The sequence below is a fragment of the Nocardioides aestuarii genome, from assembly GCF_039527245.1.
Taxonomy (GTDB): Bacteria; Actinomycetota; Actinomycetes; order Propionibacteriales; family Nocardioidaceae; genus Nocardioides; species Nocardioides aestuarii.
The window spans coordinates 2309579-2363881 of sequence record NZ_BAAAJT010000002.1 but is presented as its reverse complement, the minus strand read 5'-3'; the positions used below and the strand labels follow the sequence as shown (position 1 = coordinate 2363881).

Annotated in this window: 63 protein-coding genes (2 of these 63 only partly in view); 27 read left to right on the top strand and 36 right to left on the bottom strand. The window is 72.8% G+C overall.

The features are described 5' to 3' along the window. From ABD091_RS11975 to ABD091_RS11960, 4 genes are all read left to right on the top strand, one after another. Window positions 1–77, top strand: partial view of an HAD family hydrolase gene (locus tag ABD091_RS11975; RefSeq protein WP_343918689.1) — the end only. It extends 547 nt beyond the left edge of the window; 77 of the gene's 624 nt are visible here — the last part of the coding sequence; the start codon falls outside the window, past its left edge; the stop codon is at window positions 75–77. Window positions 78–257: 180 nt separating this feature from the next. Beyond that, window positions 258–1220 carry a tryptophan--tRNA ligase gene (trpS, locus tag ABD091_RS11970; RefSeq protein ID WP_343918688.1) on the top strand — a complete coding sequence of 321 codons (963 nt, stop codon included), beginning with the start codon at window positions 258–260 and terminating at the stop codon, window positions 1218–1220. 70 nt (window positions 1221–1290) lie between these two features. Further along, window positions 1291–1773: a hypothetical protein gene (locus ABD091_RS11965; RefSeq protein ID WP_343918686.1), complete on the top strand. Its 483-nt coding sequence runs from the start codon at window positions 1291–1293 to the stop codon at window positions 1771–1773. A 10-nt stretch (window positions 1774–1783) separates the two neighbouring features. Continuing rightward, the gene (locus ABD091_RS11960; protein ID WP_343918685.1) at window positions 1784–2452 is read left to right on the top strand and encodes a TetR/AcrR family transcriptional regulator; all 669 of its coding nucleotides are present in this window, start codon (window positions 1784–1786) and stop codon (window positions 2450–2452) included. 4 nt (window positions 2453–2456) lie between these two features. Here ABD091_RS11960 and ABD091_RS11955 read toward each other — a convergent pair whose 3' ends face one another. The 3 genes from ABD091_RS11955 to ABD091_RS11945 are packed head-to-tail and all read right to left on the bottom strand — an operon-like array spanning window position 2457 to window position 4595. Next, window positions 2457–2846, bottom strand: coding sequence for a VOC family protein (locus ABD091_RS11955; RefSeq protein ID WP_343918684.1), 390 nt, complete (start codon window positions 2844–2846; stop codon window positions 2457–2459). Beyond that, the gene (gene proC / locus ABD091_RS11950) at window positions 2846–3649 is read right to left on the bottom strand and encodes a pyrroline-5-carboxylate reductase (RefSeq protein ID WP_343918682.1); all 804 of its coding nucleotides are present in this window, start codon (window positions 3647–3649) and stop codon (window positions 2846–2848) included. Before proC ends, ABD091_RS11955 begins: the two co-directional genes overlap by 1 nt. 10 nt (window positions 3650–3659) lie before the next feature. Then, window positions 3660–4595 (bottom strand): proline dehydrogenase family protein, encoded by a 936-nt coding sequence (locus ABD091_RS11945; RefSeq protein ID WP_425571488.1) that lies wholly within the window; start codon window positions 4593–4595, stop codon window positions 3660–3662. Between the two features lie 61 nt (window positions 4596–4656). Between ABD091_RS11945 and ABD091_RS11940 the strand changes: the two genes are divergently transcribed. Next, window positions 4657–5313, top strand: a complete 657-nt coding sequence (locus tag ABD091_RS11940; protein WP_343918680.1) for a GNAT family N-acetyltransferase — start codon at window positions 4657–4659, stop codon at window positions 5311–5313. 1 nt (window position 5314) lies between these two features. On the opposite strand, the gene ABD091_RS11935 is transcribed toward ABD091_RS11940, so the two are convergent. Genes ABD091_RS11935 through ABD091_RS11915 form a run of 5 tightly spaced genes read right to left on the bottom strand, consistent with a single transcriptional unit; the run spans window position 5315 to window position 9121 of the window. Next, the gene (locus tag ABD091_RS11935; RefSeq protein ID WP_343918678.1) at window positions 5315–6052 is read right to left on the bottom strand and encodes an ABC transporter permease; all 738 of its coding nucleotides are present in this window, start codon (window positions 6050–6052) and stop codon (window positions 5315–5317) included. Next, window positions 6049–6759: an ABC transporter ATP-binding protein gene (locus ABD091_RS11930; protein ID WP_343918676.1), complete on the bottom strand. Its 711-nt coding sequence runs from the start codon at window positions 6757–6759 to the stop codon at window positions 6049–6051. Before ABD091_RS11930 ends, ABD091_RS11935 begins: the two co-directional genes overlap by 4 nt. A 27-nt stretch (window positions 6760–6786) precedes the next feature. Further along, window positions 6787–7380, bottom strand: coding sequence for a TetR/AcrR family transcriptional regulator (locus tag ABD091_RS11925; protein WP_343918674.1), 594 nt, complete (start codon window positions 7378–7380; stop codon window positions 6787–6789). Then, complete coding sequence (locus tag ABD091_RS11920; RefSeq protein WP_343918672.1) at window positions 7377–8174, bottom strand: sugar phosphate isomerase/epimerase family protein; 798 nt, start codon at window positions 8172–8174, stop codon at window positions 7377–7379. The genes ABD091_RS11925 and ABD091_RS11920 overlap by 4 nt, the downstream gene beginning before the upstream one ends. Next, window positions 8171–9121, bottom strand: a complete 951-nt coding sequence (locus tag ABD091_RS11915) for a Ppx/GppA family phosphatase (protein ID WP_343918670.1) — start codon at window positions 9119–9121, stop codon at window positions 8171–8173. The genes ABD091_RS11920 and ABD091_RS11915 overlap by 4 nt, the downstream gene beginning before the upstream one ends. Window positions 9122–9155: 34 nt before the next feature. On the opposite strand from ABD091_RS11915, the gene ABD091_RS11910 reads away from it, so the two are divergent. The 4 genes from ABD091_RS11910 to ABD091_RS11895 all read left to right on the top strand — a co-directional run bounded on the left by ABD091_RS11910 (window position 9156) and on the right by ABD091_RS11895 (window position 12423). Further along, on the top strand, window positions 9156–9917 hold the full coding sequence (locus ABD091_RS11910; protein WP_343918668.1) for a DUF3109 family protein: 762 nt from the start codon (window positions 9156–9158) through the stop codon (window positions 9915–9917). 80 nt (window positions 9918–9997) lie between these two features. Continuing rightward, on the top strand, window positions 9998–10636 hold the full coding sequence (locus ABD091_RS11905; RefSeq protein WP_343918666.1) for a VOC family protein: 639 nt from the start codon (window positions 9998–10000) through the stop codon (window positions 10634–10636). 2 nt (window positions 10637–10638) lie between these two features. Beyond that, the gene (locus ABD091_RS11900) at window positions 10639–11328 is read left to right on the top strand and encodes a class I SAM-dependent methyltransferase (protein ID WP_343918664.1); all 690 of its coding nucleotides are present in this window, start codon (window positions 10639–10641) and stop codon (window positions 11326–11328) included. A gap of 165 nt (window positions 11329–11493) precedes the next feature. After that, complete coding sequence (locus ABD091_RS11895) at window positions 11494–12423, top strand: type IV toxin-antitoxin system AbiEi family antitoxin domain-containing protein (RefSeq protein ID WP_343918662.1); 930 nt, start codon at window positions 11494–11496, stop codon at window positions 12421–12423. A gap of 92 nt (window positions 12424–12515) precedes the next feature. Here the strand turns inward: ABD091_RS11895 and ABD091_RS11890 are convergent, their stop codons facing one another. Next, on the bottom strand, window positions 12516–13547 hold the full coding sequence (locus ABD091_RS11890) for a LacI family DNA-binding transcriptional regulator (protein ID WP_343918660.1): 1032 nt from the start codon (window positions 13545–13547) through the stop codon (window positions 12516–12518). A gap of 107 nt (window positions 13548–13654) precedes the next feature. On the opposite strand from ABD091_RS11890, the gene radA reads away from it, so the two are divergent. The 3 genes from radA to ABD091_RS11875 all read left to right on the top strand — a co-directional run bounded on the left by radA (window position 13655) and on the right by ABD091_RS11875 (window position 17017). Continuing rightward, entirely contained in the window at window positions 13655–15031 is a 1377-nt protein-coding gene (radA, locus tag ABD091_RS11885) for a DNA repair protein RadA (protein WP_343918658.1), read from the top strand. An 86-nt stretch (window positions 15032–15117) separates the two neighbouring features. Next, the gene (gene disA / locus ABD091_RS11880; protein ID WP_343918656.1) at window positions 15118–16200 is read left to right on the top strand and encodes a DNA integrity scanning diadenylate cyclase DisA; all 1083 of its coding nucleotides are present in this window, start codon (window positions 15118–15120) and stop codon (window positions 16198–16200) included. A 4-nt stretch (window positions 16201–16204) separates the two neighbouring features. Next, window positions 16205–17017: a hypothetical protein gene (locus tag ABD091_RS11875; RefSeq protein WP_343918654.1), complete on the top strand. Its 813-nt coding sequence runs from the start codon at window positions 16205–16207 to the stop codon at window positions 17015–17017. 6 nt (window positions 17018–17023) lie between these two features. Here ABD091_RS11875 and ABD091_RS11870 read toward each other — a convergent pair whose 3' ends face one another. Beyond that, complete coding sequence (locus ABD091_RS11870) at window positions 17024–17821, bottom strand: hypothetical protein (RefSeq protein ID WP_343918652.1); 798 nt, start codon at window positions 17819–17821, stop codon at window positions 17024–17026. A gap of 68 nt (window positions 17822–17889) precedes the next feature. On the opposite strand from ABD091_RS11870, the gene ABD091_RS11865 reads away from it, so the two are divergent. Continuing rightward, window positions 17890–18753 carry an HhH-GPD family protein gene (locus tag ABD091_RS11865; protein WP_343918650.1) on the top strand — a complete coding sequence of 288 codons (864 nt, stop codon included), beginning with the start codon at window positions 17890–17892 and terminating at the stop codon, window positions 18751–18753. A gap of 6 nt (window positions 18754–18759) precedes the next feature. Here ABD091_RS11865 and ABD091_RS11860 read toward each other — a convergent pair whose 3' ends face one another. The 11 genes from ABD091_RS11860 to ABD091_RS11810 all read right to left on the bottom strand — a co-directional run bounded on the left by ABD091_RS11860 (window position 18760) and on the right by ABD091_RS11810 (window position 30421). Continuing rightward, window positions 18760–21336: an ATP-dependent Clp protease ATP-binding subunit gene (locus ABD091_RS11860; RefSeq protein WP_343918648.1), complete on the bottom strand. Its 2577-nt coding sequence runs from the start codon at window positions 21334–21336 to the stop codon at window positions 18760–18762. Window positions 21337–21701: 365 nt separating this feature from the next. Further along, window positions 21702–22025, bottom strand: coding sequence for a histone-like nucleoid-structuring protein Lsr2 (locus tag ABD091_RS11855; protein ID WP_343918646.1), 324 nt, complete (start codon window positions 22023–22025; stop codon window positions 21702–21704). A 129-nt stretch (window positions 22026–22154) separates the two neighbouring features. Continuing rightward, window positions 22155–23552 (bottom strand): alpha/beta hydrolase family protein, encoded by a 1398-nt coding sequence (locus tag ABD091_RS11850; RefSeq protein WP_343918644.1) that lies wholly within the window; start codon window positions 23550–23552, stop codon window positions 22155–22157. Then, window positions 23552–24361, bottom strand: a complete 810-nt coding sequence (locus tag ABD091_RS11845; RefSeq protein ID WP_343918642.1) for a hypothetical protein — start codon at window positions 24359–24361, stop codon at window positions 23552–23554. Before ABD091_RS11845 ends, ABD091_RS11850 begins: the two co-directional genes overlap by 1 nt. Next, entirely contained in the window at window positions 24358–24741 is a 384-nt protein-coding gene (locus ABD091_RS11840) for a hypothetical protein (RefSeq protein ID WP_343918640.1), read from the bottom strand. The genes ABD091_RS11845 and ABD091_RS11840 overlap by 4 nt, the downstream gene beginning before the upstream one ends. 63 nt (window positions 24742–24804) lie before the next feature. Continuing rightward, window positions 24805–25584, bottom strand: a complete 780-nt coding sequence (locus ABD091_RS11835; RefSeq protein WP_343918638.1) for a type III pantothenate kinase — start codon at window positions 25582–25584, stop codon at window positions 24805–24807. Continuing rightward, window positions 25584–26489, bottom strand: a complete 906-nt coding sequence (nadC, locus tag ABD091_RS11830) for a carboxylating nicotinate-nucleotide diphosphorylase (RefSeq protein WP_343918636.1) — start codon at window positions 26487–26489, stop codon at window positions 25584–25586. The genes ABD091_RS11835 and nadC overlap by 1 nt, the downstream gene beginning before the upstream one ends. Beyond that, window positions 26486–28198: an L-aspartate oxidase gene (locus ABD091_RS11825; RefSeq protein ID WP_343918634.1), complete on the bottom strand. Its 1713-nt coding sequence runs from the start codon at window positions 28196–28198 to the stop codon at window positions 26486–26488. The genes nadC and ABD091_RS11825 overlap by 4 nt, the downstream gene beginning before the upstream one ends. After that, window positions 28195–28611, bottom strand: a complete 417-nt coding sequence (gene panD, locus ABD091_RS11820; protein ID WP_343918632.1) for an aspartate 1-decarboxylase — start codon at window positions 28609–28611, stop codon at window positions 28195–28197. The genes ABD091_RS11825 and panD overlap by 4 nt, the downstream gene beginning before the upstream one ends. Next, on the bottom strand, window positions 28611–29483 hold the full coding sequence (gene panC, locus ABD091_RS11815) for a pantoate--beta-alanine ligase (protein ID WP_343918630.1): 873 nt from the start codon (window positions 29481–29483) through the stop codon (window positions 28611–28613). The genes panD and panC overlap by 1 nt, the downstream gene beginning before the upstream one ends. After that, window positions 29480–30421 (bottom strand): Rossmann-like and DUF2520 domain-containing protein, encoded by a 942-nt coding sequence (locus ABD091_RS11810; RefSeq protein ID WP_343918628.1) that lies wholly within the window; start codon window positions 30419–30421, stop codon window positions 29480–29482. Before ABD091_RS11810 ends, panC begins: the two co-directional genes overlap by 4 nt. Window positions 30422–30664: 243 nt before the next feature. Between ABD091_RS11810 and ABD091_RS11805 the strand changes: the two genes are divergently transcribed. From ABD091_RS11805 to ABD091_RS11745, 13 genes are all read left to right on the top strand, one after another. Further along, a complete protein-coding gene (locus ABD091_RS11805) occupies window positions 30665–31642 on the top strand; it encodes a thiamine pyrophosphate-dependent dehydrogenase E1 component subunit alpha (protein WP_343918626.1) in 978 nt (325 codons plus the stop codon). A 17-nt stretch (window positions 31643–31659) separates the two neighbouring features. Beyond that, window positions 31660–32661 (top strand): alpha-ketoacid dehydrogenase subunit beta, encoded by a 1002-nt coding sequence (locus ABD091_RS11800; protein ID WP_343918624.1) that lies wholly within the window; start codon window positions 31660–31662, stop codon window positions 32659–32661. After that, window positions 32661–33884: a dihydrolipoamide acetyltransferase family protein gene (locus tag ABD091_RS11795; RefSeq protein WP_343918622.1), complete on the top strand. Its 1224-nt coding sequence runs from the start codon at window positions 32661–32663 to the stop codon at window positions 33882–33884. Before ABD091_RS11800 ends, ABD091_RS11795 begins: the two co-directional genes overlap by 1 nt. A 50-nt stretch (window positions 33885–33934) precedes the next feature. Continuing rightward, window positions 33935–34825 carry a sugar-binding transcriptional regulator gene (locus tag ABD091_RS11790; RefSeq protein WP_343918620.1) on the top strand — a complete coding sequence of 297 codons (891 nt, stop codon included), beginning with the start codon at window positions 33935–33937 and terminating at the stop codon, window positions 34823–34825. A gap of 131 nt (window positions 34826–34956) precedes the next feature. Next, on the top strand, window positions 34957–35949 hold the full coding sequence (locus ABD091_RS11785) for a sugar-binding transcriptional regulator (RefSeq protein ID WP_343918618.1): 993 nt from the start codon (window positions 34957–34959) through the stop codon (window positions 35947–35949). Window position 35950: 1 nt separating this feature from the next. Continuing rightward, entirely contained in the window at window positions 35951–36340 is a 390-nt protein-coding gene (locus ABD091_RS11780) for a transcriptional regulator GutM (protein WP_343918616.1), read from the top strand. Between the two features lie 142 nt (window positions 36341–36482). Further along, complete coding sequence (gene srlA, locus ABD091_RS11775; RefSeq protein WP_343918614.1) at window positions 36483–37106, top strand: PTS glucitol/sorbitol transporter subunit IIC; 624 nt, start codon at window positions 36483–36485, stop codon at window positions 37104–37106. Then, the gene (locus tag ABD091_RS11770; RefSeq protein ID WP_343918612.1) at window positions 37103–37678 is read left to right on the top strand and encodes a PTS glucitol/sorbitol transporter subunit IIB; all 576 of its coding nucleotides are present in this window, start codon (window positions 37103–37105) and stop codon (window positions 37676–37678) included. The genes srlA and ABD091_RS11770 overlap by 4 nt, the downstream gene beginning before the upstream one ends. A gap of 46 nt (window positions 37679–37724) precedes the next feature. After that, on the top strand, window positions 37725–38096 hold the full coding sequence (locus ABD091_RS11765) for a PTS glucitol/sorbitol transporter subunit IIB (RefSeq protein WP_343918610.1): 372 nt from the start codon (window positions 37725–37727) through the stop codon (window positions 38094–38096). Continuing rightward, window positions 38093–38494: a PTS glucitol/sorbitol transporter subunit IIA gene (locus ABD091_RS11760; RefSeq protein WP_343918608.1), complete on the top strand. Its 402-nt coding sequence runs from the start codon at window positions 38093–38095 to the stop codon at window positions 38492–38494. The genes ABD091_RS11765 and ABD091_RS11760 overlap by 4 nt, the downstream gene beginning before the upstream one ends. 2 nt (window positions 38495–38496) lie before the next feature. Then, entirely contained in the window at window positions 38497–39825 is a 1329-nt protein-coding gene (locus tag ABD091_RS11755; RefSeq protein WP_343918606.1) for an NAD(P)H-dependent oxidoreductase, read from the top strand. Between the two features lie 55 nt (window positions 39826–39880). Then, window positions 39881–40627 (top strand): IspD/TarI family cytidylyltransferase, encoded by a 747-nt coding sequence (locus ABD091_RS11750; protein WP_343918604.1) that lies wholly within the window; start codon window positions 39881–39883, stop codon window positions 40625–40627. Further along, window positions 40624–40932, top strand: coding sequence for a hypothetical protein (locus tag ABD091_RS11745; protein WP_343918602.1), 309 nt, complete (start codon window positions 40624–40626; stop codon window positions 40930–40932). The genes ABD091_RS11750 and ABD091_RS11745 overlap by 4 nt, the downstream gene beginning before the upstream one ends. On the opposite strand, the gene ABD091_RS11740 is transcribed toward ABD091_RS11745, so the two are convergent. From ABD091_RS11740 to ABD091_RS11725, 4 genes are all read right to left on the bottom strand, one after another. Further along, window positions 40909–41478 (bottom strand): 2-C-methyl-D-erythritol 4-phosphate cytidylyltransferase, encoded by a 570-nt coding sequence (locus ABD091_RS11740; RefSeq protein ID WP_343918600.1) that lies wholly within the window; start codon window positions 41476–41478, stop codon window positions 40909–40911. The two genes, ABD091_RS11745 and ABD091_RS11740, sit on opposite strands and share 24 nt — an antisense overlap. A 119-nt stretch (window positions 41479–41597) precedes the next feature. Then, complete coding sequence (locus ABD091_RS11735) at window positions 41598–42557, bottom strand: ABC transporter substrate-binding protein (RefSeq protein ID WP_343918598.1); 960 nt, start codon at window positions 42555–42557, stop codon at window positions 41598–41600. Window positions 42558–42621: 64 nt separating this feature from the next. Beyond that, the gene (locus ABD091_RS11730) at window positions 42622–43386 is read right to left on the bottom strand and encodes an ABC transporter permease (RefSeq protein ID WP_343918596.1); all 765 of its coding nucleotides are present in this window, start codon (window positions 43384–43386) and stop codon (window positions 42622–42624) included. Then, window positions 43383–44081, bottom strand: coding sequence for an ABC transporter permease (locus ABD091_RS11725; RefSeq protein ID WP_343918594.1), 699 nt, complete (start codon window positions 44079–44081; stop codon window positions 43383–43385). The genes ABD091_RS11730 and ABD091_RS11725 overlap by 4 nt, the downstream gene beginning before the upstream one ends. A 3-nt stretch (window positions 44082–44084) precedes the next feature. Here ABD091_RS11725 and ABD091_RS11720 point away from each other — a divergent pair, with 3 nt between their 5' ends. Then, window positions 44085–45071 carry an ABC transporter ATP-binding protein gene (locus ABD091_RS11720; protein ID WP_343918592.1) on the top strand — a complete coding sequence of 329 codons (987 nt, stop codon included), beginning with the start codon at window positions 44085–44087 and terminating at the stop codon, window positions 45069–45071. On the opposite strand, the gene ABD091_RS11715 is transcribed toward ABD091_RS11720, so the two are convergent. The 11 genes from ABD091_RS11715 to ABD091_RS11665 all read right to left on the bottom strand — a co-directional run. Continuing rightward, window positions 45057–46193 carry a GNAT family N-acetyltransferase gene (locus ABD091_RS11715; RefSeq protein WP_343918590.1) on the bottom strand — a complete coding sequence of 379 codons (1137 nt, stop codon included), beginning with the start codon at window positions 46191–46193 and terminating at the stop codon, window positions 45057–45059. The two genes, ABD091_RS11720 and ABD091_RS11715, sit on opposite strands and share 15 nt — an antisense overlap. Window positions 46194–46215: 22 nt before the next feature. After that, the gene (locus tag ABD091_RS11710) at window positions 46216–46794 is read right to left on the bottom strand and encodes a hypothetical protein (protein WP_343918588.1); all 579 of its coding nucleotides are present in this window, start codon (window positions 46792–46794) and stop codon (window positions 46216–46218) included. Between the two features lie 9 nt (window positions 46795–46803). After that, window positions 46804–47286 (bottom strand): DUF3180 domain-containing protein, encoded by a 483-nt coding sequence (locus ABD091_RS11705; RefSeq protein ID WP_343918586.1) that lies wholly within the window; start codon window positions 47284–47286, stop codon window positions 46804–46806. A gap of 7 nt (window positions 47287–47293) precedes the next feature. Beyond that, window positions 47294–47860: a 2-amino-4-hydroxy-6-hydroxymethyldihydropteridine diphosphokinase gene (gene folK, locus ABD091_RS11700; protein WP_343918584.1), complete on the bottom strand. Its 567-nt coding sequence runs from the start codon at window positions 47858–47860 to the stop codon at window positions 47294–47296. Further along, the gene (gene folB, locus ABD091_RS11695; RefSeq protein ID WP_343918582.1) at window positions 47857–48237 is read right to left on the bottom strand and encodes a dihydroneopterin aldolase; all 381 of its coding nucleotides are present in this window, start codon (window positions 48235–48237) and stop codon (window positions 47857–47859) included. The genes folK and folB overlap by 4 nt, the downstream gene beginning before the upstream one ends. Next, window positions 48234–49064 carry a dihydropteroate synthase gene (gene folP / locus ABD091_RS11690; protein ID WP_343918580.1) on the bottom strand — a complete coding sequence of 277 codons (831 nt, stop codon included), beginning with the start codon at window positions 49062–49064 and terminating at the stop codon, window positions 48234–48236. The genes folB and folP overlap by 4 nt, the downstream gene beginning before the upstream one ends. Then, window positions 49064–49639, bottom strand: a complete 576-nt coding sequence (gene folE, locus ABD091_RS11685) for a GTP cyclohydrolase I FolE (RefSeq protein WP_425571493.1) — start codon at window positions 49637–49639, stop codon at window positions 49064–49066. The genes folP and folE overlap by 1 nt, the downstream gene beginning before the upstream one ends. A gap of 49 nt (window positions 49640–49688) precedes the next feature. Further along, complete coding sequence (ftsH, locus tag ABD091_RS11680; protein WP_343918578.1) at window positions 49689–51752, bottom strand: ATP-dependent zinc metalloprotease FtsH; 2064 nt, start codon at window positions 51750–51752, stop codon at window positions 49689–49691. A 69-nt stretch (window positions 51753–51821) separates the two neighbouring features. Next, window positions 51822–52373 (bottom strand): hypoxanthine phosphoribosyltransferase, encoded by a 552-nt coding sequence (hpt, locus tag ABD091_RS11675; protein ID WP_343918576.1) that lies wholly within the window; start codon window positions 52371–52373, stop codon window positions 51822–51824. A gap of 67 nt (window positions 52374–52440) precedes the next feature. Then, window positions 52441–53436: a tRNA lysidine(34) synthetase TilS gene (gene tilS, locus ABD091_RS11670; protein WP_343918574.1), complete on the bottom strand. Its 996-nt coding sequence runs from the start codon at window positions 53434–53436 to the stop codon at window positions 52441–52443. A gap of 4 nt (window positions 53437–53440) precedes the next feature. Further along, window positions 53441–54303: the 3' portion of a zinc-dependent metalloprotease gene (locus ABD091_RS11665; RefSeq protein WP_343918572.1), read on the bottom strand. 157 nt of this gene lie beyond the right edge of the window; 863 of the gene's 1020 nt are visible here — the last part of the coding sequence; its start codon lies beyond the right edge, outside the window; it ends in the stop codon at window positions 53441–53443.

The following is a 54303-nucleotide window of genomic DNA, read 5'->3' as shown; positions in this document are numbered from 1 at the left end:
GCGCGAGCGCGGCCGGGCTGCCGCGGTCCTGCTGGACCGGCACGACGCCCACCCGGACGCCGGCGTACGTCGCGTGAGGTCGCTCGACGAGCTCGAGCTCGTGGCACACTGAGGCCGTGACCTCGACCCGCGTCCAGCAGTGGTGGCCCGCCTGACGGCGGACCACCGATCGAGCACACCCCTCATCCACGGCCGCCCACGGGCGGCCGTTCGTCATGTCCGGACCCTCCGTGGGCACTCACCCACAGGAGACACCGATGACCACGACCCTCTCGCTGCTGACCCCGTCGGGCCGGCTCACGCTCGGCAACCTGCTCGGCGCGCTGCGGCCGATGGCCGAGCGCCAGGGCCCGACCGACGACCGGGCCCGCTACGGGATCTCGGACCTGCACGCCATGACCACGCCGCACGACCCCGCCCTGCTCCGGACCCGCACCCGCGAGCTGATGACGCTGCTGCTCGCCGCCGGGCTCGACCGGGCGACGCTCTTCCGGCAGTCGGCGGTCCCGGCCCACACCGGGCTCGCCTACCTGCTCGAGTGCACGGCCCACACCGGCGAGCTGAACCGGATGATCCAGTTCAAGGAGAAGGGACGGGGCGTCCCCTCGACGCGCTGCTCCCTCTTCACCTACCCGGTCCTGATGGCGGCCGACATCCTGCTCCACCGCCCGGCCCAGGTCCCGGTCGGCGACGACCAGCGCCAGCACGTCGAGCTGACACGCGACCTCGCGCTGCGCTTCAACGCCACCTACGGACCGGTGTTCACGGTCCCCGAGGTCGTCACACCGGCGGCCGGCGCGCGGGTCATGGACCTCGCCGAGCCGACCCGGAAGATGAGCAAGTCGGTCGAGGGGCCCGGCAGCATCCTGCTCCTCGACCCGCCCGACGTCGTACGCCGCAAGGTGGCGCGCGCCGTCACCGACTCCGACACCGGGCCCGACGCCGTCCGCGCGGACCGCGAGGCCAAGCCGGGCGTGACCAACCTGATCGACGTCCTCGTCGCGTGCGGCGGCTCGGCCGAGGGTCTCACGACCTACGGCGCGCTCAAGGCTGCCGTCACCGACGCCGTCGTGGCCGTCCTCGAGCCCCTGCAGAAGCGCTACGTCGACCTCGCGGCCGACCCGGTCCACGTCGACGACGTCTTCGCCCGCGGATCGGCCCGCTGCCGCGAGCTGACCGAACCGGTCCTGGCCGACGCCCGGACCGCGATGGGGTTGTGAGGCCATGAGTTGAACGTGTTCATATTTTGTGCCACCTTGTTTTGAACACGTTCGAAACAAGCGAGGCGACATGGACGACGAGCGGTGGCGGCCGGAGATCCTGTGGCTCCCGACGGGCGCGCTGCTGGGCGCGATGAGCGGTGCCCTCGTGGGCGTGGTGCTGCTGGTCGGCGTGGCTGCGGTGGACGCCGCGGGCGGCGGCGACTGGTCGGAGCTCTGGATCATGCTCGTGGCCGGGAGCATGTACGGGTCGGTGGCCGGACTGGTCACGGGCGTGGTCGTCGGCCTGGAGATGACCTTCCTCGTGGGACGTCACCTCCCCCGCGAGCGGGCCCGCCGCCGGGCGCGCGTGCTCGGCCACGTGCTGCCGCCCCTGACCATGCTGGCGCCCTTCGTCGTCGCCTCCGGGTTCGACGTCTCCGGGATCGACGGCGACGCCACCTGGTGGGTCGTCGTGCTCGCCGGCGCCTCGCTGCTCGGCGGCCCGCTGGCCCGCTGGGTCGCCGGCCTCGCGACCCCGCAGCCCCGGACGACGACGGGACCCGTCGCCTAGGGTGGCGCGCGTGCCCGACAAGCGGACCGCGAAGGCGGAGCTGACCCGCAGCGGCATCGTCACCGCCGCCCTCCGGCTCTTCCGCGCCGGTGGCTACGACGCCACGACGATGCGCGCGATCGCCGACGAGGCCGGCGTCTCGCTGGGCAGCGCCTACTACTACTTCTCCGGCAAGGAGGAGCTGATCCAGGCCTTCTACGACCAGATCCAGGTCGAGCACGCCGCGGCCGCCGAGCCCGCGCTCTCGGCGACCGCGTTCGGCGAGCGGTTGCGCGGGGTGCTCGAGAGCTATGTCGACGTCGCGGCGCCCTACCACGGCTTCGGGGGTCAGTTCTTCCGCAACGCGGCCGACCCGACGTCCCCGCTCTCCCCCTTCTCGGTGGAGTCGACTCCGGCGCGTGAGGCGAGCACGGCGCTCTTCCGCCGCACCGTGGAGGGGTCCGACCTCAAGCTCGCGCCCGCACTCCGCGAGGAGCTGCCCGAGCTGCTGTGGCTCCTGCACATGGGTGTCGTGCTGTTCTGGGTGCACGACCGCAGCCCCGACCAGCGACGCACCCGCACGCTGGTCGCCGGGGTGGCCCCCCTGGTCGACCGGACCGTCCGGCTGACCCGCCTGCCCGTCGTCCGCGGCCTCGTCGACGACGTGCTCGTGCTGCTCCGCTCGCTCCGCGAGGGCTGAGGAGTCAGGGAGCGTCGACGAACTGGTCGACCAGGATCCGGTGGCCGTCGGGGTCGAGCAGGACCACGTGGTCGGGACCGCTCCCCCCGGGGTCGCAGTCGCGTTCGGGAGTGATGCCCGCGGCCCGCACCCGCCGCGAGACCTCGCGCACGTCGGTGAAGGCGGCCGACTCGGTCCGGTCGTTGGTCCACCCCGGGTTGAAGGTGAGCATCGGGGCGTCGAAGTCCATGCCCTCGAAGCAGAAGATGCCGACCAGGGTGCGCCCCTGGCTCAGCATCAGGTAGCCGTCGTCGGCATCCCCGCCGACCACGGTGAAGCCCAGCGACTCGTAGAACTCCCGCGACCGGGCGAGGTCGGAGACCGGCAGGCTGATCGAGAAGGCGCCGAGGTCCATCAGGAGCCCTCGGCCAGCGCGCGCGAGCGGTCGCGGGCGGCCTCCATGGCGGCGAGGAACGCGGCCCGGACCTTGTGGATCTCGAGCTCGCGGAGCGCCGCCGCGGTGGTGCCGCCGGGCGAGGTGACCTGCTCGCGCAGCACGACCGGGTGGGTGCCCGTCTCGCGGAGCATCGTGGCCGACCCGACGACGGTCTGGACGACGAGGTCGGTGGCGGTCGAGCGCGGAAGCCCGAGGTGGACGCCGGCCTCGATCATCGACTCGACGACGAAGAAGAGATAGGCCGGTCCGGAGCCGGAGATGGCGGTGACGGCGTCCATCTGCCGCTCGGGCACGCGCAGCACCTTGCCGGTCGAGGCCATCAGCGACTCGACCTCGGCGAGGTGCTCGTCGTCGCAGTGGGAGCCGGGCGCGATCGCGGCCATGCCCTCGTCGACGAGGGCCGGGGTGTTGGGCATGACCCGGACGACCGCGACGCCCTCGGGCACCCGGGACTCGATGAAGGCGGTCGTGATGCCGGCCGCCAGGGAGCAGACCAGCTGGCCCGCCCGCAGCACGGGCGCGATCTCGTCGAGGAGGTCGCCCATGTCCTGCGGCTTCACGACCAGCGCGACGGTGTCGGCCTTCTCGGCGGCCTCGACGTTGGAGACCACCGCGACGCCGTAGCGCTCCTCGAGCTCGTGGGCGCGCTCGGGTCGCTTCTCCCCCACGAGGAGGGCGTCGACGCGGCGGCCGGCACGGACCAGGCCCGACAGCAGGGTCTCGCCCATGACGCCGGCGCCGAGGATGGCGGTCTGCTTCATGGGCACGAGGCTACTTCTTGCTGACGAGGGACCTGACGAAGAACGACAGGTTGGACGGCTTCTCGGCCAACCGGCGCATGAGGTAGCCGTACCACTCGGTGCCGTAGGGGATGTAGACGCGCATCGTCTCACCGGTGTCGGCCAGCCGCTGCTGCTCGGTCGGGCGGATGCCGTAGAGCATCTGGAACTCGTAGGTCCCCTGCGCCCGGCCGTAGCGGCTCGCCAGCGAGCCGGCGATGTCGACCATCCGCGGGTCGTGGGTGGCGATCATCGGGTAGCCCTGGCCGGCGAGCAGGACCTTGAGGCAGCGCACGTAGGACTTGTCGATCTCGATCCGGTCCTGGAAGGCGACGTCCTCGGGCTCGAGGTAGGCGCCCTTGCAGAGCCGGACCCGCGAGCCCTCGTGGGCGAGCGCGCGGCAGTCGGCCTCGGTCCGGTGGAGCGCTGCCTGGAGCACGGCACCGGTCTCGGGGAAGTCCTTGCGCAGCTCACGCAGCACGGCGAGGGTGCGGTCGGTCGTGGTGTGGTCCTCCATGTCGAGGGTCACCGTCGTGCCGGCGTTCCGGGCCGCCCGACAGATGGTGCGCGCGTTCTCGAGCGCGACCTTGTCGCCGATCTCGGGCAGGAACTGGCCGATCGCCGACAGCTTGACCGAGACCTCGGCCTTGCGCGTCAGCCCGCGCGCCGAGAGCGCCTCGAGCAGGTCGAGGTAGGCCTGCACGGTGGTGTCTGCCTGCTCGACGTCGAGGGTGTCCTCGCCGAGGTAGTCGAGGGTGACGACGAGGCCGTCGTCGACCAGCCTCGAGGTCGCCTCCACCGCCGCCTCGGTGGTCTCACCGGGAACGTAGGAGTGCACGATGCCGGAGGACACCGGCATCCTGCTGACGGCGTTCTTGACGTGCTCGCTGCGGGCGAGCATGAGGAGCGGCTGGCGGAGCAGGGGCATGGACCTCAGGCTAGCCGCGGGTCGCCCGACGTCCCAGCCGCGGTGGTGCCACAGTGGCCCCGTGGACGACGACCGCCTCGTGGGGGACGTGCCGCTCCTCGGCCTGGAGGTGTGGTGTCGCGACACCCGCCTGCGCGGCGTACGGGAGCGCGACCTGCCGACCCTCGCCGACCTGCAGTCCGACGACGTCGAGCTCGACCCGACCGTCGAGCGCTTCCCGTGGCACGACGACGACGCCCACCGGCGCCGGCTCGTCCACCGGGCCCACTGGCACCACCTGGGCACCTGGTCGCCGTCGTCGTGGACGCTGCTGCTCGCGGTCGAGCACGCCGGCGACCTGGTCGGCGTCCAGGCACTCGAGGGTGAGGAGTTCGCGCTCACCCGGACGGTCGACTCGTGGTCGTGGCTCACCGCGTCGGCCCGCGGCCGGGGCATCGGCGTCGCGATGCGGCAGGCGGTGCTCGGACTGGCCTTCGACCACCTCGACGCGCTCGCGGCCGTCAGCAGCGCCCGGCCGACCAACCACGCCTCGCTCGGCGTCTCGCGCCGGCTCGGCTATCGCGACAACGGCACCAGCCTCTCCGCGGCGGGCGGGGAGCCGCTAGAGCTCACCCACCTGCGGCTCACCCGCGACGACTGGCAGGCGTCCGGGCTCGGCCGCGACGTGGCGGTGGCCGGGGTCGAGCCCTGCCTGCCCTGGTTCGGCCTCCCCGCCTGACCTAGGCCGTACGCCGCCGCAGGGTGGCGGCCCCGAGCGCCAGCCCGGCCACGGCGAACCCCGCGACCACCGCGAGGTCGGCCCACGCGTCGGCCGTCTCCGCCGAGGCGACCAGCGTCTGCATCGCGTCGACGGCGTAGGACAGGGGCAGCACGTCGCTGATCGCCGACAGCACGTCGGGCAACCGGTCGCGGGGCACGAACAGGCCGCACAGGAGGATCTGGGGCACGACGACCGCCGGCATGAACTGGACTGCCTGGAACTCGGTCGCGGCGAAGGCGCTCACGAAGAGGCCGAGCGCGGTGCCGAGCACCGCGTCGACGACCGCCACGACGGCGAGCAGCCAGACGGGGCCGGCGATGTCGAGGTCGAGCAGCCACGCCGAGACCAGGACCGCGAGCCCGGACTGGACGGCCGCCATCAACCCGAACGCCAGGGCGTAGCCGAAGAGGAAGTCGAGCTTGCCCATCGGCATGCTGAGCAGCCGTTCGAGGGTGCCGCTGGAGCGCTCGCGGAGCGTCGTGACGCTGGTGACCAGGAACATGATGAAGAACGGGAAGAGCGCGAGCAGCCCGGGGCCGATGCCGTCGAAGACCGCGCCGGGCGCGTCACTGAACATCCACCACAGCAGGGTCATCAGCAGCGTCGGGAGCAGCACCAGCATCGCGAGCGTGCGGTGGTCCCGCCGGATCTGGGACAGCACCCGGCCGGCCACGGCGAGGGTGATCCGGGGGCTCATGCTGCGCTCCCGACGATGGCGAGGAACGCGTCCTCGATGTCGGCGGCACCGGTCCGGCCACGGATGTCGTCCGGCGACCCGTCGGCGATCACGGCACCCTCGCGCATCAGCAGCAACCGGTCGCAGCGGTCGGCCTCGTCCATCACGTGGCTGGAGACGAAGACCGCCGAGCCGGCGTCCGCGAGCCGGTGGAAGAGCGCCCACAGGTCGCGGCGCAGGACCGGGTCGAGACCGACCGTCGGCTCGTCGAGCACCAGCAGGTCGGGCTCGCCGAGCAGCGCCACGGCCAGGCTGGCGCGGGAGCGCTGCCCGCCGCTGAGGCTGCCGACCACCTGGTCGCGGTGGCTGCCGAGGTCGACGGCCTCGACCGCGTGGTCGACGGCGGACCGGTCGGTCCCCAGGACCCGGGCGAAGAACGCCAGGTTCTCGCGCACGGTGAGGTCGTCGTACACGCTGGCGGCCTGGGTGTGGTAGCCGACGCGGTCACGCAGGGGGGCGCTGCCCGCCTCCTGGCCGAGCACCGTGACCCGGCCCGCGGCGATCCTCTGCACGCCCACGAGGCAGCGCATCAGGGTCGTCTTGCCGCACCCGCTCGGTCCGAGCAGGCCGGTCACGCCGCCACCGACGGTGAGGTCGAGGCCGTCGAGCACGGTGCGGCTGCCGCGCACGACGGTCAGCCCGTCCACCTCCACGATGTTTTTCATCATGTGATGAATTGTGCACCCGGGACGGCCCTACGGCAAGGGTCCCGTGAGGTAGCGCTGGATCGTCGGGGCGTAGGTCGCCACGAGCTGCTCGGCGGGCATCGAGGCGAGCGGTTCGACCTCGAGCAGGTAGCGCAGCAGGATCAGCCCGAAGACCTGGCTGGCCACCAGCGGCATCCGGTGCTCGGGCCGGTCGATGCCGAGGGCCTGGCCGACCGGTCCCAGCACCACCGGGAGGAAGCCCTCGCTGACCAGCCGGGCCGCGGCGGGGTCCATGAGGCCGCGCACGATCGTCAGCAGGGCCGGCTGCAGCTCCGGGTCGTCCCAGACGCCGAGGAACGTCGTGAGCAGCCGTTCCGCCGCGCCCTCGGGGCCACCGCCGGTCACGGCCGGCACCAGGAGGGCACGCGGGTCGACGGGGAGCGCCAGAGCCGCCAGGAACAGGTCGTCCTTGGTCCCGAAGTAGTGGTGGACCAGGGCCGCGTCCACCCCGGCGTCGGTCGCGACCGCCCGGATCGTCGTCCCGGCGTAGCCGTGCTCGGCGAACCGGCTGCGGGCGGCGACGAGGATCGCCGCGCGGGTGTCCGGCGCCCCCGGACGACGGCCGCGCCGCGAGCCGCTCACGGGGTCGGGACCCGGAAGTACTCCCGGGCGAAGGCGAGCGAGTCGCGCAGGTCGGCCTCCCGCTGCTCGCGGTTCGCCGCCTTGCGGGTGTTGATCTCGAGCACGATGTCGCCGTCGAAGCCGGTGTGGGCGAGGTGTTCGAGGAACTCCTTGGCCCGCATCACGCCGCGGCCGGGGACGAGGTGCTCGTCCTTGGCCGAGCCCGAGCCGTCGGTGAGATGGACGTGGCGCAGCCGGCTGCCGAGACGTTGCGCCATCTCGACCACGTCGCTGTTGGCGATCGCGGCGTGGGAGAGGTCGACCGTGGTGTGGGCGTAGGACTCCTCGGACGGGTCCCAGCCGGGGAGGTACATCTCCATCGCGCCCCGCTTGGCGCGGGCGCTGGCGCGCCAGGGATACATGTTCTCGACGGCGAAGTGGATGCCGGTCGACTCCTCGAGCGCGGCGATCCCCTCGACGAAGCCGGCGGCGTAGTCCTTCTGCCACCGGAACGGCGGGTGGACGACGACCGTCTCGGCACCGACGGACGCCGCCATCTCGGCGGACCGCTCGAGCTTGCCCCAGGGCTCGGTCCCCCAGACCCGCTGGGTGAAGAGCAGGCACGGGGCGTGGACCGCGCAGATCGGGACCCCGTGGTGCTCGGAGAGCTGGCGCACCGCCGAGGTCTGCTGGCTCAGCGAGTCGATGCCGACCATCACCTCGACGGCGTCGTAGCCCAGCGACGCGGCGTAGGCGAAGCCGTGGGCGGTCGACTCGGGGTAGACCGAGGCTGTGGAGAGGCCGATCCGCGTCACGTGGCGCCCTCGGACGACTGCGTGATCGCGTCGATGCGCTCGAGGATGACGCCCTCGCGCAGCGCCCACGGGCAGATCTCGAAGGCGTCGAGGTCGAAGATGTCCATGGCGGCCACGGCGACCAGGGCGCCGGGCAGGATCTGGTGGGTGCGGCTGGAGGAGACGCCGGGGAGGTCGGCGAGCTCGTCGTCGGACATCGCGGCGAGCTTGGGGATCCAGCGCGTCATCTCGGCCTTGGGCAGCTGGCGCGGGACGTAGGGGCCGTCGCCCGACGGGGCCGCGCCGCAGATCCGCGCGAGCGACCGGAAGGTCTTCGACGTGGCGACGGCGAGGTCGGGTGCGCCGTGGCGGAGCAGGTTGCCGGCGTCGCGGGCGATCGCGGCCCGGATGTCCTTGCGCAGCGCCTTGATGCCGGCCTCGGTGTGCCGATCAGGGTCCGCGAGGTGCTCGCGGGCGAGACGGGCCGCCCCCAGCGGGAGCGACCAGGCGACGTCGGGCGACTCGTCGCCGCCGGCCGCGATCTCCAGTGAGCCACCCCCGATGTCGAAGACGGCCAGCCGGCCCGCCGACCAGCCGAACCAGCGGCGTACGGCGAGGAAGGTCAGGCGCGCCTCGTCCTCCCCCGGCAGGACCGCGATGTCCACGCCGGTCCGCTCGCGCACCTCGGCCAGCACGGCGTAGGAGTTGGTCGCGTCGCGCACCGCGGAGGTCGCGAAGGGCAGCATCTCCTCGCAGCCCTTGTCCTCGGCGACGTCGAGAGACTTCGCGACGAAGTCGACGAGGGCGTCGATGCCGGTCCGGGTGACCGCCCCGTCGTCGTCGAGGTGCTCGGCCAGCCGCAGCGGCTGCTTGAACGACGACGCCGGCAACGGCCGGGCGCCGTCGTGGGCATCGACCACCAGCAGGTGGCCGGTGTTGGAACCGATGTCGAGCACGCCCAGCCGCATGGGCCCGAATGTACCGGCCGCGTAGGGTCTACCCGTGCCAGAAGTGGACCTCGTCTTCCCGCGGGCCTTCGTCGAGTTCGCCGACCCCGCCGACGCCGACCAGGTCTTCCGGTGCGACCTGACGTGGCTGACCTCCGCCTACACCTGCATCTTCGGGCAGGGCTGTCCGGGCATCTACGACACCTCGCCCGAGACCGGCTGCTGCACCCTGGGCGCCCACTTCTCCGACAAGGACGACCAGAAGCGGGTCGCCGCGTGGGTCGACCGACTCACCCCGGAGCAGTGGCAGTTCCACCCCGGCCGCAAGGTCAGGAAGTCCGACTGGGTCACCAAGGACGAGGACGGCGAGGCCAAGACGCTGACCCTCGAGGTCGCCGGGCAGCAGGCGTGCGTGTTCCACAACCGCGGCGACTTCCATGCCGGAGCCGGGTGCGCGCTCCACGGGCTCGCGCTGGCGGAGGGGGCCGAGCCGCTCGAGGCCAAGCCCGACGTCTGCTGGCAGCTGCCGATCCGGCGCACCTACCGCACGGTCGAGCGGCAGGACGACACCTCGTACGTCGAGGTGAGCATCGGTGAGTACGACCGCCGCGGCTGGGGCCCCGGCGGCCACGACCTCGACTGGTACTGCTCCGGCAACACCGAGGCCCACGTCGCCCCCGAGCCGCTCTACGTCACCAACGAGCCCGAGCTCGTCGAGCTGATGGGGCGCCCGGCCTACGACGCGCTGGTGGTCCACTGCGAGGCCCACCTGCGCTCACGCTCGGCGCTGGCGCTCCACCCGGCCGACCCGCACTGAGCCACCGTCCCGGTCTGTCGACGTCGAGAGAAATCGACCCCGGCCGCGGAGTGGGATCCGTCATTGTCGACAATGGCGGCATGCGCTTGGACCATCTCTCTTTCGCCGCAGGTCCTGACGGCTTGGCCAGCACCGCCCAGCGCATCGGGGGACTGCTCGGCACCGAGTTCAGGGACGGCGGGGTGCACCCCCGCTTCGGCACTCGCAACATGATCCTGCCCCTCGCGGGCGGGACCTACCTCGAGGTCGTCGAGGTCCTCGACCACCCGGCCTCGGACAAGGCGCCCTTCGGGCAGGCCGTGCGCGCGCGCAGCCAGCTCGGCGGCGGCTGGCTCGGCTGGGTCGTCGCGGTCGACGACATCGCGGCCGCGGAGCAGCGGCTCGGCCGCGAGGCGGCTGCCGGCAACCGGCACCGTCCCGACGGCGTGCTGCTGCACTGGAAGCAGATCGGCATCAACGGGCTGATCGCCGACCCGCAGCTGCCCTACCTCATCCAGTGGGACGTCGAGCCCGAGCTGCACCCCAGCCACGGCGCCGACCCGGCCTACTCCCTGGCCTGCCTCGAGATCGCCGGCGACAGCCAGCGCGTCTCGGAGTGGCTCGGCGAGACGGTCGAGGCCCCGCTGGAGGACGTGAAGGTCGAGTGGGTCGCCCCCAACGGCACCCCCGGGATCGTCGCGGTCCAGGTCCAGACGCCGAACGGGCTCGTGCGGCTCTAGTGGTGCCAGCGGGGGCCCGACCCTCACCGAACATCTGGAACCATCCGGCCACCTACGAGGTCGAGAACCGCGCCTTCGACCCCGACGGGCTGGTCGAGGCCACGATGGCCTCGATCGCGCCCTGGTCCGGCCGCACCGTCCTCGACGTCGGCTGCGGCACCGGCTTCCACCTCCCCCGCTTCGCCGCCGACGCTGCCTCGGTCGTCGGGGTGGAACCCCACCCGTCGCTCGCGTCGCTGGCCCGGCGGCGCACCCGCGCCCTCGACCACGTGACGGTGCTGGAGGGGCTGGCCGAGGCGCTACCGCTCCCCGACGCCTCCGTCGACGTCGTCCACGCACGCTGGGCCTACTTCTTCGGGCCGGGGTCCGAGCCGGGGCTGGCCGAGCTGGCGCGCGTCGTACGTCGTGGGGGGACGGCGTTCGTGATCGACAACGACCCCACCCGCTCCACGTTCGGGCGGTGGTTCGCGCGCGGGCACCCGACCGTCGACGCCGAGGCCGTCGAGCGCTTCTGGACCTCTCGCGGCTGGAACCGCGAGCGGCTCGACACCCGCTGGGCGTTCACCGCCCGCCGCGACCTCGAGGCCGTCGTCCGCATCGAGCTGCCACCCGCCGTCGCCGACGACGCCCTCGCCGCCCACGACGGCCTGGTCGTCGACTACGCCGTCGACCTGTGGTGGCGGGCGTACTGAGGACGGCAGGATTCCCCTGATGGCCGGGGAGTCCTGCACTTGTCAGGTGTTGCTGCCCCTGACAAGTGCCTGAAACCCCTGACCAGTCGCAGCCGGGGGATCGGTTATCCACAGACGGGCCAGCGCGTGCCCACGCCGGGCACGTATCCGGGAGAGCCTGTGGGCATGTCAGACCTGCTGATCCCCATGGCATCTCCGCCGGTCCTCCTCCGTGGCGAAGCCATCGCAGCCGGGCTCACCGACCGCACCCTTGCCCGCATGGTGGGGAGAGGCGAGCTGCACAGACTTCGCCAGGGCGCGTACGTCGCCGGGAGCACCTGGCGCCACGAGGACCTCAGCGGTCGACACCGGCTCCTGGCCCGCGCCGTCGTCGCCCAGGCCAAGTCACCGGTGGTGGTGAGCCACGGATCCGCGATGGCGTTGCACGGCGGGCCGGTGTACGGGCTCAAGCTCGACCGGGTGGAGGTGACCCGGCTGGACGGGCGTGCCTGCCGGCGCGAGGCCGGCGTACGCCAGCATCGCGGCGTGCTGCTGGTGGGCGACGTCGCGACGAGGGAAGGCCTGCCGGTCACCGGTGCCACGAAGACTGCGCTCGACGTCACCACGGTCGCGTCGGTCGAAGCAGGGCTCGTCGTCGTGAACGCGCTGCTCAACTCCGGTCGCACGACGATGGCCGAGCTCCAGCATCGCTACTCGTCGATGGATCGGGACCCGTTCACGCAACGCACCGACCTGGTCCTGCGCCTCGCCGATCCCCGCATCGAGTCCGTGGGCGAGTCACGGTTCTTCCACTTGGCCTGGCGTCACGGCCTTCCGGCTCCGGAGCCCCAGTACGAGGTCGTCGACGCCGGCCACGTCGTTGCACGGCTGGACTTCGCCTGGCCCCAGCACGGCGTGTGGCTCGAGTTCGACGGGCGGGAGAAGTACGTCAAGCACCTGCGCGACAGCGAGACGGTGACGGACGCGGTGCTTCGGGAGAAGCGTCGCGAAGACCGGGTGCGTGAGCTGACCGGGTGGCGATGCATCCGTATCACGTGGGCCGACCTCGAGGACCCGGAGCGCCTCGCCGCCCGCGTGCTGGCTTTCCTCCAGTGATCCCAGCTGATCAGGGAAGTCCTGCACTTGTCAGGCGAAACATCCCCTGACAAGTGCAGGAATCCCCGGCTGTCCGGGGATTCCTGCAGACCTCAGCTCGAGCCGCGGACGACGAGCTCGGGGGTGAGGAGTACGCCGCCGCCGCGGACGGGCGGGTGGGTGAGGAGACCCTCGAGGTGGCGCACGATCTCGACGGCGACCTCCTCGAGCGGCTGGCGGACCGAGGTCAGGCCGGGCGGCACGACCTGGGCGACCTGGGAGTCGTCGAAGCCGACGACGGCGACGTCGCGACCGGCGACGAGGCCGCGCTCGCCCAGGGTGTGGAGCACGCCCATCGCGAGCGTGTCGGAGGCGCAGACGAAGCCGGTCGGCGACGCCTCGTCGAGCAGGTGGGCACTGGCCTCGCGGCCGGAGTGCACGGTGTCGTCGGAGCGGGAGGCGAGGCCGGTCGTCGACAGCCCGCGCGAGCGCATCGCCCGGGTCCAGCCGGCCCGGCGGTCCTCGCCGATGACCTGCTCCTTGCGCCAGCCGACCCACGCGATGCGCTGGTGGCCGCGCTCGACGAGGTGGGTGGTGGCGAGCTCGACCCCGGCCGCGCCGTCGACGTCCACCCACGGGTGGACGGCCTCCTCGTTGTCCCACGGCCGGCCGAAGGCGACGAACGGCGCGCGCCGGGTCTCCAGCCAGGTCGCCTGGGGGTTGCCGAGGTAGGTGTCGGTGGCGACGAAGGCGTCGACGGCCGTCGAGCGCAGGAGCTGGTCGTAGCCGGCGGTCGGATCCTCGGGGTCGCCCGGGAAGAGCAGCACGTGGTAGCCCGCGGCGCTCGAGGTCTCGACCAGGGAGTGGACGAAGCGGTCCATCAGGGCGTTGGCGGTGTGCTCCTGCGCGGGCGCGAAGCGGAGCCCGATCAGGTGGCTGGAGCGCGTGCGCAGGTTGCGGGCCGCCCGGTTGGGCGAGTAGCCGAGCTCGTCGATCGCGTCGAGCACCCGCGCGAGGGTGTCCGGCCGTAGCAGGTCGGGGTTGTTGACCGCGTTGGAGACGGTCTGCCGGGACACGCCGGCGACCTCGGCCACGTCCGCCAGCGTCGGCGGCGTGGTCGGCACCCAGCTGCCAGCCCGTGTCATCGAGAGCCCCCTTGATCGTTCCAACCGAGCATAACGTGACGTGTCAGGGACCACGTGGCAGGGACGCCGGGCCGTGCTTGTCACCGCCATCGCCTAGCGTCACGCCCATGCCGAGAAGCTCCCCCGCCCGCCAGCGCGCCGCCTACCGCTGCAGCGAGTGCGGCTGGGAGACCGCGAAGTGGGTCGGCCGGTGCGGCGAGTGCCAGGCGTGGGGCTCGGTCGCCGAGGTGGCCGCCCCGACGACCCGCGCTGCCGCGACCCCCGTCTCGCGCCCGGCGGTGCCGATCGGGCAGGTGTCGGTCGAGGAGTCGGCGTTCCGCTCCAGCGGCGTGCCTGAGCTCGACCGCGTGCTCGGCGGCGGGCTCGTCCCGGGTGCGGCGATCCTGCTCGCCGGCGAGCCGGGCGTCGGCAAGTCGACCCTGCTGCTCGAGGTCGCGGCCCAGACCTCGCGCTACCAGCGCCGGGCGCTCTACGTCACGGGCGAGGAGTCGGCCTCCCAGGTCCGCCTCCGGGCCGACCGGACGGGCGGCGTCCACGACGAGCTCTACCTCGCCGCCGAGACCGACCTCGGGGCCGTGCTCAGCCACCTCGAGGCGGTGAAGCCCGAGCTGCTGGTCGTCGACTCGATCCAGACCATCGCCGCCGCCGACCTCGACGGGGTCCCCGGCGGGGTGACCCAGGTCAAGGAGGTCGCGGCCGCCCTGATCCGGATGGCCAAGACCCGCAACATCACGACCGTCATCGTCGGCCACGTGACCAAGGACGGCTCGATCGCGGGCCCCCGCGTCCTCGAGCACGTCGTCGACGTCGTGCTCCACTTCGAGGGTGACCGCAACTCCCGGTTCCGGATGGTGCGGGCGATGAAGAACCGCTTCGGCCCCGTCGACGAGGTCGGCTGCTTCGACCTCTCCGCCGAGGGGATCACCGCCGTCACCGACCCCACGGGGCTGTTCGTGGAGAACCACGAGCAGCAGGTCCCCGGCACGTGCGTGGCGGTGACGATGGAGGGGCGCCGCCCGCTGCTGGCCGAGGTGCAGGCGCTGGTCACCCACACCGCCGCGGAGCGCCCGCGGCGTACGACGAGCGGGCTCGACTCCTCGCGGGTCGCGATGGTCCTCGCCGTGCTCCACCAGCACTGCGGGGTCCGGCTCCACCAGCAGGACGTCTTCACCTCGACCGTGGGAGGCGCCCGACTCACCGAGCCGGCCACCGACCTCGCGATCGCGGTCGCGCTGGCGTCGGCCTCGACCGGACGTCCACCACCGCGCGGGGTGGTCGCGATGGGCGAGCTCGGCCTGGCCGGCGAGCTGCGCAAGGTGCGCGACCTGCCGCAGCGGCTGGCCGAGGCCGCCCGCCTGGGGTTCCGGGTCGCCGTCGTGCCCGGACGCAGCGGCGCCGACGAGCGGCGCGTGGAGGGGATGCGCATCCTCGAGGTCGGCGACGTCCACAGCGCGCTGCGACTGCTGTCCCTGCTGGGCGGCTGACCACCCGAAACGGCACCGATCTCCTAGACTGTGGGGAGCGACGGCCGGACGACCCGGCCGTCCTGCGCACCAGGGGGAGGAACACCGTGGCGACCGTCCGGTCCGAGGGGCAGCTGCGACTGCGCGCTGCCCTGGCCTCCATCGCGCCCGGGACCCCGCTGCGCGACGGCCTGGAGCGGATCCTGCGCGGCCGCACCGGCGCCCTCATCGTGCTCGGCCACGACGAGACGGTCGAAGACATCTGCACCGGCGGGTTCACCCTCGACGTGCCCTTCACCTCCACCGGCCTGCGTGAGCTGGCCAAGATGGACGGCGCGATCGTCATCGACACCGACGTCACCCGGATCATCCGCGCCGCCACCCACCTGATGCCCGACCAGTCGATCCCCTCCGACGAGACCGGCACCCGCCACCGCACCGCTGACCGGGTGGCCCGCCAGACCAGCTATCCCGTGATCTCGGTGTCCCAGTCGATGCAGATCATCGCGGCCTACGTCGGCGAGACCCGCCACGTGCTCGAGGACTCGGGTCAGATCCTGTCGCGCGCCAACCAGGCGCTCGCGACCCTCGAGCGCTACAAGCTGCGCCTCGACGAGGTCTCCAGCACCCTGTCGGCCCTCGAGATCGAGGACCTCGTGACCGTGCGGGACGTCGCGGTCGTCGCCCAGCGGCTGGAGATGGTCACCCGGATCGCCCGCGAGATCGAGGACTACGTGCTCGAGCTCGGCACCGACGGCCGGCTGCTCTCCCTCCAGCTCGAGGAGCTCATCACCGGCGTCGACGCCGAGCGCGAGCTGGTCATCCGCGACTACCTGCCCGCCGGCAAGCGGGCGCGCGACCCGGAGCACTACCTCAACCAGCTCGAGGCGCTGTCGCCGACGGAGCTCGTCGACCCGGCCGCCGCTGCACGGGCGCTCGGGCTCGGGACGGGTGAGCACCTCGACGGCGCCGTCGCCCCGCGCGGCTATCGGCTGCTCGCCAAGGTCCCACGGCTCCCCCACTCCGTGGTCGACCGGCTCGTCGACCACTTCGGCAACCTCCAGAAGCTGCTCTCGGCCGGCGTCGACGACCTCCAGGACGTGGAGGGGGTCGGCGAGCTGCGCGCCCGCAGCGTCCGCGAGGGGCTCTCCCGCCTCGCCGAGTCGACGATCCTCGAGCGCTACGTCTGAGCCGGTGCGCGACGTCCCGTCGGCCGAGGCGTGCCTTCGGTTCGGCGTCGACACCGACGCCCTGAGACTGCTGCCCGGAGGCCAGGGGAAGACCTGGTCGGACGGCCGCCTGGTGCTCAAGCCCGTGGGTCCGTCGGCCGAGCACACCTTCCGGTGCGAGGTGTACGCCGCCTGGCGGTCGCCCGCCGTCCGCGTGCCCGAGCCGGTGGCGACCGACCGGGGTGACTGGTCCGCGGACGGGTGGGGCGCCCACGTCCTGCTCCCGGGTCGCGACGCCCGGCTCCTCGACGAGCTCGCGGTGGTGAGGGAGGCGGCCGACGCCTTCCACGACGCGCTCCGCGGACTGCCGCGGCCGGCCTTCCTCGACGAGCGCGACGACCCGTGGTCCTACGGCGACCGGCTCGCGTTCGAGGGGGCGGAGCCGATCGGCGACGCTGCCACGCTCGCGGTCGTCGACCGGCTGCTGGTCCACCTCGCGCCGGTCTCGGCGCCGGAGCAGGTGATCCACGGCGACGTGCTCACCAACGTGGTCGTCGAGGACGGCCGTCCGCCCGGGCTCATCGACTGGCCGGTCTACTTCCGTCCGGCCGCCTTCGCGCTGGCGGTCGTGGCCACCGACGCGGTGACCTTCCACGGTGCCCCCGTGTCCCTGCTCGACGACTGGGCGACGGGCACCGACTGGGACCAGCTGGTGCTGCGGGCGCTGCTCTACCGGCTGGGACCGACCGGCGTGTTCGCGCAGCAGCGACGGCTGCGGGGACCCCTCGTCACCCACGTCGAGCGGCTCGAGCCGTTGCTCGACGCCGTCCTCGGCTGACTCGCCTCAGCCGCGGTTCTTGCGGTCCTGCTTCTTCCCGTCCTGCTTCTTCCCACCCTGCTTCTTCCCGTCCTGCTTCGGCTTGACCGGGATCGTCTCGGTGACGACGGGACGGTCGGGCGCGGTCAGCTGGAACTGCATGTCGGACGGCTCACCGCCGAGCGCGGCGACCTCGACGTGGTACCAGCCGGGCAGCGCCCAGTCGGTCTGGCCGCTGCAGTCCTCGTCGGAGCGCTTCGAGGACCACCGCACCTCGACCTCGGTCGGCTCGGTGTTGCGCAGGACCAGGTCCTGCTTGCGGATCGAGCGCGGACACTGGCTGCTGAACCAGATCGGGTCGTCGCCGGAGGTGATCTTCACCGACAGCGTCCGGGGCGAGAGCTCCCAGGTGCAGGCCACGCTCTGGACCGTGCGCAGCTCGACGGTCACCGCGATCGGGCTGCCGCCGACGGCCTCGTCGACGGCAGGAGTAGCAGCGACGTCGCGGTCGACGCAGGGCCCCTCGGGCTCGGCCAGGACCGGCTCGGCCGACTTCTTCGTGCCCTTCGTGCCCTTCTTCTCCCGCTCCTGCTCCCGCGACTCCGACGGGGTGCTCGGGTCCGTGACCGGCTGCTCGGTGACTTCCGAGGTCGGCTCGGCCGACACCGGTGCCGCCTGCTGCTTCGGGTCGGGCGAGCCGCCACCGGTGGCCCACGAGACGACCTGCACGACGCCGACGAGGAGGGCCGAGACGACCACGAGCAGCAGGACCCGACGGGTCCAGTAGACGCGTGCCGGCAGCGGCCCACGAGTCAGCGCGGTCATGCGCCCACCGTAGGCAGCCGGGCGCCCGCACCGGCGGTGCCACGCGGGCCTGCCTACGATCGGCAGCGATGAGCGACCTCCATGAGCCCCTCCTGCGCTGGTACGACGAGCACGCGCGCGAGCTGCCGTGGCGCGGCCCGCAGGCGTCGGCCTGGTCGGTGATGGTCAGCGAGTACATGCTCCAGCAGACCCCCGTGGCCCGGGTGCTGCCCGTCCACGAGCAGTGGCTCGAACGGTGGCCGACGCCGGCCGCCCTCGCGGCGGAGCCGACCGGCGAGGCGATCCGGATGTGGGGACGGCTCGGCTACCCCCGTCGGGCACTCCGGCTCCACGCGGCAGCCACCGCCATCGTCGAGCGCCACGGCGGCGAGGTGCCCGCGGACGCGGAGGACCTGCGGGCGCTGCCCGGCGTCGGCGACTACACCGCCGCCGCGGTTGCGGTCTTCGCCTTCGGACGGCGCCACGCCGTGCTCGACACCAACGTGCGACGGGTCCTCGCCCGCGCCGACGACGGGGTGGAGCTGCCCCCCGCGAACGTGACGAAGCCCGAGCGGGAGCGTGCGACAGCCCTGCTCCCCGAGGACGACGCGGAGGCTGCCACGTGGTCGATCGCCCTGATGGAGCTCGGCGCTCTCGTCTGCACCGCAGCCCGGCCGCGGTGCGGGGCCTGCCCCGTCGCCGACCTGTGCGCGTGGCGGGCGGCCGGCCACCCGGCGTACGACGGACCGCCGCGGCGCGGGCAGGCCTGGGCCGGCACCGACCGGCAGTGCCGCGGCCGGCTGCTGGCCGTCGTGCGCGAGGCCGACGGCCCGGTGCGGGCGTCGACACTCGCCCGGACGTGGGACGAGGCCGACCAGCGCACCAGGTGCCTGGCCGGCCTCGTCGAGGACGGTCTGCTCGTCAGGGACGGCGAGGGCTACTCGCTGCCCTGACGCGTCTCACTGGTCCCGCGGGACGTCCGTGGGGCCCTCCGAGTCGTCCGGACCCTCGCCCGTCGGACCGGTCTCCACGTCCACGGTCTCGAACGGCGGGACGTCGGGCAGCTCGGCCACCTTCTGGCCCGAGAAGGTGAAGGTCGCCGTGGGGCCCTCACCCTCGACGTCCACCAGCACGATCTGGCCGGGGCCGACCTCACCGAAGAGCATCTTCTCCGAGAGGACGTCCTCGATCTCGCGCTGGATGGTCCGCCGCAGCGGCCGGGCACCCAGCACCGGGTCGAAGCCCCGCTCCGCCAGCAGGTTCTTGGCGTCCTGGGTCAGCTCGAGCTTCATGTCGCGGTCGCGCAGCCGCAGCTCCACCCCGGCGATCATGTTGTCGACCATCGCGACGATCTGCTCCTGCGACAGCGGCGGGAACACGATGATCTCGTCGACACGGTTGAGGAACTCGGGCCGGAAGTGCTGCTTCAGCTCTTCGGAGACCTTGATCTTCATCCGGTCGTAGGAGCCCGCCTCGCCCCCCTGCTGGAAGCCGAGGTTGACGCCCTTCGAGATGTCGCGGGTGCCGAGGTTGGTGGTCATGATGATGACGGTGTTCTTGAAGTCGACCACCCGGCCCTGGGAGTCGGTCAGGCGACCTTCCTCCAGGATCTGCAGCAGGCTGTTGAAGATGTCCGGGTGGGCCTTCTCGACCTCGTCGAAGAGGACCACGGAGAACGGCTTGCGGCGCACCTTCTCGGTGAGCTGGCCGCCCTCCTCGTAGCCGACGTAGCCCGGGGGCGAGCCGAAGAGCCGCGAGACGGTGTGCTTCTCGCCGAACTCCGACATGTCGAGCTGGATCAGGGCGTCCTCGTCGCCGAAGAGGAACTCCGCGAGGGTCTTCGACAGCCACGTCTTACCGACACCGGACGGGCCGGCGAAGATGAACGAGCCGCCGGGACGCTTCGGGTCCTTCATGCCGGCCCGGGTACGCCGGATCGCGCGGGAGATGGCCTTGACGGCCTCCTCCTGGCCGATGACGCGCTTGTGGAGCTCGTCCTCCATGTGGAGCAGCCGGGTCGACTCCTCCTCGGAGAGCTTGACGATCGGGATGCCGGTCGCCACGGCGAGCACCTCGGCGATCAGCTCCTCGTCGACCTCGGCGACCTCGTCCATGTCGCCGGCACGCCACTGCTTCTCGCGGTCGGACTTCTTGGCGATGAGCTGCTTCTCCTCGTCGCGCAGGCGGGCAGCCGCCTCGAAGTCCTGGCCGTCGATGGCGGCCTCCTTGCGCTGGCGCACCTCGCCGATCTTGTCGTCGTACTCGCGCAGGTCGGCGGGGGCGGTCATCCGGCGGATGCGCAGCCGCGAACCGGCCTCGTCGATCAGGTCGATCGCCTTGTCGGGGAGGTAGCGGTCGGAGATGTAGCGGTCGGCGAGGGTGGCCGCGGAGACCAGCGCCTCGTCGGTGATCGTGACCCGGTGGTGGGCCTCATAGCGGTCGCGCAGACCCTTGAGCATCTCGATCGTGTGGGCGATCGAGGGCTCCTGGACCTGGATCGGCTGGAAGCGGCGCTCGAGCGCGGCGTCCTTCTCGAGGTACTTGCGGTACTCGTCGAGGGTCGTCGCCCCGATGGTCTGGAGCTCGCCGCGGGCGAGCATCGGCTTGAGGATCGAGGCGGCGTCGATCGCGCCCTCGGCCGCGCCGGCGCCGACGAGGGTGTGGATCTCGTCGATGAACAGCACGATGTCGCCGCGCGTACGGATCTCCTTGAGGACCTTCTTCAGCCGCTCCTCGAAGTCACCGCGGTAGCGCGACCCGGCGACCAGCGCGCCGAGGTCGAGGGTGTAGATCTGCTTGTCCTTGAGCGTCTCGGGGACGTTGCCCTTGACGATGTCCTGGGCCAGTCCCTCGACGATCGTCGTCTTGCCGACGCCGGGCTCGCCGATGAGGACCGGGTTGTTCTTCGTACGCCGCGAGAGGATCTGCATGACCCGCTCGATCTCCTGCTCGCGACCGATGACCGGGTCGAGCTTGCCCTCACGGGCGTCCTGGGTGAGGTTGCGGCCGAACTGGTCGAGGACCAGCGAGCTCGACGGGGCCTCGCCGCCGGAGGCACCGGTCGTCGCGCCGGCACCGGCGCCGGCCTGCTCCTTGCCCTGGAAGCCGGAGAGCAGCTGGATGACCTGCTGGCGGACCCGGTTGAGGTCGGCGCCGAGCTTCTGCAGCACCTGGGCGGCGACGCCCTCACCCTCACGGATCAGCCCGAGCAGGATGTGCTCGGTGCCGATGTAGGAGTGGCCGAGCTGGAGCGCCTCGCGCAGGGACAGCTCGAGCACCTTCTTGGCGCGGGGGGTGAAGGGGATGTGGCCCGAGGGCGCCTGCTGGCCCTGGCCGATGATCTCCTCGACCTGGGCGCGCACCGCCTCCAGCGAGATGTCGAGGCTCTCCAGCGCCTTGGCCGCCACGCCCTCGCCCTCGTGGATCAGCCCGAGCAGGATGTGCTCGGTACCGATGTAGTTGTGGCTGAGCATGCGCGCTTCTTCCTGCGCCAGCACGACCACCCGGCGGGCCCGGTCGGTGAACCGCTCGAACATGTATCACTCCTGTTGCTGGGGGGCGCCCCGCCTGGATCGACGGGTCGCTTCGGGAGGTACAACCCCTGGACCCACCCTACGCGTTCCCGATCCCCCTCCAAGCCCGTCCGCCCACAGCGAACAGGCCGGCCGGGAGGCGTGCCGCCCCAGCGTCGAGTCGCACATGTGCGACCTCCCATTCGCGCTTTTGGGACGTGCCGGTCGGGTCCCCCTTGTCACCAATGCGCGACTCGGCGGCCCCACATCCACGACTCGACCGTGCTTTCAGCGCTTCACGACGCTTTCCGTGAATGCGGCGTCACTCTCCTCCAGGCAGAGAGGGCGTCGTTCCCGGATTCCGGGAACGACGCCCAGCCCACCTGAATTCAGTGGGCGGCGTCGAAGGCCTCGCGGACCTCGGCGGGGACGCGGCCACGGTCGGAGACCTCGTAGCCGTTGGAGCGGGCCCAGTCGCGCAGCTCGGCGGCGCTCGGACCGCTGGCGGTGGTGGACTTCGCCTTGCGGCCGCGGCTGCTGGTGACCTTGCGGGCGTGGCCGATGTAGCCGGCCAGGGCGCCGCGCAGCGCCTCGGCGTTCTTCGCATTGAGGTCGATCTCGTAGGTGGTGCCGTCGAGACCGAAGGACACGGTCTCCTCCGCGTCGCTTCCGTCGATGTCGTCGACGAGGATGATGTTGACCTTCTGTGCCATGCGTTCCCTCAATTCACTCAACGAGCCCACTATTTCCCCCTCGGGCGAATCGATCATGGCACCTTTTCGACACGGCCACCAATTCATCGGGGAATGGCGCGATGAATTCACCTGGAATGTGCGACCAGATCAATTCCGCAATTCACCCGGCCTCACCACCTCGCCGACGACGGCCCGGAAAGAGGTCGTCCGGGTGACGGCGTCGGAGGAGAGATATCCGGTCTCGCGCATTCCGGCCATCACCTGCTGCAACGACGGGTCGTCGCCGGACTCGGCCGCCGTCGCGATCGCGGCATAGGTCGACAGCGCGTGGTTCTGGCCGGGCCCGGCCCCGAGGCTGCCGAGGTGGGCGTCGGCCCGCACGGTCACGTGGTGGGCCGTGGCCGGGTTGGGCTCGCCGTCGAGCAGCGGCACCACGTCGCCGGTGTTCTCGAGCGACAGCACGGTCACCCCGTCGGGGAGCGCGACCGTCCCCACCGGCGACCCGGCGGTCACCACATGGGTCACGTCGTAGCCGAAGCCGGGGTCGGCCGCCAGCGCGGCCGCCTGCATCCCGCCCTGGGAGTGGCCGACGAGCATGACCGGGTCGTCCGGCCCGACCCCCACCGCAGCCATCGCCTGCGTCACCGCCTCGCCGTAGGCGGTCGGCTCCCCCGCCGTCAGCTGGAGGTTGGACCCGCTGCCGCGGACCACGTCGTCGGAGACGAAGTCGTCGGTGCCGGGGAGCTGCACGATCCAGACCGACCCGTCGTCGCGGCGCAGCTCCTGCACCGAGAAGACGCCGTCGGGCACGTCAGGACCGGCCGTCTCCCCGAGGGCGTCGAGCAGGTCCCGCACACCGGTCGGGGGCGGGTGGTCGAAGTCGTCGGCTGGGTGGTCCGGGTCGAGGGCACCACGCCGCTCGGTGAAGAGCAGGTCGCCGAGGTCGGCGGCCGCCGCGGCGGTGTCGACGTGGAGGCCGCGCAGCCCGAGCACCGCCATGGCCGGCGCCGTCAGCGGCGCCGCCTGCAGCCCGTCGAGGAACCCCCCTCCGGAGCCCACCGCCGTCTCGACGACGCCGGGGTGCTGCTCGACCCAGCCGGCGGTGTCGCCCCCGCGCAGGTGCCACAGGCCGAGCCCCGCCCCGGTGGCGACCGCCAGCGTCGGCAGGTGGATCCCGGCGGCGAGGCCGAGGCCGTAGTGGAGCGCGTCGATCGCCTCGCTCCGGGCGGCGTCGGCGGTGCGGTAGAGGTCGACGCAGGCGGTGAGACAGAGGGCCGTCGCCTCGAGACCGACCGCGCGCGATGCGAGCCCGCGGGGACCGCTGGTGGCCGCGAGGATCGCCTGCTCGGCCTCCGCGAAGCTCCACGGGGCGAGCGCGACGGAGGCGAGGAGGTCGGCGTCGGCCGCCTCCCCCTGGTCGTGCCGCGCCCAGCCGAGCAGGCCGTCGCCGGCGGTGTCGTAGAGGCGGGCGAGCCGCCCGAGGTCGTCGTAGCGGGCGTCGATGCCGGCGGCGCCACCGGACACGTGGATCGGGAGCGGCTCCATCACGCGGCCCTCACCGAGGCGTAGGACGCCAGCCCGAGCTCGGGCGGCCGGCGGTGCGCGACCTCGACTCGCGCACCCCGCAGCGGACGCAGCGACCGCCAGCCGTCGTCGAGCAGCACCCAGACGGTCACGGCGGGCGGCGGGGCCGCGTGGCGGCGTAGGACGAGCAGCCGCAGGCGGCCACGGCACCGACCGGCCAGCGCGTGGAGCAGGTCGGCCTCGCCGGGTGCGAGCGTCGCGACCAGGTCGGGCCGGCCGCGCCGGTGGGCGGAGATCGCGCCGAGGAGCGCCTCCGAGGTCACCGTCACGGCCCCGCTCGGCGGATCCCCGGAGCCGACGGGGACGAGCCGGGCGAGCTCGGCGACCCACGCCTCGACGGGCGCCGACACCACCTCGAGGGTGGTGGCACCGCGCAGCACCAGCCCCGACAAGCGTCCCTCCCCCACCGCCCACCAGGCGCGGAGCGGCCGGTCGCCGCGGTCGGCGCTGACGACGACGTCGAGCACGGCCGCCACCGGGGCGAGCGCGAGCAGGCGCAGCGCCGTCGCGAGTCGCGCGTCGACACCGTCGCCGTCGAGCAGGCCCCGACGGACGAGGGTCGCAGCCGCACCATCGGGCCCGGCGTCCTCGACGCGGGCCAGCTCGGCGTCCAGCACCTCCTCGGCCCGGTGCGGCCTGGTCCCCGCCAGCCGCGCCGCCAGCCGGCCCGCGCCGGGGGCGGGCCGGGCGAACGGCAGCGGCAGGTCGCCGGCCAGGCGGGCGGCGAGCACGACCTCGGCCAGCGACAGCACCACCCGCGCGGTCGTCACGACGCCATCCCCGCGAGCGAGTCGGCGACGTCGAGCCAGCGGACGTCGACCGACGGCAGGTCAGGCAGGTCGACCGCGTCGCCGAGACGGTCGACGACCCGCAGCACGTGACGCCGAGCCTCGGCGACGAGGTCGAGCCGCTGCTGGACGACGGCCGCGTGCCGGCGTACGGCGGCGGCGGCCTCCTCGTAGTCGCGGGCGACGCCGACCAGGTCGGCGCGTCGTTCGGCGGCGGCCGCGCGCATCCGGTCGGCGGCGAGCGACACCCACGGTGCGCGCTCCCCGGCCGCGACCAGCGCGTCGGCCTCGCTCCTGAGCTGGGAGGCGCGGCGCTCCAGGCGCTCGGCCACCTCGCGGATCTTGCTGGGTTCCCCGTACATGCCTGCAGGGTTCCCGGGATCGGCGGACGCCGAAACGGGGGTCGGAGCGTGCTGTGGAGAACCTCAGGTGTTGCGTGCGAAGACGAGCTCGAGACCGCGCAGCGTCAGGTGGGGGCGGTGCTCGGTGAAGCAGGCGCACTCGTCGACGACGAGCGGGGCGAGGTAGCCGGTGGCGACGACGTGGACGTCCCCGGCGGCGACCCCCAGCTCTGCCACCATCCGCGCGACCAGCCCCTCGACCTGGGCCGCGACCCCGAAGACCATGCCGGACTGGATCGCCTCGACCGTGTTCTTGGCGACCACCGAGCGGGGGCGCAGCAGCTCGACCTTGCGCAGCTGGGCGCCGCGGCGGCCGAGTGCCTCGAGCGAGATCTCGAGGCCCGGGGCGATGGCGCCGCCGACGTACTGACCGGCGGGGTCGACGACGTCGAAGGTCGTCGCGGTGCCGCCGAAGTCGACGACGATCGCGGGGCCGCCCAGGTCGGTCGCGACCGCGAGGGCGTTGAGGATCCGGTCGCTGCCCACCTCGCGGGGGTTGTCGGTGCGGACGGGGATGCCGGTGCGCACCCCCGGCTCGACGATGACGCGGGGCAGGTCGGGAAAGTGGCGCCCCACCATCTCGCGCCACTCGTGGAGCACGGACGGGACGGTGCTGCAGACGGCGATGCCGCCCACGGCGTCGAGCCACTCGGCGAGCAGGCCCCGCAGCAGCACCGCCCACTCGTCGGCCGTACGCCGGTCGTCGGTCGCGACCCGCCACTCGGCCACCACGGTCCCGTCGCGGGCCTCGTCGAGGAGCCCGAGGACCGTGTGGGCGTTGCCGATGTCGGCGGCGAGCAGCATCACGCCTCCCGGAGGTCGAGCCCCAGGTCGAAGACGGTCACCGAGTGGGTCAGCGCGCCGACGGAGATGAAGTCGACGCCGGTCTCCGCGACGACGCGCGCGCGCTCGAGCGTGAGCCCGCCGGAGGCCTCGAGCGACGCGCGGCCGTCGGTGATCGCGACGGCCTCCGCCATGGTCTCGGGCGCCATGTTGTCGAGCAGGATCCGCTCGCAGCCGACCTCGAGCAGGTCGCGCAGCTGGTCGAGGTCGGTCACCTCGACCTCGACGGGCAGGTCGGGGAAGCGGTCCCTCACCGCGAGGTAGGCGGGCACGACGCCGCCGGCCGCGACGACGTGGTTGTCCTTGACCATCGCCATGTCGGACAGGCCGAAGCGGTGGTTGACACCGCCGCCGCACCGCACGGCGTACTTCTGCAGCGAGCGGAGGCCGGGCAGTGTCTTGCGGGTGTCGAGGACGCGCGCCCGCGTCCCCTCGAGGGCGGCGACCCAGTGGGAGGTGGCCGTCGCGACGCCCGAGAGGTGGCTGGCGAAGTTGAGCGCGGTGCGTTCGGCCGTGAGCAGGTCGCGGGCGTTGCCCGCGACGGTCATGACGACGTCTCCGGGCTCGACGCGGGTGCCGTCGGCGACCCGTCCGGACACCGTCACGCGGTCGCCGGCCACCAGTGCGAAGGCCAGCGCGGCGACCCCCAGACCGGCGACGACGCCGGGCTCCCGGGCGTTGAAGTCACCGACCGCGACCGCGTCGTCGGCGATCGTGGCGACGCTGGTGGTGTCGACGTCGTGCTCGCCGGGCAGGTCCTCCTGGAGGGCCTGGACGACGTGGTCGAGCACCTCGCTGTAGTCGAGCCCGGCGGCGACGATCTCCTCGCGCAGCTCGAGCGGGACGTGGCGCGGGTTCGGCCTCATGCGGCACCTCCGTCGGTCGCGGGCGAGGGGTGGAACGACGTACGGACGGCGCACCCCCCGGCGACCTGCTCGAGCACGACGTCGACGTGGCCGGCCCAGCGCTCGTCGTCGCGCTCGGGGTGGTCCTCGCGCCAGTGGGAACCGCGGGTCTCCTCACGGAGCTCGGCCGCGGCGGCGAGCGCCTGGGCGACCGTGAGCACGTTGGTGGTCTCCCACGCGTCCGGCCCGGGCTCGACGTGGTCGTCGGAGGCCAGCGCCGCGAGGTCGGAGCGTGCTGTCGCCAGCCCCTTCTCCGAGCGGAGCACGCCGACCTCGCCGGTCATCACCTCCTGGAGGTGGGGCCGGAGCGAGCCGGCGACGAGCCCCGGCGTACGCCGGTCGGTGGCGGGTTCCTGCCAGGGCCGCAGCTCGCCCGGGAGCACCTCCGCGATCCGTCGGGAGAACACGAGCCCCTCGAGCAGCGAGTTGGAGGCCAGCCGGTTGGCACCGTGGACCCCGGAGCAGGCGACCTCGCCGGTGGCGTAGAGCCCGGGGACGCCGGCGCGACCCCACAGGTCGGTCGCGACGCCGCCGGAGGCGTAGTGCTGGGCGGGGGCGACCGGGATCAGCTCGGTGACCGGGTCGACGCCGTGGGAGCGCGCCGTGGCGAGGATGGTCGGGAAGCGTCGCTCCCAGAATCTCGACACGCTCGCTGCGCTCGCTGCTCGATCACCGGCGACGCTCGCTCCGCTCGCGTGAGAGCTCCCGAGGTGGCGGGCGTCGAGCCACATGTGGGGCTTGCCCGTGTCGTTCATCCGCCGGGTGATCGCCTTGGCGACGACGTCGCGCGGGGCGAGGTCCTCGAGCTCGTGGACGCCGCGCATGATCCGGGCGCCCTCCCAGTCGACGAGGAACGCGCCCTCGCCGCGGACGGCCTCGGAGATGAGCGGCTGCTGGCCCTGGGAGTGGGGACCGAGCCACATCACCGTCGGGTGGAACTGCACGAACTCGAGGTCGCGCAGCGTCGCGCCGGCCCGGAAGGCGAGCGCCATGCCGTCGCCGGTCGAGACCGACGGGTTGGTCGACTGGGAGAAGACCTGTCCGAGGCCGCCGCTCGCGAGCACCACGGCCCGGCAGAGCACCCGGCCGACGCCGTCGACCTGCCCCTCGCCGAGCACGTGGACGGTCACCCCCGCGATCGCGCCGTCGTCGCCGCGCAGCAGGTCGACGGCCAGCGCGTGCTGGATGACCTCGATCTCCGGCGCCTTCTCGACGGCGGCGATGAGGGCGCGCTGGATCTCGGCGCCCGTCGCGTCGCCGCCCGCGTGGGCGATCCGGTCGCGGTGGTGGCCTCCCTCGCGGGTCAGGGAGAGGCCGCCGTCGTGCTGGTCGAACACCGCGCCCCAGCTGATCAGCTCGTGGACGGCGTCGGGGCCCTCGGTCACCAGCGCCCGCACGGCCTCGCGGTCGCAGGCGCCAGCCCCGGCGACCAGCGTGTCGTGCTCGTGCTGCTCAGGGGTGTCACCCGGCCCGAGCGCCGCGGCGATGCCACCCTGCGCCCACTGGGTCGAGCCCGCGCCGAGCACGTCCTTGGTGATGACCAGGATCTTGTCGACGTGGCCGTAGAGGCGCAGCGCGGCCGTCAGTCCGGCGATGCCGGACCCGATGACGACCACGTCGGCGCGCGTCGTCCAGCCCGGGTCGGGCGCGGCGAGGCGGGCAGGGATCACCGGCTGATCTTGTCACCACGCGCGAGCGCGGGGGCGCCGAAGGTCTCGGCGGGGTCGTCGCCGGTCGCCATCACGTGGTTGCCGGCGTCGACGAAGACGACGCTCGGCCGGAAGTCGCGGGCCTCGGCGGTCTCCATCTGCCCGTAGCCGATCAGGATGACCAGGTCGCCCGGGTGGACCAGCCGCGCGGCCGCCCCGTTGATGCCGATCACGCCCGAGCCCCGCTCGCCGGCGATCGTGTAGGTCTCGAGCCGTGCGCCGTTGGTGATGTCGACGATGTGCACCAGCTCGCCGGGCAGCAGGTCCGCGGCATCGAGCAGGTCCTCGTCGACGGTGACCGAGCCGACATAGTGGAGGTCGGCCTGGGTCACGGTCGCCCGGTGGATCTTGCTCTTCATCATCGTGCGCAGCATCAGGAGCCTTCAGTGGTTCCGAGGGTGAGGGGCAGGTTGTCGATCAGCCGGGTGGTGCCGACCCGGGCAGCGACCAGCACGCGGGCGGGGCGCTCGGTGTCCGCGTGCGGCTCGAGGGTGCCGAGGTCGGGGTCGGTGATCGCGAGGTAGTCGAGCTCGACGCCGGGCTCGTCCCTCAGCACCGCCATCGCCGCCCACCGCGCCGCCGGCAGGCCGTACGCCGCGCGCTCGACCGCCGCGCGCAGCGCCCGGCTCAGCGCCAGGGCGGACCGGCGTTCGTCGTCGGACAGGTAGCGGTTGCGGGAGGAGAGGGCGAGGCCGTCGGGGTCGCGCCAGGTCTCCGCGCCGACGACGTCGAGCCCGAGGCAGAGGTCGGCGACCATCCGGCGGACGAGCACCAGCTGCTGGTAGTCCTTCTCGCCGAAGACGGCGACGTCGGGGCGGACCAGGCCGAAGAGCTTGGCGACGACCGTGAGGACGCCGCGGAAGTGGCCGGGCCGGACCTCCCCCTCGAGCAGGTCGCCGAGCGGACCGGGGTCGACCGTCACGAGAGGGTCCCCGCCGGGGTAGACCTCGTCGACGGTCGGCGCGAAGACCACGTCGACCCCCTCCCGGGCGCAGACGTCGAGGTCGAGGTCGAAGGTGCGGGGATAGCGGTCGAGGTCCTCTCCCGCCCCGAACTGGAGCGGGTTGACGAAGACCGACGCCACCACGCGTCCGTCCGGCCCGGCCTCCTTTCGGGCCCGCGCCAGCAGGCTGGCGTGCCCGTCGTGGAGAGCTCCCATCGTCGGCACCAGCGCGACCCGGGACCCGGAGCGGTCGAGCAGCTCCGCGAGCTCCGTACGGGAGCCCGCGACCGCGGGTCGGGTCATCGCCGGGTGGTGGTCGGCTGCGTCGCCGGGTCGACCGCAGCGTCGAGCACCCGGCGGATCGCGGCGGCCCGGATCGGCAGCACCCGGCCGTCGGTGACGACCCGGTCGAGGGTCGCGCGGGCCATGGCGACGTAGGAGGGCAGCGTGTCGGGGGCGTTGCGGGCGACCTCGGCGAGGTGGTCGCGCACGGTGCCGACGTCGCCGCGGACGATCGGACCGGTCAGGGCGGAGTCGCCCTGGGCGAGCGCGTTGTCGAGGGCGGCCTGGAGCAGCGGGCGGAGCGTCTCGGCGGAGCGGGCGTGGTCGCCGTCCGCGGAGGACGCCGAGAGCAGCTCGACCGCCTGGGCGACGAGGGTGACCAGGTGGTTGGCGCCATGGGCGAGGCCCGCGTGGTAGAGCGCGCGGCGCTCCTCCGGCACCCACGAGATGCGGCCGCCGAGATCGCCGACGAGCTCCTCGGCGAGCGGCCGGCCCGCCTCGTCGGCGGTGACGCCGAAGACGCAGCCGACCAGCCGGGGCAGGTCGACGTCGGTGCCGGTGAAGGTCATCGCCGGGTGGAGGGCGACGGTGCGGGCGCCGACCGCGGCGGCGGGCTCGAGGACGGCGAGGCCGTGGCGGCCCGAGGTGTGCACGACGTCCTGGCCCTCACGGATGGCGCCGCTCGCGGCGAGCGTGGAGACCACGTTGGGGAGCATGTCGTCGGGGACGGTGAGGAGCAGCAGGTCGCAGGCCCGGGCGACGGCCGTCGGCTTCAGGACGGGTACGCCGGGGAGCAGTGCCGCGATCCGGCCGCGGGAGGCGTCGGACTCACCGGCGGCAGCCACCACCTCGTGGCCGGCGGCGCGGAGCGCGGCCGCCAGGACGGCGCCGACGCGACCGGCGCCGACGACGCCGATGCGGTGGCCCGTCCGCAGGGCGCGGTGGGGGGTGCTGCTCATGGGAGAACCCTTCTCGTTGCAGTCCCTCCGACATCCGCGGGTGCGGACCGGCCGGGTACCGGACGTCTGTGTTCTGTCTCCTGAGGAGTGAACAGCAGCGTACGCGCGCCTCATCCCTGCGGGGAACCGGTCGCGGAGTCGGCTGGATCACACCACCCCTTGCCCCGGCGGGCGCCCCTGACCTACCCTTCTTGAACAAACGTGCTTGTCACATGCACATATGTGCAGATAGGAGACCGAAGGATGAGCACCTCCCCGCTCGCCGGCCCGGAGCAGGCGCGCCACGCGCTGCGCACGATGTGGACGATCCGCCGCTTCGAGGAGGCCGTCGACGACCTCTTCGCCCGGGGCCTGATGCACGGCACCATGCACCTCTCGATCGGCCAGGAGGCCTCGGCCACCGGCAGCTGCCTCCCGCTGCGCGCCGACGACGCCATCACCTCGACCCACCGGGGCCACGGCCACTGCATCGCCAAGGGCGCTGACCTGACCCGGATGATGGCCGAGCTGCTGGCCAAGGAGACCGGCTACTGCCGGGGCCGCGGCGGTTCGATGCACATCGCCGACGTCGCCACCGGCAACCTCGGCGCCAACGGCATCGTGGCCGGCGGGATCCCGATCGCCGCCGGCGCCGCGCTGGCCTACCAGCTGCGCGGCGAGGACCGCGTCGTCGCCTGCTTCTTCGGCGACGGCGCCGCCAACGAGGGCGCCTTCCACGAGGCCGTCAACCTGGCCGCGATCTGGAAGCTGCCGGTCGTCTTCATCTGCGAGAACAACAAGTACGGCATGTCCTTCTCGACCGAGAAGTCCTTCGCGATCGAGCACATCTCCGAGCGGGCCGCCGGCTACGGCATCCCCGGGGTGACCGTCGACGGCAACGACGTGGTCGCGGTCCACGACACCGTCGCCGAGGCGGTCGCCCGGGCCCGGGCCGGCGAGGGCCCGACGCTGGTGGAGAACGTGACCTACCGCTGGAAGGGCCACAGCAAGTCGGACAAGAACCTCTACCGCACCAAGGAGGAGATCGCCGACTGGCGCGAGCGCGACCCGATCCTGCGCTTCGAGGACCGGGTGCGGGCCGAGGGCCTGCTCGACGACGCCGACATCGAGGCCGCCCGCACCGCGGCGCTCGACGACATGAAGGCCGCCGTCCGCGCGGCCAACGCGGCGCCCGACGCCGATCCGTCCGACCTGCTCGACGCCGTCTTCGCGCGCGCCTGACCCCGAGGGACCACACCATGACCGACCAGACGTCCGAGCGCACCATCACCTACTCCGAGGCCGTCCGCGAGGCGATCGGCCAGGCCATGGCCGCCGACGACTCCGTCTTCATGCTCGGGGAGGACATCGGGGTCTACGGCGGCGCCTTCGGCGTCAGCGGCGACCTCTACCACCGCTTCGGCGCCGACCGGATCCGCGACACCCCGATCTCCGAGCTCGGCATCGTCGGCGCCGCCGTCGGCGCCGCGCTGGCCGGGATGCGCCCGATCGTGGAGATCCAGTTCTCCGACTTCACCAACCAGGCGATGGACCAGATCGTCAACCAGGCCGCCAAGATCCACTACATGCTCGGCGGCGCGGCGAGCGTGCCGATGGTGCTGCGGGCGCCGCTGGGCTCCGGCACCGGCGCGGCTGCCCAGCACTCCCAGAGCCTCGAGGCGTGGTTCGCCCACGTGCCGGGCCTCAAGGTCGTCATGCCCGCGACCGCGGCCGACGCCAAGGGCCTGCTGCTCGCAGCGATCGACGACCCCAACCCGGTCATCGTGCTCGAGCACAAGCTGCTCTACCGCACGTCGGGCCCGGTGCCGGAGGAGGCGGTGCGCGTCCCCCTCGGCGAGACCGCCGTACGCCGCCGCGGTGACGACCTGACGATCGTGGCGACCGGCGTCATGGTCTCCCGGGCGCTCGAGGCCGCCGAGACCCTCGCCGGAGCGGGCATCGACGCCTCGGTCCTCGACCCGCGGACGCTCACCCCGCTCGACGACCGGCCGATCCTCGACGACGTCTCCCGCACCGGACGGGCGCTGCTGGTCCAGGAGGCGCCCGGTCACGTCGGCTTCACCGCCGAGCTGGCCGCGCGGATCGCCGGGTCACCGACCCTGTACCGGTTGCTGGCCCCGATCCGTCGGCTCAGCGGCCTCGACGCCCCGATCCCCTACGCCCCCCAGCTCGAGACGGCGTCGGTCCCCCAGGTCGACGACATCGTCGAGGCCGCCCAGACCCTCATCAAGGAGTCGTGATGGCGCGCCTCGCGATCCGGATGCCCAAGATGTCGATGACGATGACCGAGGGCGAGGTCGCCTCGTGGAACGTCAAGGTCGGTGACGAGGTCGCCGTCGGCGACGTCGTCTGCGAGGTGATGACCGACAAGATCGACATGGAGGTCGAGAGCACGGTCGCCGGCACCCTCGTCGAGATCGCCGTCGAGACCGGCATGGCCGAGGTCGGCGCGCCGATCGGCTGGGTCGAGGGCGAGGACGACGGCGCGAGCTTCGGCGACCTGCTCAGCGAGCCGGACCCCGAGCCCGAGCCGGCGCCGCCGGCGCAGGCCGACCTCGAGCCCGACCCGGCGCCCGTCGTCGCCGAGCCCGCCCCGGAGCCCGAGGCCCGACAGGCTGAGGCACGCGGCATCACCCCGGCGGTGCCTCGGGCCCGCGCGCTGGCCCGCGAGCACGGGGTCGACCTCGACGCCCTCTCCGGCACCGGTCCCGACGGCCTGGTCCGGATGGCCGACGTCGAGGCGGCGCTGCCCGCCCCGGCCGAGCCGGCCCCCGCACCGGTCGCAGCCCCGGTCGCACTACCGACCCAGACGCCCGCCGCGGCCCCGGCCTCGCTGGACCGCAAGGCGTCGATCCGGGCCGCGGTGGCGCGGGCGATGACGCCCTCGGCGGCGATCCCGCAGTTCACGGTGTGGCGCGAGATCACCCTCGACACCGCCGACGCGGCCCGCCAGGGGCTGTCGTGGACGACCGTCCTGCTGCGCGGCTACGCCGCCGCGCTGCGCGACGTGCCCGACCTGCTCGCGCGCTGGGAGGGCGACCGCTCCGTCGACTCCGGTCCCCCGGCGGTCGCGCTCGCGGTGGCCACCGACCGCGGCCTGCTGGTGCCGGTGTTCTCCGAGCCCGACACGGGCGACGCCGCCGCTCTCGACGCCGAGATCCGCGACGTCGTGCGCGCCGCCCACACCGGCAAGCTCGACCGTCGCTACCTCGGGCTCGCCAACGGTTCGCTGTCCAACCTCGGCGGCGCGGGCGTCGACCGGTTCCAGGCACTGCTGACGCCGCCGCAGGCCTCCGTGCTGAGCCTCGGCGCGATCACCCGGCGGCCGGTCGCCGTCCCGGGCGGGCTCGGTGTGGCACTGACGGTCCACGCGGGACTCACGGTCGACCACCGGGTCGCCGACGGCGCCCACGCGGCCGAGCTCCTGGCGCGGCTCGCGGCACGGCTGGAGCAACCGCTCTGAGTCGCGCCCGGAGCTCCGACGACCTGCTGCGGGCGGCCCTCCTCTACTACGTGGAGGGCCGCTCCCAGGCCGAGGTCGCGACCGCGCTGTCCACGAGCCGGCCGAACGTCTCGCGGATGCTCGCCGAGGCGCAGCGGCGCGGCATCGTCGAGATCCGGATCAACCATCCCGACGGCCGGGCGCCCGATCTCGAGTCGCAGCTCGAGCGCACCTTCGGCCTGACGACGGCCCGGGTCGCCCGCCGCGGCCCGGGGACCGCCCTCGACGAGTCCGGACGGCTCGCCGCCCGGCTGCTGGTCGACTCGCTCGAGGACGGCTCGACCCTGGCGCTCTCCTGGGGCCATGCGCTCCAGTCGCTGGTGAGGTCCGTCGACGTCGACCGCGACCACGACGTCACCCTGCTCCAGCTCCTCGGCGGGACCTCCGCCGTCGGCCACGGCGTCAGCGGCCAGGAGCTCGTCCGCGAGCTCGCCTCCAGGCTCGGCGCCGACTACCGCCCGCTCCACGCCCCGGCGACCCTGCGCTCGGCCGAGGCCACCCGCACCGTCGTGGCCGAGGAGTCGGTCGCAGCCGCGCTGGGCGCGGCCGGGCGGGCACGGCTCGCCTTCGTCGGGGTCGGTACGCCGCGCACCGGCTCCTCCGCCGCCGTGCTCGAGAGCCTCGACCTGTCGACCGAGGAGCAACGCGCATTCTGGGACGCCGGGCCCGTGGGGGACCTGGCCGGCCGCTTCTACGACGCCGACGGGGTCCCGGTGACCGGCCCGGTCGACGACCGGGTCGTCGGCGTGAGCCTCGACGGCCTGCGCGGCATCCACCACGTCGTCGGCGTCGCGAGCGGCCGGGAGAAGGCCCTCGCGGTCGTCGCCGCGCTCCGCGGCGGACACCTCGGTTCGCTGGTCTGCGACGAGACGCTCGCCCGCGAGCTGCTGCTCGCCGCCTGACCTTTGTCCACGGGACGTCAACAGATCCCGCCCAATTCGCGAACCAGCGGCGCCGACCCCTTGACGTGACTGGAGTCACACCCCTATACATGGCTGAACGTATGTGAGAACGCTTAGTCACAGAGGTGCAAATGCCCACACCGCGCACGCCGGAGACCTTGCTGGCCGCCGCGCGCCTGTACTACCTCCAGGGCCGCTCCCAGGCCGAGGTGGCGCAGGCGCTCGGGACCAGCCGGTCCAACGTGTCGCGCATGCTCGCCGAGGCGCAGCGCCAGGGCATCGTCGAGATCAAGATCAACGACCCCGGTGGTCGCGTCCACGAGCTCGAGGAGCAGCTCGAGCAGCGCTTCGGGCTGCGCGACGTCCGGGTCGCCCACGGCGCCGGGGCCGGCGTCCGGCTCGAGGACCAGGTCGGCGTCCAGGCCTCCCGCCTGCTGCTGGAGAACCTCAAGGACTCGATGACCGTCGCACTCTCCTGGGGCCACGCGCTCCAGTCGATGGTCTACGCGACGACCGGCGACGACACCCACAGCGGCGTCACGCTGGTCCAGCTGGTCGGTGGCCTGTCGTCGATCCGCAACGAGATCAGCGGCCAGGAGCTGGTCCGCGAGCTCGCCGTGCGCCTCGGTGCCGGCTACCGCTTCCTCCACGCACCCGCCACGCTGGAGTCGAGCGTCGCCCGGGACGCGCTGCTGTCGGAGACCTCGATCGCCGACGCGCTCGAGACCGCGACGCGCGCCGACCTCGCCGTCGTCGGCATCGGCACCCCGACCCACGGCTCGTCCTCCGCCATCCTCGACGCGCTGCGGCTCGAGGACGACGAGGCGGAGCACTTCTGGGCGCAGCAGCCGGTCGGCGACGTGGCCGCCCGCTACTACACGGCGTCCGGCAAGGCCGTCCGGGGCGCGGTCGAGGAGCACGTCATGGCCGTGACCCTCGACGACCTGATCGCCATCCCGCACGTCATCGGCGTCGCCTACGGCCGCGCCAAGGCGCCGGGGGTCCTCGGTGCGTTGCGCGGTCACATCATCGACTCCCTCGTCTGCGACGAGGGGCTCGCCCGCCACCTGCTCAGCGACGAGCTGAGCACCGCCTCACCCGTCCCCACCACCGGAGGTGCCTGAGATGCCCACCCCCATGCTCCTGCTCGCGGCCGTCGTGGCCGGCTGGCTCGTGCAGCTGTGGCTCACCTACCGCCAGTCGATGTCCTTCAACGACGACGTACGTCGCCTGCGCGGCGCCGGCACCGTCAGCGTCGGCTCCGGCGGACGCCGCTACCGCGGTGGCCGCGCCTTCGCCGCCCTGGCGTTCGACGAGCACGGCGTCGTCACCGACGCGATCCAGCTGAAGGGCTTCACGACCTTCGCCCGCTCACGACGCTTCACCGAGGTGCTCGGCCTCAAGGCCAGCCAGCTGCGCGGCGAGCGTGAGGTCCCCGGGCTCTCCACCAAGCAGAGGGAGGCGGTCCGCCAGGCCGCCGAGCTCCTCAGGCAGGGCCAGCCGGCCCTGCACTAGAACCAGGTTTCCCCGCGGCCGGGGCTGGTGGCACCCAGGCCCGACCGCGAGGACGTCGAGCGGCTCGCCCGCCGACACAGCAACAGATGCCAGGCACGCATCACGGATCGGTTCCTCGGGAAACCCTCGACAAGGAGAAATCATGCCATTCACCCCAGTGGCGGCCATCGTGACGGCCGCCGCCACCGACACGGTCGAGGAGCCGACCGGGTTCTTCGGAGCCCTGGCGTCCGCGGCCGAGTGGTTCATCGGGCTCTTCCAGGCCGGCGGCGCCACCTTCCAGGGCCTCGTCATCGGCATCGTCCCGACGCTGATCGTGCTGCTGACCGGCGTCAACGCGCTGATCCGGCTGATCGGCCCGGAGCGGATCGACAAGCTCGGCGAGGTCGCCGCCCGACCGGGAATCCAGTACTACCCGGTGCGCTACCTGGTGCTGCCGGTGCTGTCGGTCTTCTTCCTGACCAACCCGATGGCCTACACCATGGGCCGATTCCTGCCCGAGCGCTACAAGCCGGCCTTCTACGACTCGGCCGTCTCGTTCGTCCACCCGATCACCGGCATCTTCCCCCACGCCAACGCCGGTGAGCTCTTCGTCTACCTCGGCATCGCCGCCGGCATCACCACCCTCGGCCTGAGCACCGCCGACCTCGCGGTCCGGTTCCTCCTGGTCGGCATGGTCGTGATCCTCATCCGCGGCATCGTCACCGAGCTCATCACCGCGCGCATGCTCTCGCGGCGCACCACCACCGAGGAGGTCTCGGCATGAGCACCACGACCACCACCCGCAGCGGCGGCGGCTTCGGCAACGTCCTGGTCAAGATCGGCAAGGCCGTCGGCGGCGTCGTCGGCACCCTCTACCAGGCCGGGCGCGACTCGATCGACACCGTCATCAAGATGATCCTGCCCTTCATGGCGTTCATCGCCCTCCTGATCGGCATCATTACCGAGACCGGCATCGGCGACGCGCTCGCCCACCTGATCGAGCCGTTGGCCTCCAACCTCATCGGCCTGCTCGCGATCAGCATCTTCTGCGCCATCCCGATCCTCTCGCCCGTCCTCGGCCCCGGCGCCGTCATCGCCCAGGTCGTCGGGGTGCTGCTCGGCACCCGGATCGGCGAGGGCGACATCCCGCCGCAGTACGCGCTGCCGGCGCTGTTCGCGATCAACCCCCAGGTGGGCTGCGACTTCATCCCCGTCGGTCTGGCGCTCGGCGAGGCCGAGGAAGAGACTGTCGAGGTCGGCGTACCTGCCGTGCTGATGTCGCGACTCATCACCGGACCGCTCGCGGTCGTCATCGCCTGGTTCGCCAGCTTCGGGCTCTACAGCTCCAGCTCGTGACCGGGTCCGTCCTCCGACAAGCCTGACAACCACAGGGAGTTCCACCATGGCTGAGTACAAGTCCGTCAAGGTCAGCAAGGGTCGCGGCGGGTGGGGTGGTCCGCTGACCATCACGCCGAGCGACGACCGGCCGCTGATCGCCTCGATCACCGGAGGCGGCATCCACCCCGTCGCCGAGAAGATCGCCGAGCTCACCGGCGGGGAGGCCTACGACGGCTTCTCCAAGAGCGCGCCGTTCGACAAGATCGCGGTGGCCGTCATCGACTGCGGCGGCACGGCCCGTGTCGGGGTCTACCCGATGAAGAAGGTGAAGACCGTCGACATCCACGCGACGTCGCCGGCGGGCCCGCTGGCCCAGTTCATCACCGAGGAGCTCTTCGTCTCGGGGGTCAAGCCGGAGGACGTGGAAGAAGCATGACCACCTCCGACTCGCAGGTCGTCTGGGAGTCGGAGGTCACGCAGGTGGGCGGCCAGGTCGAGGCGTTCCTCGACCATGGCCTGCTCATCTTCTTCGGGGACAACGCGCCCGCGGAGCTGCACGACATGTCCGTGCTGCACCGCGCCGCGATCTCCGACGACGGCCCGCGCGCCGGCGACCTCCTCCTCGTGGGGGGGACCGAGATGGAGGTCCTGGCGGTCGGCCACGTCGTCCGCGACAACCTCCTCAACCTCGGCCACCTCGACCTCAAGGCCGACGGCCGAACCGAACCCAACCTCCCCGGCGACGTCTGCGTCCGGACCGGTGACCTGCCGCTGCTCAAGGCCGGCGACACCTTCCGGATCACGCGCCCCGCCGGCTCCGACCAGGAGAACTGACCATGAGCTATCGCGACAGGCTGCAAGAGCGCCTCGACCACACCGGCAGGCCGCTGCGGGTGGGGCTGGTCGGCGCCGGGCAGATGGGCACGGGCTTCGCCGCCCAGCTGCTCCGGATGCCGGGCATCGCCCTCTCCGCCGTGTTCGACGTCGACCGCGGCCGTGCCGTCGACGCCCTCGGCCAGGCCGGCATCACGCCGGCCGACACCACCGACGTCGACCGGGCGTCGCGCGAGATCGAGAACGGCGGCAGCGTCGCCTTCGCCGGCACCGACGACCTCGGCGGGCTGCCCCTCGACATCGTGGTCGAGGCCACCGGCGTCCCCGACGTCGGCGCCCGCGTCGCCGTCGAGGCGCTCGCCGCCGGCATGGGCATCGCCACCCTCAACGTCGAGTCCGACGTGACGATCGGTCGCTACCTCGCCGAGCTCGCCGACTCCTCGGAGGGGATCTACTCGGTGTGCCGCGGCGACGAGCCGGTGGAGACCAAGATCCTCGTCGACTACGCCCGTGACCTGAACTTCGAGGTCATCTGCGCCGGCAAGGGCAAGAACAACCCGCTCGACCCCCACGCCGGCCCCGACGACCTCGCCGAGCGGGCGCGCACCAAGCAGATGAACCCCAAGATGCTGACCAGCTTCGTCGACGGCTCCAAGGCCATGATCGAGATGGCGGCGCTGGCGAACACCACCGGCCTGGGGGTCAGCAAGCGCGGCATGCACGGCCCGCCGTCGACGGTGCCGACGCTCCACCAGACCTTCGCGCTGAAGGCGGACGGCGGCGTGCTCGACCGCGCGGGCGTCGTCGACTACTGCACCGGGCCGGTCGCGCCCGGTGTCTTCGTGGTGGTCCGCACCGAGGACCCCTACGTCCACCACGAGATGACCTACCTCCAGATGGGCGAGGGTCCCTACTTCGCCCTCTACCGGCCCTACCACCTCGCCAGCCTCGAGGCCCCGCTCACGGTCTACGAGATGGCGCTGGACCACCGGGCCAGCCTCACCTCCGAGCACTGGACCGCCGAGGTCGGTGCCGAGGCGAAGCGGCCGCTGAAGGCCGGCGAGCGGATCGACGGGATCGGCGGCTCGATGGTGCGCGGCCTGATCGACCCGGTCGAGGACTTCCGGCGCGACAACGCGGTGCCGCTCGGTGTGCTCCAGGGCGCCGTGCTGACCCGCGACGTCCCGGTCGACCAGATGCTCACCTACGACGACGTCGAGCTCGTCGAGAGCTCGACCATCGTCCGGATGCGGCGCATCCAGGACGGCATGGCGGCCGGCGAGAAGGCGCCGACGCTCACCGAGCTGCGCGACCTGCTGGCGGCCGGCTGAGGCTCGTGCCCAGGGGCTGGTCTCGGACGGCACCGGTCGCGGCTACGCTCGGCCGGTGCCGTCCGACCCCGCCCCCGTCCGCGCCGCGGTCGTCGTGCTGGCGGCCGGCGAGGGGCGGCGTACGGGCAGCCACACCAACAAGGTGCTGCTGCCGCTGGCCGGCCGCCGCGTCTTCACCTGGTCGATCCGGTGGGCGCGGCTGCTGCCCGAGGTCGTCCGGACCGTGCTCGTCATCCGTGACCAGGACCGCGACGTCATCGAGGCCACCCTCGCCCGCGAGGTCGGCCCCCCGAAGGTCGACGTGGTCGAGGGCGGCAACAGCCGGCACGGCTCGGAGTGGGCGGCCCTCCAGCTCCTCGCCCCCGCCATCGAGGCGGGTGAGGTCGACGTGGTGGTGATCCACGACGCCGCCCGACCGCTGGCCGGCAGCGACCTGTGGGCCAGCGTCATCGAGGCCGCCGCGGAGCTCGGCGGGGCACTGCCGGCCGACGACCACGGCCACCTCGCCACCCTCGACGGAAGCGAGCTCGCCCCCGACCGGATCGTCGCGGTCCAGACACCCCAGGCCTTCGCCGCGGCGCCGCTGCTCGAGGCCTACCGCCACGCCGACACCGAGGACTTCGTCGGCACCGACACCGCGAGCTGCATCGAGCGCTACACCGACGTGCCGGTCCACTGCGTCCCCGGCGACGCCGGCAACATCAAGATCACGTTCCCCGACGACCTCTTCATCGCCGAGCGGTTGCTCGCCAAGGCACGATGGGACCTGTCCGGGGGACGCGAGGGAGGTCGACGCCGGTGAGCACCGAGATCGCCGAGCTGCACTGCGAGACCTGCCAGCGCGTCACCGACCACGAGCTGCACTACACCGGGCGGCTGCTGGAGTCGACGCGCTGCACCGAGTGCGGTGCCCACCTCGACGTGCCCGCCCGCGACATGCTGCCGACCTATCTCGCCGACCTCGAGCAGCGCGTCGCCAGCAAGCCGCTGCGGCTGTGGCGTCGGGCGGGCCAGGACCCTCGCGGCTTCCTCCGGACGCTGCCCGGCGCCGTGCTGCGCCAGCCGCGCAAGCTCGCGGGCGAGCTACGGTCGATCTTCCGCCACTGACGCCCCGACCGGGGTCGGGTGGCCGGCGCCGGCACGCACCCGGTGGCCGACCTCGTCGAGGCTCTCGAGGAGGCGTACGGCGCGGACGTCCTCGATCCGGCGGCCGAGCGAGGGGGCACGGACCAGCTCGACCTCGACCCGGCGCCGCAGCCAGGCGACCAGGGCCGCCCCGTCGTCGACCGGCATCGGCGCCGACACGTCGCCGGCGTCCAGCGCCGTCGCCGGCACCAGGACCGGGGAGGTGACGGTGACGAGCGCGTCACGGTCGATGGTCTCGGTGATCCGACCGTCGACGACCGCCTTGAGGGTGTCGGTCACGGTGCGGACCCCCGCCGCACCCTGGTCGGGCCGCTCCCGACCCCGGGCCAGGACGGTGGTGATGAAGCCGGCGGTCACGAGCGGGCAGAGCGCGTCGTGGACCAGCAGCGGTCGACCGTCCGCGACGACCTGCTGCCACCAGGTCTCGGGCGGCAGCACGTCGACGGGGATCCCCCACCGCCGCGCGTCGCGGCGTAGGCGATCGGCGTCGGCAGGGTCGGCGAGCACCTCGACGTCGCCGACGGCGGCGTCGAGGGCCCGCAGCGCGTGGGCGTAGAGCGGCTCGCGGTGGAGCTGGTGGAAGGCCAGCTCCGACCGCCCCGCCAGGACGAGCAGCGCGCGCGGTGTCAGAGCAGGCCCTCGCTCTCGAGGAAGTCGCGGGCGACGTCCTCGGGCTTCTCGCGGTCGACCGCCACCCGGCCGTTGAGCTCGGTCAGATTCTCGGTGGTCAGCGCCGCCATCAGCGGGTTGAGGACGTCGGCGAGGTCGGGGTGCTCGTCGAGGAACTCCGTCGACACCGCCGGCACGAGGTTCTGGGCCGGCTGGATCTGCTGGTCGTCCTCGAGCACCACGAGGCCCTGGGACTCCAGGGTGCCGTCGGTCGTCGAGGTCTCGCCGAGCTCGGCCTCGCCGTCGATCACGGCCTGGTAGGTCTGGTCGCTGGCGTAGCCCAGCGGCAGCACCTCGGTGATGTCGATGCCGTACTGGTCCGACAGCCCGCCCTCGCAGTCGAGCCGGCCCTCGCAGTCGGGGGCCGCCGCGAGCGTGACGGTCATCCCCTCGAGGTCGGAGAGCGTGGTGACGCCCTCGGACTCGGAGAACTCCTGGGTCACGAAGAACGCGTTGGTGTCGGTCGCCCCGGAGACGTCGAGCAGGGTGATGCCCGCGTCGTCGAGCAGCTGCTGGCCGTCGTCGGCGAGCTGCTGGCCGTCGCCGGCCTCGAAGGGCTCGGCCTTCGCACCGTTGGCGTCGGCGTTGAGGAAGTTGACGATGCCGCCGACGTACTCCGGCACGACGTCGACCTCGCCCGGGAAGGTCGGCATGTAGCCGTCACGGGAGTCGACGAGCTTGACGTCGGGCTCGTAGCCGGCGTCGGCGAGGAGCTGGGAGTACATCTCGGCCATCAGGGTGGCCTCGGGGAACGACTGGCCGGCGATCGAGACCGGGCCACCGGAGCCGCCCGCCGAGGAGTCGTCGCCGCCCGGGCTGTCGGAGGCGAGGTCGTCGCCGGCGCAACCGGCGAGCAGGAGGGAGCCGGCGGCGAGGACCGCGGCCAACGAGCGCTTGAACGTCAGCGTGGAAGTCATGGGCACTACCTTCTGTGTCCCGCGGCCGTGGGCGACCGCGCGTGTCCGGTGCGGGAGCCTCCCGCTAGCCCTCGCCGGAGGCGAGCGCCGGGTCAAGCGTACGTGGGGGCTCCGACATGTCATCTCCCCCGCGGGGTGAACCCCCGGCACCGGGCGGGGTGACCGCCCGCTGCGCCCACGCGGCCAGCAGCTCGAGGACCAGCGCGACGGCGGCCACCACCACGGCGCCGGCGATGCCCTTGCCGTAGTTGGTGCGGTAGAAGCCGTCGGTGATGACACGCCCCAGCCCAGGCCCGGCGACGAGCGCGGCGATCGTCGCGGTCGCCCAGACCTGCACGAGCGCCAGCCGGAGCCCCGAGGCGACCAGCGGCAGCGCGAGCGGCAGCTCGGCACGGACGAACTGCTGGCGGCCGGTCATGCCCATGCCGCGTGCGGACTCCTTCACCTCGGCCGGGACCTCGCGCACGGCGACGTAGGCGTTGGTGATGATCGGCGGCAGCGCGAAGGCGGCCAGGGCGAGCAGCGTCGCCAGCCCGGCCCGGCCGTAGGGGCCGAGCTCGGCTCGGCCGGGGAAGTCGAGGGTCACCAGGAGCGCCAGCAGCGCGAACGTCGGGACGGCGCGGCCGATGTTGCTGACGTTGATGGCGAGGAAGCCGCCGCGGCCCAGGTGGCCGAGCCAGAGGGCGAGCGGGAGCCCGACCGCCACGGCGATGGCCAGCGCGGTCACGGTCAGCAGCAGCTGCTGGAGGAGGAGCTGGAGCATGCCGCCGTCACCGGTCCAGCTGCTCGCCGTGGTCAGGTAGTCCCACGTGTCGAGGAAGATCCTCATGCCGTCGCCCCTCTCGTCCACGGAGTCAGGACCCGTTGGAGCAGCACCAGCAGGACGTCGAGGAGGACGGCCAGCACCACGCACAGCACCGCGGCGGTGAGCAGCTCGGCGCGGAAGTTGGTGCTGACGCCGTCCTTGATGAGGTTGCCGAGACCGCCGTAGGCGACCAGCGAGCCGACCGTCGTCAGCGCGACGGTCGACACCGTCGCGACGCGCAGCCCCGCCATGATGACCGGCAGCGCGAGCGGCAGCTCGACGCGGGTGAGGAGCCGGCCGGCGCCGTACCCGAGCCCGGTGGCGGCCTCGCGCACGTCGGCCGGGACCGCCCGGAAGCCCTCGAGCATGCTGCGCACCAGCACGGTGAGGGCGTAGAGCCCGAGCCCGATCACCACGGTCGTCGGGGACAGCCCGGTGAAGGGCACGAGCAGCGGGAAGAGCGCCAGCGACGGGATCGTGTAGAGGCCGGTGCTGATCCCGAGGACGGACGACTCCAACCGCGGGTGACGGCGGGCGAGCAGGGCCAGCGGGAAGGCGACCAGGACGCCGAAGGCGACGGAGGCGACGGTGATCCAGACGTGCTGGACGGTCGCCTCCACGATCTCGTCCTGCCGGTCCACGACGTACTGGAGGCAGAACCACTCGTTGGTCAGGCGGCTGTAGCAGCTCGGCTCCGCGGCCTGCGCCAGTAGGGTCACGGCATGGACGCTACCGCCCAGCCCGCCATGATCCGGTTGTCCGGGGTCGGGAAGACCTATGCCGACGGCACCGTCGCGGTGCACGAGCTCGACCTCGCGGTGGCGCCCGGCGAGCTGGTCTGCCTCGTCGGTCCCTCGGGCTGCGGCAAGTCCACGACGCTGAAGATGATCAACCGGCTGATCGAGCCGACGACCGGCACGGTCGAGGTCGACGGCGAGGACGTGACCCACGGTGACCCGGTCGCGCTGCGCCGCTCGATCGGCTACGTCATCCAGCAGGTCGGGCTCTTCCCCCACCAGACCATCGAGACCAACGTGATGACGGTCCCGCTGCTCTACGGCGAGTCGAGGTCGACCGCGCGCTCACGCGCCCACGAGCTGATGGAGCTCGTCGGGCTCGACGCCGCGACCTACGCCGGCCGCTACCCCCACCAGCTCAGCGGCGGGCAGCGGCAGCGGGTCGGGGTCGCGCGGGCGCTGGCGGCCGATCCGCCCGTCCTGCTGATGGACGAGCCGTTCGGTGCGGTCGACCCGGTCGTGCGGGTGCGGCTGCAGGAGGAGTTCAAGACGCTCCAGCGTGACCTCGGCAAGACCGTCGTCCTCGTCACCCACGACATCGACGAGGCGGTGCGGCTCGGCGACCGGGTCGCGGTCTTCGCCGCCGGTGGCCGGCTCGCCCAGGTCGCGACGCCGGCCGAGCTGCTCGCCCGGCCCGCCGACGACTACGTCGCCGACTTCGTCGGCTCGACGTCCGGCCTGCGCCGCCTGACCGTCACGGCCATCGACCCCGACCACCTCGAGCCGATGGACGGCGTCAACGCCTCCGAGCTCGCCGGCGTCGTCGACGTCGGCGCCACCCTCGAGGAGGCGCTCGCCGCGATGCTCCGCGACGACCGGCCGATGGTCGGCGTCAAGGACGGCGCCCGCTTCGTCGGCGTCCTCACCCCCACCGGCATCCACTCCGCCCTGCGCGCCTCACTCGTCGACTGACTCCTCGACCGGCTCCGTCACCGGCACGTGGCGGTGCCAGGACTCGGTGACGTACTTGGTGCGCCAGCCCATGGACTCGTAGAGGCGGTGGGCGTGGGTGGAGGAGTCGGCGTCGACCTCGAGGCCCACGGACCGACGGCCGCGGCGGGCCGCGTCGGCGATGACGGTGTTGAGCAGGCCCTTGGCCACGCCCCGGCCACGCGCGGCGTCGACGACGCCGATGTAGGAGACGTAGGAGGCGTCGGGCCCGGAGCTGCTCTCCGAGACCGTGCCGACGAGCGCGCCCACGGCCGGAGCGCGGCCCGCGGGGGCCTCGAGTCCCTCGGGCACGTCGTCGACGAGCTCGGCGAGCCACCAGTGGTTCCAGCGGTGGCCCGGGTCCTCGCGGAGCCGGTGGAGGAACTCGGCGTAGGTCTCCTCGAAGGAGTTGAAGTGGTCGGTGAAGGCCTGCTCGAGCACGTCGTGGACGGCGCGCAGGTCCTCCTCGTCGGGCAGGGCGCCACCCTCGCGGTCGACGAGCCGGAACCGGGCGCCGCGCGCCTCCCACTCGTCGGGGTCGGGCACCAGCGAGATCTCGTCGGGCTCCACGGGACGCTTCATCTGCCACCACGACCGGACCTTGCGGAACCCGGCGCCGGAGAGCCAGTCGGCCTGGCGCTGGTCGCCGGCGAAGGCGCCGGTGTCGATCTGCTGGGTCTCGAGGCCTCGCGCCGCGCCGACGGCGCGGGCCTGCTCCTCGGCCCACTCGAACAGCAGGCGCGAGCAGGAGTCGGCGATCTTGTCCTCGAGGTCGCGCTCGACGACGTGGACGAACATCATCCGGCCGGCGGCGCGGTCGTGGACGCTGCCCCACGCGCGGATCGTGCCCTCGGGGTCGCGCACGACGACGTTCTCGCGCATGCGCAGGCCCTGCTCGGAGACCTCGACGAGGACGTCGTCGACCGAGGCGCCCGCCCAGCCGCGGCCGGCGTCCTCGTGGGCGCGCAGCAGCTGGGTCAGCCGCGCGACGTCGAAGCGGTCGCTCGGGTCGGGCGCGGCCACCTGCCAGCCGTCGAGCAGGTGGTCGGAGTCGGCGAGGATGCCGTCGGGGTCGGACTGGAAGCGGTTGTCCTTCGGGATCACGTCAGGACATTCTTCCCTACCGTCAGGCGTGCATCCGCCCGGGCTGCTGCTCCCACGCCGTGACCTCGGCGCGCAGGACGTCGATCTCCTGCTCGAGCTCGGCGACCCGCAGGGCGGCCTCGGCCGCCCGCTCCTCGGCCTCCTCGAGCCGACGGGTGGTGTCGCGACCCTCGTTCTCGGCGAGCTCGGCGCGGCGCGCCTCGGCGTTGAACTTCAGGGTCGCCTCGGCCGCCCGCTTCTGGGCCGCCGACAGCGCGACCTCCAGCTCGGTGAGGGCCACCTCCTGGCGCTCGACGCGCGAGGTCATGGCGGCGCTGAACTCGGCGTGCTCGGCGGTGCGGCGGTCCGTCAGCTCGCGGTAGGCCTGGGCCTGCTCGGCCCGGTCGCGCGCGGCCTCGCGGCGGCTCTGGAGCAGCTCGGTGTGGGTGATCCGGGTCGCGGCGGCGCCGAGCACCACCGCGCTGAACGCGGCGAACGCCTGGAACCAGGCGGAGCCACCGAGGAACGCGGCGGTCACGAGGACCGCGGCGGTCGTGAGCAGGGAAACGGCGACCGTGAGGCGCGTGGAGCGCTGTCGCCGACGAGCAGTCGGGGAAGACATGCTCGTAGGTTAGGGCTCCCCGTCCTCGGAACGGACGCGACACGCACGCTCGAGGAGCAACGCTCCGGTCACGATGGCCACGCCGGCGAGACCGGCGAGCGAGGAGCGGAGGATCCGCTCGTCGGCGAGCTCGGCGCGCACGCCGAGCCAGCTGACCGCGTAGCCGGCGTAGCCGCCGGCCACCAGACCGCCCACGACCACGCAGGAGCGGGCCAGCACCAGCCGGTTGACGGCCTGGTGGGGCTCCAGCCCGTCGCGACGGACGTGGAGCGTGCGGTGGGTGGCGTAGGCCGCGGCGAGGAGCACCGCCGCCACGAACGCCAGCGTCAGCGGCTGGAGCCAGCTCACCACCGGCGGGTTGCCGAGGCGCGCCGAGACCGGGTGGAGCAGCCACCCCGCGACCAGCCCGATCATCACGGTGGCGCCGACGGTCGCGGGGCCGGTGGGGCGGAGCCGGCCCTCCGGCCCGGGCTCCCCGGAGGGCGTGCTCACCGGTGGGTCAGGGGATCTCGAGCTCGAGGTCGTCGCGCAGCGCGATGATCGTGGTGTCGACCTGCTCGAGCAGCTCGGCGACGGGTCCGGCGTCGGGCAGCTCGGCCTCGGGCTCGAGGTCGTGCCACGGCTTGAGGACGAAGGCGCGCTGGTGGGCGCGCGGGTGGGGCAGCACCAGCTCGTCGTGGCTGCGGCGGTCGCCGACCACGATGAGGTCGATGTCGAGGGTGCGCGGGGCGTTGCGGACCTCGCTGCGCTCGCGGTCGAAGGCGTCCTCGACGGCCAGTGCCCGGTCGAGCAAACGGTGGGCGGCGAGCGTGGTGTCGAGCAGCAGCACCGCGTTGAGGTAGTTCTCCGACCCCTCGGGGGCGTCGACCGGCTCGGTCTCGTAGACCGGGGACACGGAGGTGACCCACACGTCGGGGGTGTCGGCGATCGCGTTGACCGCGCCCTGGAGCGAGGTCATCCGGTCGCCCAGGTTGGATCCCAGGGCGAGGACCACGCGGCGGATGGGCCGCATCTCCCCGGTGAGGGTGTCGGCATCGATGATGTTCGGGTTGGGCGTCTCGGTCACGGGTGTTCCTTCGCGTCTCTCCGGATCGACAGTGCCACGTCGTTGAACGGTGCCTCGATGGGTGCCTCGGGCTTGTGCACGGTCACCTGCACCCATTCAACACGACGGCCCGAGAGGCACACCCGGGCGACCCTGTCGGCCAGGGTCTCCACGAGGTCGACCGGGTCCGTCTCGACCGCGGTCTTCACCTGAGCGACGAGGGTCCCGTAGTCGACGGTGTTGTTCAAGTCGTCGGTCTCGGCCGCGAGCCGGGTGTCGAGGCCGAGCGTCAGGTCGATGACGAAGCGCTGGCCGTCGCGGCGCTCGTGGTCGAACACCCCGTGGTGGGCGAAGCACTCGATGCCGGTGATGGACAGCTCGTCGGTCGTCGGGGTCATTGCTCCTCCTCGGTCAGCCGTGCCAGCACGCGCAGCGCGTCGCGGCTCGCGCGCACCTCGTGGACCCGCACGCACCACACGCCGCGCTCGGCCAGCAGCAGGGTCAGGGCGGTCGACGCGGCCTCGCGGTCGTCGACGGGGCGCGGGCTGCCGTCGGGCCCGGCGAGCAGGCTGCCGAGGAACGACTTGCGACTGCCGCCGACGAGCACGCGCAGCCCCAGCCCGGCGATCTCCTCGAGGCCGGCGACGAGCGCCCAGTTGTGGGCCGCGGTCTTGGCGAAGCCCAGCCCGGGGTCGAGGACGAGCCGCTCGTCGGGGATCCCCGCCGCCCGGGCGGCCGCCACGCGGTCGGCGAGCTCGCCGCGGACGGTGGCGACCACCCCGCCCGTCTCGTCGTACGACGCCAGCTGCTGCATCCGGTCGGCGTGGGCGCGCCAGTGCATCGCGACATAGGTCGCGTCGGTGGCGGCGACGACGTCGAGGATCGCGGGGTCGGCGAGTCCGCCGGAGACGTCGTTGACGATCCGGGCACCGGCGTCGAGCGCGGCGCGCGCGACCTCGGCCCGCATGGTGTCGACCGAGACGACCGCGTCGCGCGAGAGCGCCTCGATGACGGGGACGACGCGCGCCAGCTCCTCCTCGAGCAGCGGCCGCGTCGCGCCGGGGCGGGTCGACTCGCCTCCCACGTCGAGCACGTCGGCGCCGTCGGCGAGCAGCTGGCGGCCGTGGGCGATCGCGGCAGCCGGGTCGACGTAGCGGCCACCGTCGGAGAACGAGTCGGGGGTGACGTTGACGATCCCCATCAGCAGCGGGGTCGCCGTTCCCATCACGGCCTCCGGGAGTTGATGAGCGACAGCGCTTCGGCACGCGTGGCCGGGTCGCGCAGCTGGCCGCGCATGGCGGAGGTGATGGTGCGGGCGCCGGCCTTGCGGACGCCGCGCATCGTCATGCAGAGGTGCTCGGCCTCGATGACGACGATGACCCCGCGGGCGTCGAGGATCTCCATCAGCGCCTCGGCGACCTGGGTCGTGAGCCGCTCCTGGACCTGGGGCCGCTTGGCGTAGAGGTCGACGAGGCGGGCGAGCTTGGAGAGCCCGGTGATCTTGCCACTCGCCGCCGGGATGTAGCCGACGTGGGCGACACCGGTGAACGGCACCAGGTGGTGCTCGCACATCGACCACAGCTCGATGTCGCGGACCAGCACCATCTCGTCGTGGCCGAGGTCGAAGGTGGTGGTGAGGACCTCCTCGGGCCGCATCCGCATGCCGGCGGTGAGCTCGGCGTAGGCGCGCGCCACGCGGGCCGGCGTCTCACGGAGCCCCTCGCGGTCGGGATCCTCACCGATGGCGGCGAGCAGCTCGCGCACGGCGGCCTCGGCGCGGGCGTGGTCGAACTCCGGGATGTCCGCGAGCGACCGCTCGGGGTTGGCGATGGGATCGGTCACGCCGGGCTCAGCTCGTGGGCGCCGGCGGCTCGGGGGGCGGAGGCGTCCCGGCGTCCGGCGAACCGCCGTGGAGGTCACCACCCGTGCCTGGCGGCGTGATCACCACGCCGGCCTCCTCGGCGGGCGGGGTGCCGTTGGCCCGCACGCGGTCGCGGATCTCCTGGGGGACCTCGATCGGCGGGATCGACGACGGGCTGCGGTCGGGCGAGCCGGTCCACGCCGGCCGCACGGGGCGGATCCGCAGCGCGGAGAAGATCTCGGCGACCTCCTGCTTGTCGAGGGTCTCCCGGTCGAGCAGGGCCAGCACCAGCGAGTCGAGGACGTCGCGGTTGTCCTCGAGGATGTCGAAGGCCTCCTGGTGGGCGGTGGCCACGAACTTCTTGACCTCCTCGTCGACCTTGGCGGCGACGTCCTCGGAGTAGTCGCGCTGGTGACCGATGTCGCGGCCGAGGAACGGCTCACCGTTGCCCTCACCCAGCTTGACGGCCCCGAGCACCTCGGTCATGCCGTACTGGGTGACCATCGCCCGGGCCAGGTTCGTCGCCTTCTCGATGTCGTTCCCGGCACCGGTGGTGGGGTCGTGGAAGACCATCTCCTCCGCCGCCCGGCCACCCATCATGTAGGCGAGCTTGTTGAGCAGCTCGCTGCGGGTCTGGGAGTACTTGTCCTCGTCGGGCAGCACCATCGTGTAGCCCAGCGCCCGGCCGCGCGGGAGGATCGTGACCTTGTGGACCGGGTCGCTGCCGGGCAGCGCCGCGGCGACCAGCGCGTGGCCGCCCTCGTGGTAGGCCGTGACGAGCTTCTCCTTCTCGCTCATCAGGCGCGTACGCCGCTGCGGCCCGGCGATCACGCGGTCGATCGCCTCGTCGAGGGCGTCGTTGTCGATCAGCTTGCCGCCGGCGCGCGCGGTCAGCAGCGCGGCCTCGTTGAGGACGTTGGCGAGATCGGCGCCTGTGAAGCCCGGCGTACGGCGCGCGACGCCCTTCAGGTCGATGTCGGGCGCCATCGGCTTGCCGCGGGAGTGGACCTGGAGGATCTGGTGGCGGCCGGACAGGTCGGGGGCGTCGACCTGGATCTGGCGGTCGAAGCGGCCGGGGCGCAGCAGGGCGGGGTCGAGCACGTCGGGCCGGTTGGTGGCCGCGATCAGGATGACGCCGCCGCGGACGTCGAAGCCGTCCATCTCGACGAGCAGCTGGTTGAGGGTCTGCTCGCGCTCGTCGTGGCCTCCGCCCATGCCGGCACCGCGGTGGCGGCCGACGGCGTCGATCTCGTCGATGAAGACGATGGCGGGCGCGTTCTCCTTGGCCTGCTCGAAGAGGTCGCGGACGCGGCTGGCGCCCACGCCGACGAACATCTCGACGAAGTCGGAGCCGGAGATGGAGTAGAAGGGGACGCCTGCCTCACCGGCGACGGCGCGGGCCAGCAGCGTCTTGCCGGTGCCCGGCGGGCCGTAGAGCAGCACGCCCTTGGGGATCTTGGCCCCGACGGCCTGGAACTTCGCGGGCTCGGAGAGGAACTCCTTGATCTCGCCGAGCTCCTCGATGGCCTCCTCGCAGCCGGCCACGTCGCCGAAGGTCGTCTTCGGCATGTCCTTGGTGATCATCTTCGCCTTGGACTTCGCGAACTGCATGACGCCGCGGCCGCCGCCGCCCTGCATGCTGTTCATGAGCCACAGGAAGACCAGCACGATGATGACGAAGGGGAGGAACGTCGCGAGGATCGAGCCGAGCAGCGACGGCTTGGCGATCTCGGTCGAGTAGCTCTCGATGTCGCCGGACTGGATCTGGTCCTCGACCGCCTGCTCGATCTCGGCCTGGGTGTCGGTGAGCCAGTAGGTCATCACCTTGTTGCCGCCGTCGCGCTCGACGTCGTCGTCGAGGGTCGCCTCGATCACCTGGTCACCGTCGATGAACTTGATCGTCGCGACGTCGCCGTTCTCGATGTACTCGATCATGCGGGACGTGCTCACCTCCTCGTACTCACCCGTCGGGACGAGGTACTGGAGGGCGAGCAGGACGCCGGTCACGGCGAGGACGCCGATGACCCAACGGTTCAGGAGGATCCGCTTCACAACTTCTCTTCGGTTCAGCTGGGGATGGGAGGGACCATTCTCGCAGGTATGGCCAATCGGCCACCCTGCTCAGGAGTAGACGTGCGGCGCGAGGGTGCCGATGTCGCGCAGGTTGCGGTACTTCTCGTCGAAGTCGAGCCCGTAGCCGACCACGAACTCGTTGGGGATGTCCCAGCCGACGTACTTGACGTCGACCGGCATCTGGAGCGCCTCCGGCTTGCGCAGCAGGGTGCAGATCGCCACGCTCGCGGGACCGCGGGAGGCGAGGTTGGAGGTCAGCCACGACAGCGTCAGGCCGGTGTCGATGATCTCGTCGACGATGACCACGTGGCGGCCGCTGATGTCGGTGTCGAGGTCCTTGAGGATCCGGACGACACCGCTGGACTTGGTGCCGGAGCCGTAGGAGGACACCGCCATCCAGTCCATCTCGAGGTGGCGGGTGAAGCTGCGGGCGAGGTCGGCCATCACCATCACCGCGCCGCGCAGGATGCCGACGATGAGCAGGTCCTCGCCCTCGTAGTCGCGCTCGATGTCGCGGGCGAGCTCGGCCAGCCTCGCCTGGATCTGCTCCTCGGTGTAGAGGACGTTGACGAGGTCGGACTCCACGTGGGACGCATCCATGGCCGCAGCCTAGGACGTGTGCCTCGCCCGGGCAGCAGTTGGCCTCGGGAAACCGGTCGGCGCGCGGTCACACGGTGCCGGGCGCGCGGACGAAGGCGAGCCGCCCGTCCCGGCGTACGGCGCGCACGTGGCCCGGGAGGTCGACGCCGACCTGGCCGCGCCAGTCACCGACCAGCGCGTCGACGGAGCGCAGGTGGCCGTGGGTGAGGTCAGCCGGCAGCGCCCCGGCGCCGAGCGCGGCGAGCCGGAGCACCCGCAGCCGGATCGCGTCGGAGAGCTGCTCGAGCTCGGACACGGCGAGGCCGTCGGCTCCGTCGAGCCGCGCGTGGGCCGCTGCGGCCTGCCGGTCGAGCTCCGCGACGTCCGCCTGGAGCTGGGTCGCGGTGCGCGCCAGCGCTCGTGCGACCCCCGGGCCGAGCTCGCGCTCGAGCACCGGCATCACCGCGTGGCGGACCCGGCTCCGGGTGTAGGCCGGGTCCGTGTTGTGGGGGTCGTCCCAGACCTGGATCCCCTCCGCCGCGCAGGCGGCGACGGTCTCGGCGCGGGTGACCTCGAGCAGCGGCCGGCGGAAGACGTCGAACGCCGTGCGCATGCCGGCGATGGAGCGGCCGCCACTGCCGCGCGCCAGGCCGAGCAGCACGGTCTCGGCCTGGTCGTCGAGGGTGTGGCCGAGCAGCACGACCGAGGCGGAGAAGTGCTGGGCGACCTCCTCCAGGACGGCGTAGCGGGCCTCGCGGGCGGCCGCCTCCGGCCCCTGACCCCCGCCCTCGACGTGCACACGCGCCGAGAGCGTCTCGTCGACGCCGAGCGCCGCCATCTGCGCCACGACCTGCGTGGCGTGCTCCGCGGACCCCGGCTGGAGGCCGTGGTCGACGGTGACCCCGACCGTGCGCACGCCGCTGCCGCGCAGCTCGAAGACGGTCGCGACGAGCAGGGCGAGCGAGTCGGCGCCGCCGCTGCACGCGACCAGGACCGGCCCGGCCGTGCGACCGTCGAGGACGTCGGCGAGAGCGCGGCGTACGGCGAGACGGACGGCGGCGACGGCGGGGTCGGGACCGGCCACGGACCTAGAGGACCCGCGAGACCCAGGCGGACGGGTCGGAGATCTCGGCCTTGGACGGCAGGTTCTCGGGCCGCTCCCAGACCGCGTTGAAGTCGGCCATGCCGACCTTGTCGACGACGCCGCGGACGAACTGGGCGCCGTCGCGGTACTGCGCCATCTTCACGTCGAGGCCGAGCGCCTTGCGCAGCACCCGGTCAAGCAGGCCGACGCCCTTGCGCCGCTGGTCGAACTTGCCGCGGATCTTCTCCACGCTGGGGATGACGGTGGGGCCGACGCCGTCCATCACCACGTCGGCGTGGCCCTCGAGCAGCGACATCACGCCGGTGACCCGGTCGAGCACCTCGCGCTGGGCGGGGCTGCTGACGACGTCGAGGATGCTGCCGCTGCCCCGGACCGCCTCCACCAGGCGGTCGATCCCACCCTCGAGCGCGGCCCCGGGGTCGACGGTCTCGGCGAGCGCGTCGATCTCGGACTTGAGGTGGTCACGCATCCACGGCACGGCGGTGAACTGCACCCGGTGGGTCTCCTCGTGGAGGCACACCCAGAGTCGGAAGTCGGTCGGGTCGACCTCGAGCTCGCGCTCGACGTGGACGATGTTGGGCGCCACCAGCAGCAGCCGTCCCGACGGCTCGTGGAACGGGTCGAACTGGCCGAGCACCTTGCCGGCGAGGAAGCCCAGCAGCAGCCCGACCTCGCCGCCGGTGACGCGGGAGCCGACCGCCGCGGTCAGCCCGGTCGGCGCCCCCTTCTTCTCCTGGAGCTTGGCCACGACCGGCTCGAGCATGATCGAGAACGCCTCGGCGTTGGCGCGCACCCAGCCCGGCCGGTCGACGACGAGCACGGGGGCGGTGCGCTCGGCGGCGGCGA

Excerpts from the sequence above, each read along its gene's own strand:
- ABD091_RS11795 (WP_343918622.1), top strand. The coding sequence starts at position 32,661 with ATGGCGCGCCTCGCGATCCGGATGCCCAAGATGTCGATGACGATGACC.
- folP (WP_343918580.1), bottom strand. The coding sequence starts at position 49,064 with ATGGGAACGGCGACCCCGCTGCTGATGGGGATCGTCAACGTCACCCCC.
- ABD091_RS11835 (WP_343918638.1), bottom strand. The coding sequence starts at position 25,584 with ATGCTGCTCGCCGCCGACATCGGCAACGCCCACACGGTCCTCGGGCTC.
- ABD091_RS11760 (WP_343918608.1), top strand. The coding sequence starts at position 38,093 with ATGACCACCTCCGACTCGCAGGTCGTCTGGGAGTCGGAGGTCACGCAG.
- ABD091_RS11785 (WP_343918618.1), top strand. The coding sequence starts at position 34,957 with ATGCCCACACCGCGCACGCCGGAGACCTTGCTGGCCGCCGCGCGCCTG.
- ABD091_RS11930 (WP_343918676.1), bottom strand. The coding sequence starts at position 6,759 with ATGATGAAAAACATCGTGGAGGTGGACGGGCTGACCGTCGTGCGCGGC.
- srlA (WP_343918614.1), top strand. The coding sequence starts at position 36,483 with ATGCCATTCACCCCAGTGGCGGCCATCGTGACGGCCGCCGCCACCGAC.
- ABD091_RS11810 (WP_343918628.1), bottom strand. The coding sequence starts at position 30,421 with ATGAGCAGCACCCCCCACCGCGCCCTGCGGACGGGCCACCGCATCGGC.
- nadC (WP_343918636.1), bottom strand. The coding sequence starts at position 26,489 with ATGAGGCCGAACCCGCGCCACGTCCCGCTCGAGCTGCGCGAGGAGATC.
- ABD091_RS11890 (WP_343918660.1), bottom strand. The coding sequence starts at position 13,547 with ATGACACGGGCTGGCAGCTGGGTGCCGACCACGCCGCCGACGCTGGCG.
- ABD091_RS11855 (WP_343918646.1), bottom strand. The coding sequence starts at position 22,025 with ATGGCACAGAAGGTCAACATCATCCTCGTCGACGACATCGACGGAAGC.
- ABD091_RS11905 (WP_343918666.1), top strand. The coding sequence starts at position 9,998 with ATGCGCTTGGACCATCTCTCTTTCGCCGCAGGTCCTGACGGCTTGGCC.
- panC (WP_343918630.1), bottom strand. The coding sequence starts at position 29,483 with ATGACCCGACCCGCGGTCGCGGGCTCCCGTACGGAGCTCGCGGAGCTG.
- ABD091_RS11770 (WP_343918612.1), top strand. The coding sequence starts at position 37,103 with ATGAGCACCACGACCACCACCCGCAGCGGCGGCGGCTTCGGCAACGTC.
- ABD091_RS11805 (WP_343918626.1), top strand. The coding sequence starts at position 30,665 with ATGAGCACCTCCCCGCTCGCCGGCCCGGAGCAGGCGCGCCACGCGCTG.
- ABD091_RS11955 (WP_343918684.1), bottom strand. The coding sequence starts at position 2,846 with ATGGACCTCGGCGCCTTCTCGATCAGCCTGCCGGTCTCCGACCTCGCC.
- ABD091_RS11965 (WP_343918686.1), top strand. The coding sequence starts at position 1,291 with ATGGACGACGAGCGGTGGCGGCCGGAGATCCTGTGGCTCCCGACGGGC.
- ABD091_RS11935 (WP_343918678.1), bottom strand. The coding sequence starts at position 6,052 with ATGAGCCCCCGGATCACCCTCGCCGTGGCCGGCCGGGTGCTGTCCCAG.
- ABD091_RS11720 (WP_343918592.1), top strand. The coding sequence starts at position 44,085 with ATGGACGCTACCGCCCAGCCCGCCATGATCCGGTTGTCCGGGGTCGGG.
- ABD091_RS11800 (WP_343918624.1), top strand. The coding sequence starts at position 31,660 with ATGACCGACCAGACGTCCGAGCGCACCATCACCTACTCCGAGGCCGTC.
- hpt (WP_343918576.1), bottom strand. The coding sequence starts at position 52,373 with ATGGATGCGTCCCACGTGGAGTCCGACCTCGTCAACGTCCTCTACACC.
- ABD091_RS11840 (WP_343918640.1), bottom strand. The coding sequence starts at position 24,741 with ATGTACGGGGAACCCAGCAAGATCCGCGAGGTGGCCGAGCGCCTGGAG.
- ABD091_RS11915 (WP_343918670.1), bottom strand. The coding sequence starts at position 9,121 with ATGCGGCTGGGCGTGCTCGACATCGGTTCCAACACCGGCCACCTGCTG.
- panD (WP_343918632.1), bottom strand. The coding sequence starts at position 28,611 with ATGCTGCGCACGATGATGAAGAGCAAGATCCACCGGGCGACCGTGACC.
- proC (WP_343918682.1), bottom strand. The coding sequence starts at position 3,649 with ATGAAGCAGACCGCCATCCTCGGCGCCGGCGTCATGGGCGAGACCCTG.
- ABD091_RS11865 (WP_343918650.1), top strand. The coding sequence starts at position 17,890 with ATGAGCGACCTCCATGAGCCCCTCCTGCGCTGGTACGACGAGCACGCG.
- ABD091_RS11730 (WP_343918596.1), bottom strand. The coding sequence starts at position 43,386 with ATGAGGATCTTCCTCGACACGTGGGACTACCTGACCACGGCGAGCAGC.
- ABD091_RS11850 (WP_343918644.1), bottom strand. The coding sequence starts at position 23,552 with ATGGAGCCGCTCCCGATCCACGTGTCCGGTGGCGCCGCCGGCATCGAC.
- ABD091_RS11860 (WP_343918648.1), bottom strand. The coding sequence starts at position 21,336 with ATGTTCGAGCGGTTCACCGACCGGGCCCGCCGGGTGGTCGTGCTGGCG.
- ABD091_RS11765 (WP_343918610.1), top strand. The coding sequence starts at position 37,725 with ATGGCTGAGTACAAGTCCGTCAAGGTCAGCAAGGGTCGCGGCGGGTGG.
- ABD091_RS11710 (WP_343918588.1), bottom strand. The coding sequence starts at position 46,794 with ATGTCTTCCCCGACTGCTCGTCGGCGACAGCGCTCCACGCGCCTCACG.
- ABD091_RS11735 (WP_343918598.1), bottom strand. The coding sequence starts at position 42,557 with ATGACTTCCACGCTGACGTTCAAGCGCTCGTTGGCCGCGGTCCTCGCC.
- ABD091_RS11870 (WP_343918652.1), bottom strand. The coding sequence starts at position 17,821 with ATGACCGCGCTGACTCGTGGGCCGCTGCCGGCACGCGTCTACTGGACC.
- ABD091_RS11780 (WP_343918616.1), top strand. The coding sequence starts at position 35,951 with ATGCCCACCCCCATGCTCCTGCTCGCGGCCGTCGTGGCCGGCTGGCTC.
- folB (WP_343918582.1), bottom strand. The coding sequence starts at position 48,237 with ATGACCCCGACGACCGACGAGCTGTCCATCACCGGCATCGAGTGCTTC.
- radA (WP_343918658.1), top strand. The coding sequence starts at position 13,655 with ATGCCGAGAAGCTCCCCCGCCCGCCAGCGCGCCGCCTACCGCTGCAGC.
- trpS (WP_343918688.1), top strand. The coding sequence starts at position 258 with ATGACCACGACCCTCTCGCTGCTGACCCCGTCGGGCCGGCTCACGCTC.
- ABD091_RS11755 (WP_343918606.1), top strand. The coding sequence starts at position 38,497 with ATGAGCTATCGCGACAGGCTGCAAGAGCGCCTCGACCACACCGGCAGG.
- ABD091_RS11895 (WP_343918662.1), top strand. The coding sequence starts at position 11,494 with ATGTCAGACCTGCTGATCCCCATGGCATCTCCGCCGGTCCTCCTCCGT.
- ABD091_RS11945 (WP_425571488.1), bottom strand. The coding sequence starts at position 4,595 with ATGCCCCTGCTCCGCCAGCCGCTCCTCATGCTCGCCCGCAGCGAGCAC.